65 protein-coding genes and 2 tRNA genes (2 of these 67 running past the window's edge) are annotated in these 54,393 nt (G+C 62.1%); 26 read left to right on the top strand and 41 right to left on the bottom strand.

Annotation, left to right across the window (positions count from 1 at the left end; genetic code table 11):
- The 17 genes from B2246_RS08175 to B2246_RS08095 all read right to left on the bottom strand — a co-directional run.
- A protein-coding gene (locus B2246_RS08175) for a hypothetical protein (RefSeq protein WP_286882103.1) crosses the window boundary here: on the bottom strand, positions 1-11 show its 5' portion. The gene continues 223 nt to the left of window position 1, outside the view; only the first 11 of its 234 coding nucleotides appear in the window; the start codon lies at positions 9-11; its stop codon lies off the left edge, out of view.
- A 2-nt stretch (positions 12-13) separates the two neighbouring features.
- The gene (locus B2246_RS08170) at positions 14-181 is read right to left on the bottom strand and encodes a hypothetical protein (protein ID WP_286882104.1); all 168 of its coding nucleotides are present in this window, start codon (positions 179-181) and stop codon (positions 14-16) included.
- A 2-nt stretch (positions 182-183) separates the two neighbouring features.
- Positions 184-525: a hypothetical protein gene (locus B2246_RS08165; RefSeq protein WP_286882105.1), complete on the bottom strand. Its 342-nt coding sequence runs from the start codon at positions 523-525 to the stop codon at positions 184-186.
- Positions 525-887, bottom strand: coding sequence for a hypothetical protein (locus B2246_RS08160; RefSeq protein WP_286882106.1), 363 nt, complete (start codon positions 885-887; stop codon positions 525-527). Before B2246_RS08160 ends, B2246_RS08165 begins: the two co-directional genes overlap by 1 nt.
- Positions 884-2,551 carry a portal protein gene (locus B2246_RS08155; protein ID WP_286882107.1) on the bottom strand — a complete coding sequence of 556 codons (1,668 nt, stop codon included), beginning with the start codon at positions 2,549-2,551 and terminating at the stop codon, positions 884-886. Before B2246_RS08155 ends, B2246_RS08160 begins: the two co-directional genes overlap by 4 nt.
- A gap of 13 nt (positions 2,552-2,564) precedes the next feature.
- Positions 2,565-2,867 (bottom strand): hypothetical protein, encoded by a 303-nt coding sequence (locus B2246_RS08150; RefSeq protein WP_286882108.1) that lies wholly within the window; start codon positions 2,865-2,867, stop codon positions 2,565-2,567.
- A 216-nt stretch (positions 2,868-3,083) separates the two neighbouring features.
- Positions 3,084-4,595, bottom strand: a complete 1,512-nt coding sequence (locus B2246_RS08145) for a terminase (RefSeq protein WP_286882109.1) — start codon at positions 4,593-4,595, stop codon at positions 3,084-3,086.
- Positions 4,588-5,058, bottom strand: a complete 471-nt coding sequence (locus B2246_RS08140; RefSeq protein ID WP_286882110.1) for a hypothetical protein — start codon at positions 5,056-5,058, stop codon at positions 4,588-4,590. Before B2246_RS08140 ends, B2246_RS08145 begins: the two co-directional genes overlap by 8 nt.
- A 256-nt stretch (positions 5,059-5,314) precedes the next feature.
- On the bottom strand, positions 5,315-5,563 hold the full coding sequence (locus B2246_RS08135; protein ID WP_286882111.1) for a hypothetical protein: 249 nt from the start codon (positions 5,561-5,563) through the stop codon (positions 5,315-5,317).
- Positions 5,560-5,763, bottom strand: coding sequence for a hypothetical protein (locus tag B2246_RS08130; RefSeq protein WP_286882112.1), 204 nt, complete (start codon positions 5,761-5,763; stop codon positions 5,560-5,562). Before B2246_RS08130 ends, B2246_RS08135 begins: the two co-directional genes overlap by 4 nt.
- Positions 5,764-5,817: 54 nt before the next feature.
- Entirely contained in the window at positions 5,818-6,021 is a 204-nt protein-coding gene (locus B2246_RS08125; protein WP_286882113.1) for a hypothetical protein, read from the bottom strand.
- 2 nt (positions 6,022-6,023) lie between these two features.
- On the bottom strand, positions 6,024-6,296 hold the full coding sequence (locus tag B2246_RS08120) for an HNH endonuclease signature motif containing protein (RefSeq protein WP_286882114.1): 273 nt from the start codon (positions 6,294-6,296) through the stop codon (positions 6,024-6,026).
- Entirely contained in the window at positions 6,293-6,973 is a 681-nt protein-coding gene (locus B2246_RS08115; RefSeq protein WP_286882115.1) for a hypothetical protein, read from the bottom strand. The genes B2246_RS08120 and B2246_RS08115 overlap by 4 nt, the downstream gene beginning before the upstream one ends.
- Positions 6,973-7,491 carry a hypothetical protein gene (locus B2246_RS08110; RefSeq protein WP_286882116.1) on the bottom strand — a complete coding sequence of 173 codons (519 nt, stop codon included), beginning with the start codon at positions 7,489-7,491 and terminating at the stop codon, positions 6,973-6,975. Before B2246_RS08110 ends, B2246_RS08115 begins: the two co-directional genes overlap by 1 nt.
- Complete coding sequence (locus tag B2246_RS08105; RefSeq protein WP_286882117.1) at positions 7,488-8,441, bottom strand: hypothetical protein; 954 nt, start codon at positions 8,439-8,441, stop codon at positions 7,488-7,490. The genes B2246_RS08110 and B2246_RS08105 overlap by 4 nt, the downstream gene beginning before the upstream one ends.
- A 13-nt stretch (positions 8,442-8,454) precedes the next feature.
- Positions 8,455-8,775, bottom strand: coding sequence for a hypothetical protein (locus B2246_RS08100; protein ID WP_286882118.1), 321 nt, complete (start codon positions 8,773-8,775; stop codon positions 8,455-8,457).
- A gap of 154 nt (positions 8,776-8,929) precedes the next feature.
- The gene (locus B2246_RS08095; RefSeq protein ID WP_286882119.1) at positions 8,930-9,127 is read right to left on the bottom strand and encodes a hypothetical protein; all 198 of its coding nucleotides are present in this window, start codon (positions 9,125-9,127) and stop codon (positions 8,930-8,932) included.
- A gap of 91 nt (positions 9,128-9,218) precedes the next feature.
- Between B2246_RS08095 and B2246_RS08090 the strand changes: the two genes are divergently transcribed.
- The 18 genes from B2246_RS08090 (at position 9,219) to B2246_RS08005 (ending at position 19,426) form a co-directional block, all read left to right on the top strand.
- Positions 9,219-9,782 carry a helix-turn-helix domain-containing protein gene (locus tag B2246_RS08090; protein WP_286882122.1) on the top strand — a complete coding sequence of 188 codons (564 nt, stop codon included), beginning with the start codon at positions 9,219-9,221 and terminating at the stop codon, positions 9,780-9,782.
- A 212-nt stretch (positions 9,783-9,994) separates the two neighbouring features.
- A complete protein-coding gene (locus B2246_RS08085; protein ID WP_286882123.1) occupies positions 9,995-10,177 on the top strand; it encodes a hypothetical protein in 183 nt (60 codons plus the stop codon).
- Positions 10,178-10,320: 143 nt separating this feature from the next.
- Positions 10,321-10,662, top strand: coding sequence for a hypothetical protein (locus B2246_RS08080; RefSeq protein ID WP_286882124.1), 342 nt, complete (start codon positions 10,321-10,323; stop codon positions 10,660-10,662).
- 1 nt (position 10,663) lies between these two features.
- Positions 10,664-10,891 carry a hypothetical protein gene (locus B2246_RS08075; protein WP_286882125.1) on the top strand — a complete coding sequence of 76 codons (228 nt, stop codon included), beginning with the start codon at positions 10,664-10,666 and terminating at the stop codon, positions 10,889-10,891.
- Positions 10,888-11,013, top strand: a complete 126-nt coding sequence (locus tag B2246_RS08070; protein WP_286882126.1) for a hypothetical protein — start codon at positions 10,888-10,890, stop codon at positions 11,011-11,013. The genes B2246_RS08075 and B2246_RS08070 overlap by 4 nt, the downstream gene beginning before the upstream one ends.
- Positions 11,010-11,144, top strand: coding sequence for a hypothetical protein (locus B2246_RS08065; RefSeq protein ID WP_286882127.1), 135 nt, complete (start codon positions 11,010-11,012; stop codon positions 11,142-11,144). The genes B2246_RS08070 and B2246_RS08065 overlap by 4 nt, the downstream gene beginning before the upstream one ends.
- Positions 11,141-11,398 carry a hypothetical protein gene (locus tag B2246_RS08060; protein WP_286882128.1) on the top strand — a complete coding sequence of 86 codons (258 nt, stop codon included), beginning with the start codon at positions 11,141-11,143 and terminating at the stop codon, positions 11,396-11,398. The genes B2246_RS08065 and B2246_RS08060 overlap by 4 nt, the downstream gene beginning before the upstream one ends.
- Positions 11,395-12,627, top strand: a complete 1,233-nt coding sequence (locus B2246_RS08055) for a hypothetical protein (RefSeq protein ID WP_286882129.1) — start codon at positions 11,395-11,397, stop codon at positions 12,625-12,627. The genes B2246_RS08060 and B2246_RS08055 overlap by 4 nt, the downstream gene beginning before the upstream one ends.
- A gap of 45 nt (positions 12,628-12,672) precedes the next feature.
- Complete coding sequence (locus B2246_RS08050; RefSeq protein ID WP_286882131.1) at positions 12,673-13,464, top strand: recombinase RecT; 792 nt, start codon at positions 12,673-12,675, stop codon at positions 13,462-13,464.
- A complete protein-coding gene (locus tag B2246_RS08045; protein WP_286882132.1) occupies positions 13,457-14,074 on the top strand; it encodes a lambda exonuclease family protein in 618 nt (205 codons plus the stop codon). Before B2246_RS08050 ends, B2246_RS08045 begins: the two co-directional genes overlap by 8 nt.
- Before the next feature lie 18 nt (positions 14,075-14,092).
- Positions 14,093-14,647: a hypothetical protein gene (locus B2246_RS08040; protein ID WP_286882133.1), complete on the top strand. Its 555-nt coding sequence runs from the start codon at positions 14,093-14,095 to the stop codon at positions 14,645-14,647.
- A gap of 108 nt (positions 14,648-14,755) precedes the next feature.
- Positions 14,756-14,929 (top strand): hypothetical protein, encoded by a 174-nt coding sequence (locus B2246_RS08035; protein WP_286882134.1) that lies wholly within the window; start codon positions 14,756-14,758, stop codon positions 14,927-14,929.
- Positions 14,929-15,330, top strand: coding sequence for a hypothetical protein (locus B2246_RS08030; protein ID WP_286882135.1), 402 nt, complete (start codon positions 14,929-14,931; stop codon positions 15,328-15,330). Before B2246_RS08035 ends, B2246_RS08030 begins: the two co-directional genes overlap by 1 nt.
- Positions 15,327-16,700: a hypothetical protein gene (locus B2246_RS08025; protein ID WP_286882136.1), complete on the top strand. Its 1,374-nt coding sequence runs from the start codon at positions 15,327-15,329 to the stop codon at positions 16,698-16,700. Before B2246_RS08030 ends, B2246_RS08025 begins: the two co-directional genes overlap by 4 nt.
- A 311-nt stretch (positions 16,701-17,011) precedes the next feature.
- A complete protein-coding gene (locus B2246_RS08020; RefSeq protein ID WP_286882138.1) occupies positions 17,012-17,485 on the top strand; it encodes a hypothetical protein in 474 nt (157 codons plus the stop codon).
- A complete protein-coding gene (locus tag B2246_RS08015) occupies positions 17,472-17,768 on the top strand; it encodes a hypothetical protein (RefSeq protein WP_286882139.1) in 297 nt (98 codons plus the stop codon). Before B2246_RS08020 ends, B2246_RS08015 begins: the two co-directional genes overlap by 14 nt.
- Before the next feature lie 264 nt (positions 17,769-18,032).
- On the top strand, positions 18,033-18,326 hold the full coding sequence (locus tag B2246_RS08010) for a DUF4224 domain-containing protein (RefSeq protein WP_286882140.1): 294 nt from the start codon (positions 18,033-18,035) through the stop codon (positions 18,324-18,326).
- 2 nt (positions 18,327-18,328) lie between these two features.
- Positions 18,329-19,426 (top strand): tyrosine-type recombinase/integrase, encoded by a 1,098-nt coding sequence (locus B2246_RS08005; protein ID WP_286882141.1) that lies wholly within the window; start codon positions 18,329-18,331, stop codon positions 19,424-19,426.
- 108 nt (positions 19,427-19,534) lie between these two features.
- Here B2246_RS08005 and B2246_RS08000 read toward each other — a convergent pair.
- The 3 genes from B2246_RS08000 to dusA form a co-directional block, all read right to left on the bottom strand.
- Positions 19,535-19,610 (bottom strand) — tRNA-His (locus tag B2246_RS08000).
- A gap of 114 nt (positions 19,611-19,724) precedes the next feature.
- Positions 19,725-19,985 (bottom strand): hypothetical protein, encoded by a 261-nt coding sequence (locus tag B2246_RS07995; RefSeq protein ID WP_008650643.1) that lies wholly within the window; start codon positions 19,983-19,985, stop codon positions 19,725-19,727.
- Between the two features lie 924 nt (positions 19,986-20,909).
- The gene (gene dusA, locus B2246_RS07990) at positions 20,910-21,965 is read right to left on the bottom strand and encodes a tRNA dihydrouridine(20/20a) synthase DusA (RefSeq protein WP_080709711.1); all 1,056 of its coding nucleotides are present in this window, start codon (positions 21,963-21,965) and stop codon (positions 20,910-20,912) included.
- Between the two features lie 948 nt (positions 21,966-22,913).
- Between dusA and B2246_RS07985 the strand changes: the two genes are divergently transcribed.
- Both B2246_RS07985 and B2246_RS07980 read left to right on the top strand, forming a co-directional pair.
- A complete protein-coding gene (locus B2246_RS07985; protein ID WP_286882142.1) occupies positions 22,914-23,423 on the top strand; it encodes a hypothetical protein in 510 nt (169 codons plus the stop codon).
- Positions 23,424-23,939: 516 nt separating this feature from the next.
- Entirely contained in the window at positions 23,940-24,386 is a 447-nt protein-coding gene (locus B2246_RS07980) for a phosphate-starvation-inducible PsiE family protein (RefSeq protein ID WP_008650638.1), read from the top strand.
- A gap of 396 nt (positions 24,387-24,782) precedes the next feature.
- Here B2246_RS07980 and B2246_RS07975 read toward each other — a convergent pair.
- The 3 genes from B2246_RS07975 to B2246_RS07965 all read right to left on the bottom strand — a co-directional run bounded on the left by B2246_RS07975 (position 24,783) and on the right by B2246_RS07965 (position 26,936).
- Positions 24,783-24,858: transfer RNA gene (locus tag B2246_RS07975), tRNA-Met, on the bottom strand.
- Between the two features lie 341 nt (positions 24,859-25,199).
- Positions 25,200-25,760 carry an NADPH-dependent FMN reductase gene (locus tag B2246_RS07970; RefSeq protein WP_286882145.1) on the bottom strand — a complete coding sequence of 187 codons (561 nt, stop codon included), beginning with the start codon at positions 25,758-25,760 and terminating at the stop codon, positions 25,200-25,202.
- Between the two features lie 93 nt (positions 25,761-25,853).
- A complete protein-coding gene (locus tag B2246_RS07965; protein ID WP_008650635.1) occupies positions 25,854-26,936 on the bottom strand; it encodes an enoyl-CoA hydratase/isomerase family protein in 1,083 nt (360 codons plus the stop codon).
- Between the two features lie 146 nt (positions 26,937-27,082).
- Between B2246_RS07965 and B2246_RS07960 the strand changes: the two genes are divergently transcribed.
- On the top strand, positions 27,083-27,994 hold the full coding sequence (locus B2246_RS07960) for a sterol desaturase family protein (protein WP_035882552.1): 912 nt from the start codon (positions 27,083-27,085) through the stop codon (positions 27,992-27,994).
- An 85-nt stretch (positions 27,995-28,079) separates the two neighbouring features.
- Here the strand turns inward: B2246_RS07960 and typA are convergent, their stop codons facing one another.
- A complete protein-coding gene (gene typA, locus B2246_RS07955; protein ID WP_008650631.1) occupies positions 28,080-29,903 on the bottom strand; it encodes a translational GTPase TypA in 1,824 nt (607 codons plus the stop codon).
- A gap of 195 nt (positions 29,904-30,098) precedes the next feature.
- On the opposite strand from typA, the gene B2246_RS07950 reads away from it, so the two are divergent.
- The 4 genes from B2246_RS07950 to B2246_RS07935 all read left to right on the top strand — a co-directional run bounded on the left by B2246_RS07950 (position 30,099) and on the right by B2246_RS07935 (position 35,111).
- Entirely contained in the window at positions 30,099-30,605 is a 507-nt protein-coding gene (locus B2246_RS07950; RefSeq protein WP_286882147.1) for a MarR family winged helix-turn-helix transcriptional regulator, read from the top strand.
- A 70-nt stretch (positions 30,606-30,675) separates the two neighbouring features.
- Positions 30,676-32,190 carry an AdeC/AdeK/OprM family multidrug efflux complex outer membrane factor gene (locus B2246_RS07945; RefSeq protein WP_008650624.1) on the top strand — a complete coding sequence of 505 codons (1,515 nt, stop codon included), beginning with the start codon at positions 30,676-30,678 and terminating at the stop codon, positions 32,188-32,190.
- A 46-nt stretch (positions 32,191-32,236) separates the two neighbouring features.
- Positions 32,237-33,478: an HlyD family efflux transporter periplasmic adaptor subunit gene (locus tag B2246_RS07940; RefSeq protein WP_008650621.1), complete on the top strand. Its 1,242-nt coding sequence runs from the start codon at positions 32,237-32,239 to the stop codon at positions 33,476-33,478.
- A 19-nt stretch (positions 33,479-33,497) separates the two neighbouring features.
- A complete protein-coding gene (locus tag B2246_RS07935; protein ID WP_035882353.1) occupies positions 33,498-35,111 on the top strand; it encodes a DHA2 family efflux MFS transporter permease subunit in 1,614 nt (537 codons plus the stop codon).
- Between the two features lie 74 nt (positions 35,112-35,185).
- On the opposite strand, the gene truB is transcribed toward B2246_RS07935, so the two are convergent.
- The 8 genes from truB to B2246_RS07895 all read right to left on the bottom strand — a co-directional run bounded on the left by truB (position 35,186) and on the right by B2246_RS07895 (position 46,074).
- Positions 35,186-36,127, bottom strand: coding sequence for a tRNA pseudouridine(55) synthase TruB (truB, locus tag B2246_RS07930; RefSeq protein WP_008650619.1), 942 nt, complete (start codon positions 36,125-36,127; stop codon positions 35,186-35,188).
- 59 nt (positions 36,128-36,186) lie between these two features.
- A complete protein-coding gene (gene rbfA, locus B2246_RS07925; RefSeq protein WP_008650618.1) occupies positions 36,187-36,558 on the bottom strand; it encodes a 30S ribosome-binding factor RbfA in 372 nt (123 codons plus the stop codon).
- Positions 36,559-36,622: 64 nt separating this feature from the next.
- Positions 36,623-39,562, bottom strand: coding sequence for a translation initiation factor IF-2 (gene infB / locus B2246_RS07920; RefSeq protein WP_286882149.1), 2,940 nt, complete (start codon positions 39,560-39,562; stop codon positions 36,623-36,625).
- Positions 39,563-39,645: 83 nt separating this feature from the next.
- Entirely contained in the window at positions 39,646-41,121 is a 1,476-nt protein-coding gene (nusA, locus tag B2246_RS07915) for a transcription termination factor NusA (protein WP_008650614.1), read from the bottom strand.
- Complete coding sequence (rimP, locus tag B2246_RS07910) at positions 41,118-41,606, bottom strand: ribosome maturation factor RimP (protein ID WP_008650612.1); 489 nt, start codon at positions 41,604-41,606, stop codon at positions 41,118-41,120. Before rimP ends, nusA begins: the two co-directional genes overlap by 4 nt.
- Before the next feature lie 328 nt (positions 41,607-41,934).
- Positions 41,935-43,818, bottom strand: coding sequence for a 23S rRNA pseudouridine(2605) synthase RluB (rluB, locus tag B2246_RS07905; RefSeq protein WP_286882151.1), 1,884 nt, complete (start codon positions 43,816-43,818; stop codon positions 41,935-41,937).
- 28 nt (positions 43,819-43,846) lie between these two features.
- Entirely contained in the window at positions 43,847-44,755 is a 909-nt protein-coding gene (gene scpB, locus B2246_RS07900) for an SMC-Scp complex subunit ScpB (protein WP_008647445.1), read from the bottom strand.
- Positions 44,756-45,306: 551 nt separating this feature from the next.
- Entirely contained in the window at positions 45,307-46,074 is a 768-nt protein-coding gene (locus B2246_RS07895) for a sulfite exporter TauE/SafE family protein (protein WP_035882352.1), read from the bottom strand.
- An 85-nt stretch (positions 46,075-46,159) separates the two neighbouring features.
- Between B2246_RS07895 and fnr the strand changes: the two genes are divergently transcribed.
- Positions 46,160-46,885 (top strand): fumarate/nitrate reduction transcriptional regulator Fnr, encoded by a 726-nt coding sequence (gene fnr / locus B2246_RS07890; protein ID WP_008647449.1) that lies wholly within the window; start codon positions 46,160-46,162, stop codon positions 46,883-46,885.
- Between the two features lie 83 nt (positions 46,886-46,968).
- On the opposite strand, the gene B2246_RS07885 is transcribed toward fnr, so the two are convergent.
- The 9 genes from B2246_RS07885 to B2246_RS07845 all read right to left on the bottom strand — a co-directional run.
- Positions 46,969-47,214 (bottom strand): hypothetical protein, encoded by a 246-nt coding sequence (locus B2246_RS07885; protein ID WP_008647451.1) that lies wholly within the window; start codon positions 47,212-47,214, stop codon positions 46,969-46,971.
- A complete protein-coding gene (locus B2246_RS07880) occupies positions 47,211-47,447 on the bottom strand; it encodes a membrane protein (RefSeq protein ID WP_024570148.1) in 237 nt (78 codons plus the stop codon). Before B2246_RS07880 ends, B2246_RS07885 begins: the two co-directional genes overlap by 4 nt.
- A gap of 13 nt (positions 47,448-47,460) precedes the next feature.
- The gene (ccoG, locus tag B2246_RS07875) at positions 47,461-48,990 is read right to left on the bottom strand and encodes a cytochrome c oxidase accessory protein CcoG (protein WP_008647456.1); all 1,530 of its coding nucleotides are present in this window, start codon (positions 48,988-48,990) and stop codon (positions 47,461-47,463) included.
- Between the two features lie 55 nt (positions 48,991-49,045).
- The gene (ccoP, locus tag B2246_RS07870; RefSeq protein ID WP_008647458.1) at positions 49,046-49,960 is read right to left on the bottom strand and encodes a cytochrome-c oxidase, cbb3-type subunit III; all 915 of its coding nucleotides are present in this window, start codon (positions 49,958-49,960) and stop codon (positions 49,046-49,048) included.
- Positions 49,957-50,124, bottom strand: a complete 168-nt coding sequence (locus tag B2246_RS07865; protein WP_008647460.1) for a cbb3-type cytochrome oxidase subunit 3 — start codon at positions 50,122-50,124, stop codon at positions 49,957-49,959. The genes ccoP and B2246_RS07865 overlap by 4 nt, the downstream gene beginning before the upstream one ends.
- Before the next feature lie 4 nt (positions 50,125-50,128).
- The gene (ccoO, locus tag B2246_RS07860; protein WP_008647462.1) at positions 50,129-50,794 is read right to left on the bottom strand and encodes a cytochrome-c oxidase, cbb3-type subunit II; all 666 of its coding nucleotides are present in this window, start codon (positions 50,792-50,794) and stop codon (positions 50,129-50,131) included.
- Between the two features lie 17 nt (positions 50,795-50,811).
- Positions 50,812-52,260, bottom strand: coding sequence for a cytochrome-c oxidase, cbb3-type subunit I (ccoN, locus tag B2246_RS07855; RefSeq protein WP_008647464.1), 1,449 nt, complete (start codon positions 52,258-52,260; stop codon positions 50,812-50,814).
- Positions 52,261-52,431: 171 nt separating this feature from the next.
- Positions 52,432-52,578 (bottom strand): cbb3-type cytochrome oxidase assembly protein CcoS, encoded by a 147-nt coding sequence (gene ccoS, locus B2246_RS07850; protein ID WP_008647465.1) that lies wholly within the window; start codon positions 52,576-52,578, stop codon positions 52,432-52,434.
- A 2-nt stretch (positions 52,579-52,580) separates the two neighbouring features.
- On the bottom strand, positions 52,581-54,393 hold the 3' portion of the coding sequence (locus B2246_RS07845; protein ID WP_035882351.1) for a heavy metal translocating P-type ATPase. The gene runs 773 nt beyond the window's last position; the window shows 1,813 of its 2,586 coding nt (coding positions 774-2,586); its start codon lies beyond the right edge, outside the window; its stop codon occupies positions 52,581-52,583.

Genomic DNA, 54,393 nt, shown 5'->3' with positions numbered 1-54,393 from the left:
AATTGATCCACGGTCAATCTCCTTTGTGGTTGGGATACAGCGTCTTAGCGGGCGACTTCTTCGCCTCCCGCTGGGTATTCAGTGCGATGGCGATGGCCTGCTTACGCGGCTTGCCAGCGGCCTCCTCGGTCTTGATGTTCTTGCCAACACTCGCCTTGGAGCCGGATTTGTCGAGCGGCATGGTCAGTCGTCCCGCGACTTCAGCTTCGGATACATCGTCTGCGCCGGCGTCTTGTGCTTCAGGGCCGTGCGCGAGATCACCGATTCCTTGCCCTCGCCCGGGTTGTCCTTGATGCCGGCCGTCTTCTTCGAGCCCTTGGCATCCTCGCGCGCGGTCTTGCCCATGCTGCCCTTGCTGACGTCCTTGTCGGTCGGGCCGCCACCCTTGGTGCCGAGCCACGGATCGGACGTGTCGCGCGTCTGCGCGGGCTCGCCGTTCTTGCCGGACAGCGGCGCCGTGACCTTGGCGCTCGGCATGGCTGGTCCCTTCGGGCCTGCGGGTTTCGGGTTCGGTAGCGTTGCCATCACAGCCTCCGGGTCGTGCCCAGTTGTGGATCGATTTCGAGCGGCGACTTGTCCGGGCTGATGACGATCAGCCGGTTGCCGGGGAGCATGGCGAGTTCAGTGCCTGGGCCGCCATATCCCTTGGGCAGCGGGCAGACACGGCGCGCGCCACGAATGGCCACGCCCATGGTCTGGGTCGGGTGGTTGTAGACGAGCTGCGCATCAGGCGGCGGCCCCATCTTCACGTCCTTGGCGCGATCCTCGGCAAGCTGCTCGGCGGCCTCCTGCTCCTGGCGCATCTCGAACAGGCGCCGGTCGCGCGCATCGGCATCGGGACGGATCAGCTTGCGCAGGTCCTTCAGGTCGAAAATCTTCTCGCTCATGCTGCCACCATGCGTTGCAGGGCGTTCTGGCCACCGCCCACGTCGGTCTTGGAAAGCGTCTCGGCACCCTGCGCAGCGGCCATGCTGTTCTGCAGCGCCAGTTGCTGCTGCTCTTGCGCGTTGCGCTGGGCGCGGATCTGTCGCACCTTCTCGATCGACACCACGGACTTGGGCGAGACGCCCAGCAGGTCAGCGTAGTCGTCGATGATCTGGTCGAAGTCGAGGTTGTCGAGCACTTCCGGCTTGGCTGCGGCCATGTTGCCGGCCACCGCGATCAGGCGTTCAATGCCAGCCGTGCTGGCTGCCTTCTGCGCCTGGGCGAGCATCGAGATGTACTCGACCTTGATGTTCTGGCCGGCCAGTTCCTGCGGCACAGGGGGAAACAACCCGCCATGCAGCATCACGTCGAAAGCCGTATTGATGGCTGGGTCCAGCGCCTCGTTTTCGAAGCGCTCCAGCACGGGCCCGAGCTGGATCAGCTTTTCCTCGCGGCGGGCATCCACTTCCGTGGCCGTGCGCACCGTGTCGAGCTGACTGATCATCATGAAGAGATCGTTGAAGAACGTCGCCTTGATCCGCGCCTGAACTTCCTTGATGTCCTCGACCAGCCCGGAAAAGTCCGGCGCCACGGTGTAGGCCGGCTTGAAGCCGATGCCACCATTGCCAGCCACGTAGGTCACACCACCAGGCAGCATCGAGGCCGGCTCGTTCTTGAGCGACACATCGGCCAGCATCGGGGGATTCACGTGCTTGTCGATGGCTTGCGCCTTGCGCTTCTGCTCGACCTGTAGGGACTTGATATCGCCCAGCGCATCCATGCCCGGCGAGCGGCCGTAGGCGTCGTTGCCGACGATGTCCCAGCGCGGCGCGATGAAGGGCTTGGTGCGGAATCCCCGGGTACGCAGCACCAGATTCTGGCCGGTGCCCATCTCCCAGTACACCTCGCGCCACGGCATGCCGTCGGCACCCGGCGCGCCCGGCACCATGTCGTTGTTCTTCTCGATCAGGTGGCCGACGCGGATCTCGCGGGTCAGCGCGGCGCCGCCCGTCCTGATGCCAGCCTTGACCGTCTCGCTGCAATTCTCTAGGCCGAACTGCTCAGCCACTTGCTTGACCGTCAGCACGAACTCGCGGCCCATCGTGCTCACGTCCTGGCGATCATCGTTCTGCAGGAAGTACTCGCCGGCGCAGGTGTTGAAGCACCGGATCACGTCGTCGTAGTCCTGGTACATGATCATGACGCCCGTACCGAAGGCGCCCAGATCGCCGTACAGCGTGGCCAGCGACGTGTAGAAATTGGACTCAGCGAACACCGTGGCCAGCCGCTTCTGGCACTCGCCCAGCCACAGCTTCACGGCCGGCATCTCGTTCAGGTCGCTGTTGTCCGTGGCGAGCTTGAACCACGGGCGGCCGGGCGAGGTGATGCCGGACATCATGCCGGCAGCCAGCACGCGCAGCGCGATGGTGCCGGTGTTGTCGATGATGCGCTGGTTGATCGGCGAGCCGCGGTTGCCTTGGTTCGGCGTGATCAGCCACTTGTAGCGGCGCGGGATGACGTAGTCCGCGATCTCGCGCCAGTGCGTCCACCACGACATGCGGTCGTTACGCATGCCCAGCAGTAGCTGGTCGCAGTGTTCGCGGAGCTTGAAGAGATCGCGGGCCATGGATCAGTCCCTGTCAGGCGGCCGGTGCAGCGGGCTCGGTCGACGAAGGCGCGGCATCGGCTACCGGTGCAGCGGGCGCAACCACAGGGGTAGGCGCGGCCACTGGCTCAACAGCTGCCGCTGGGGCTACAACAGCAGCCGGCTCAAGCTTGGCTGTCAGCGCATCAAGGCGCTCATGCAGGGCAGCTACCTCGGCCACGATGGATGCCTTGAAGGCTTCTTCTGCCTCGCGGACAGCAGCCTCCGGATCGGCCAAGTTGATGGCGTTGTGCAGGGCATCCTTGATGGCCTGGAATCGTTCGTGCAGCGTCGTCATGCGTTAGCTCCCAAGTAGGGTTTTGGTGCCGGTGCTAGCCGGCGTGGAAAGACCGGTTGGGCTGGTCCCGATGGTTGCGGACGGCCCGACAGCGGACTGCGCGCGTGTGGTTGCCGTGTCAGCCGCCTTGATTCCAGCAGGAGACTGCACCTGCGGGATCGGTGGCGGCACGCTGACGGCCGGCACGGATGGTGCGGAACCTCCCATTTCGTTCTCCTAGGCGTTCTCGAAGGGGTTGTATTCGTGCTCTACCTGGGGCCTCGTGAAGGCTGCAGCGCGGCCCGCATTGGCGTTCGGTTGCACGGGGTAGGCGAAGGTCAGAGCCAGCGCGTCGGCGATGTCAGGCGACGACAGCCCGCGCTTCTTCATGTCCTTCTTGCTCTCAAGCTGGATGGCATCGCGCCCATCGCGCAGCACGTAGCCGTACTCGCGGTCCTGAAGCTGGGAATGCAGGTCGACATCGCCGTCGGGGATCGCTCCACCGGTCTTGAGCCAGTCGCGCATCACGCCCCACATCTCCGCGCCCTTGTTGGCGTACACCGTGGCTTCCTGGCCTGGGTTCGCGCGGTCAGGGCTGGAACCGTTGTCGACGCCGGTCACCGGCACACGCAACTGGCGCAGCCGATCCACCACACCACTGCCCACGCCCGTCTGGTCGACGAAGATGGCATCGGCGCGGTAGAACTCGTACTGCTCGGCTACGCGCGCCGCCACCTGCATCGTGTCGAGACCGCGCAGCTTGATCGGCTCATGAGTGCGCCCGTCCCTGCCCTTGCGGATGTAGATCACGGTCTCGTCGTCACCGAAGCGGGCAACGTCGACACCGATCACCAGCGCGTCGTAGACACCAGCGTGAGCTTCGCGCGCCTTCGCCGCCTCGACGAGGTCGGAGCCGATGAACTGCGTAGAGCCAGCGCGAGGGAATACGCCACGAACGCGCACACGCACAAAGTCAGAGTCTTCGCCATAGTCAGCCACCCACTGTGCAAGCTGCTCCTTGTTGGTCATCCGCGCGGTGCGGCTATCGATCTGGCGGGTGATCCAGCGATGCTTGAAGCGGCCGAAGCATTCACGGAAGCGGCCAGAGTTCCGCGTCGGGTTGCCGAACACGGCCCAGATGATCTGCGTGTCCTTGTCGGTCAGCGCACCCTCTGCCACTTCCCAGATGATGTTCGGAATGGCTGAGCCCTCATCGAACACCAGTAGCACGCGCTTGCCCTGGTTATGCAGACCGGCGAACGCCTCGGTATTGCGCTCGGACCAGGGCACCATGTCGATGCGCCACGTCTTCTCGTGCTTCGCATCGCGGGCATACAGCGCCGTGGCCGTGAACTCGAACCAGTGCGAGCAGATGCAGCGGCGGTACCACTTGGCGAGTTCCGCCCACGTCTTGGTGCGTAGCTGAGCATCGGTGTTGGCAGTCACCACGCCGCGGGTGTCTTCGAAGGTGGCAATCGCCCACAAGATCAGCCACGACACCAGCGCGGACTTGCCGATACCGTGGCCTGATGCCACAGCGATCTGAATGGCCTGGCTTACGTCGATCTCGCCAGCGCGAAGCCGGTTGCCGATCTCGGTGAGGGTGTCCACTTGCCAGGTGTCCGGGCCTTCGTGGTCGGCGAGTTCGCCCGAGCCCCACGGGAAGGCGAACATTACGAAGCGCAGCGGATCATTGCTGCAACGGGCGATTTCCTCGACGAGCTGCTCTTCGGTGCTCAGCTCAGCCATTGCCATTCACACGCTTGCGCGCGGCCTCGAGGGCGCTGGCCAGTTCGATGGTGCCGCTATGCTCGATTCCGACCTTCTCGCCGAAGTCGACGCGGTTCATGCGAGCCATCACCCACTTGCGGTCATCGGACTGCAGCTTCGAGCGCCCCACGTTGTCGGTCTCGATGACCGAGACAGAGCCATCCTCGTGCCTGATCTCGCGTCTTAGGATGTGAGGCGTGTCGGCAATCTCGATGATCTCTTCCATGTAGAAGTAGGTCCGTGCCTTGCACGCATCGAGGTACAGCTTGCGCAGGTTATCGTCGGCCGCAATCCAGCGGTTGACCTGGCGGCGGTCTGGCATGTCATCGCCCTGGCAGATCTCGCGCAGGCTCTCGCCACCGGCGATGCGCTCACAGATGAGAGCCATGGTCGCAGCACGATCCCACTCGCGCGGTGCTTGTGCGGCTGGCTTGCGACCCATGACGATCTCCAAAGTTAGGTTGCCGGTCTTTCCCGGCCGTCACATCCCGCTCGTTCGCGCCACGGCGCATGGGGCCAATCCGATCCAAGCCTGTTACAGCCAGCTACCGAACCCCCTGCCTTCTCCACGGAATGGGTGGCTTCCGCTCTGTCGCTGTGTGCCAAAGAAAAAGGCCCACCGAAGTGGACCTGTCCAAATGCCTTTCCCGAGGCACACTCGTTTCCCACGCGAATCCTATGAGGGTGCAACTTTTGGTTCAAGAAGGTGATGTAACGCGCCAGCGATAGCGGAAATGGTCACCCACGTCCTGAACCTCTACGGACTTGCTCTCGACAAGCTGAACGAGCAGTCTGTGCAACGCGATGCGCACGGTCTTGTACAACGCGCTCTTGCGGGAGACCTCTGCCAAAGCGTTCGGGCACACTTCATGAACCAGGTCGCGCATCTGGAACTGCCGCTCAGGCTGCGCACTCATGAGGTCAATGATCTCGGCGGCGTATTTCATGCTCCCCTCCACGACTGCTGCTGTCGGCGGAGCATCTGCATGTGCCGTGGCGAGAGGCACACATACTCCGTCCCGTTGATGATCGTCAGAGCCTCATCCGATTCGCACGTCGCCTGAATGCGATGCGAGTCGTACTGCACGCCCGCGCCGAATGCGGCAAGGACGAACGCGAGGACCAGGATTGTGTCGATGGTTTTCATAATCCCCTCAACCAGAAGTGCCAGGCCAGCAGCGGCCAGAAGAATAGAGGCATGTCAGTTCTCCGCGTGATGCGCCTTAGCGCCTGCGTTCTTCCACTGGTGCTGCGCCGGCGTGCTCTCGCCATCCTGGTCGACGTAGCCCACAGGCTCAGCAGGATCGTCCTCGCCTAGCGTTCCACCGCGCGCGATTGCCCATCCAGCGATGCTCAAGAACAAGGCGCCGAGCAATACGCACAGAATGATCAGACCATGGTTCATGACTACCTCCCACATTCCTTGAGTTCCCACTTGTCTTTCGCCTTGCCATCGGCGACGGTCTGCCACTGCATATTGCTGGGCACATCAGCGCCACCGCAGGCCAGCGCCTTGACGTGGTCGATCACGTAGCCTGGGCAGTGCGGCACAGGCTGGCCAGTACTGGGGCACGGATGCTCGCGCGCGAACTCGCGCTTGGCGGATTGGGAGCGCTGGAGGCGGGCGTCGGCGGTGCCAACGCACAGCAGCGCGGCGAGGATCAGGATTAGTGGCTTCATGCTTCCTCCTTCACCGCGTAGCTCAGGATCGCCAGCGCGTCCGCATGGTTGTCGTCGACGACCCTCATGCCACGGCGCTCGGCCTCGGCCATCATGTCTTCCTTGGTGGCGTTGCCGAAGCCAGTCCAGTGCTTCTTGATCGTGCCCACCCCTACCCCGACCAGCCGCACGTTGTTCGTCGCGCACCAGGCTTCGAGGATGGCGAGATAGCCGAAATACACGCGCGCCGACAGTTTGCTGACGTGGCGCTTCACGTCCTCGTAGTACACAACCTGGATGCCGCCCATCTCGCGGGCGACTTCGCTGAGCCACTGGCGCATGAGTTGCCAGCGCAGCCCGTTATGGTCAAGCCGACCAGGGCGAAAGCTGTCCATGCCGCTACGCTGCTTGCCGTTGCGAGTGGCATAGGCCCAGCCGCATTTCGTGGCGAGGTCCAGCGCGAGCACGTTCAAGTTCAACGCGCGCGCGGGCGCAGGCGTAGTTGCGGCAGGCTCATCGGGCACGACACACGGATTCGCGCAGTTTGCGTAATCGTGGCAACACTGGTTCTCGGGCTTGTCCTGACCAAGGATTGACGCAATCAGCTTCTGCTCTTCGCGCTTGCGCTGGCTTGGGAATGGCCACGCAACTTGCGCGCGTTCCTTGGCTTCGATCTCGGCGAACAAATCGGCGCTCATCACGCAAACTCCGGCAGCAGCGACGCGGCGGTCTGGGGCCCGGTGGCCTGCGCGCGCGTCTCGGGTTGTTGGGCCTGCGGAATTCCGTTCACGCACTCGCGGAAGATCGCGGAGCGCAGGCGGTTCGCCCACAGTGGGAGGTGTTCGGACTCGTTGACGATGGTGTTGCGCTCGACCATTTCGCCGGTATGGCGGTCCTTGTACGGGTGCGCCAGCGTGACCTTCATCGGTGCCAAATCTGGCCTGCCGATCTTGGCCATGTAGACCGTCGCGGCATGCGCCCAACCCTTGAACGGGTCAGCGTGCATCGCCCGGTGCGCGGTTTTCACGAGCTGCAGTCGGAGGTTCAGGCGTGCCGTGACCTCCTGCCACTGCGTGACATCGGCGAAGGCGTGGCAGTCGCACACCCAGTCGTTGCCGAGCTTGATGCCGGCCCACATCGGGCAGCCCCAGGCCGAGCACCGGCCGGGCTTGTGTTCACGGTCGGGGGCGTTCGGTGGCGTGCGGTCGAGCGTCATGCGGCGACTCCGTCGAGTTGCTTGCGTTTGGCCTGGATGCGTTCGATGAGCGCTTCGCGGCTACAGCCGTGGCTGCTGGCGTTGACGCGTTGCGCCTCGGCCATCAGCTCGTCGTTCGTCATCGAGGTGAGCGACTTCGGGCGCTGCTTGGGCGGGTTGCGGACCTTGGCCAGCAGCGAGAGCACGAACCCGGCGTTGATCGGCCCGGCGTCTCCGGTGGCGTCACGGTCAGCCACGGCGAGGTCGTAGGCCTGGCGCAGCTCTGCATCGGTCGGGTTCATGGCCGCGAGTTCCTGCACCTTGGCGTCGTTGCCGAGGATGCCCCGCGGAACCTTGCCCCGGGCTCGCTCCCAGGCGATCAGCTTCGATGAGACGGCGGCGCCCGGCGAAGGCGTGATGCGCTCGCCATCACCGTCTGAAGCACCACTGCCGCCGATGGGGGAATCAGAGAATCCGGAATCAGGAATCCGGAATCCGGAATCAGCACGGCTAGCCCCCCCTTCCACAGGGGGTGAGCCTTGGGATTGCCCGGGGCTTTCCTCAGGCTTGTCTGGGGCTTCACAAGCTTCCAATGAATTCAAAGCCCCAGGCTTATCCGAGTTGGTAACCGGGTCGAGCCCTAGGCTTTGTGGAGATGGAATGACGCTCTCCGCTTCCCGATGGTGTGGATTCTGGTGCTTGGAGAACTGAAGGATCTGGATGTACTTCTTCCCTGAGGCCTCATAGACGAGGATGAAGCCTCGGGCTTCGAGCTCTTGAAGAAGAGGCTCGGCATCCTGGCTGTCGAAACGCAGAAGTTCGCCCTTGATCTTCTTGGGGCGGTATTCGAGCCGGCCCTCACGGTCGGCCATCATCCACAGCCCAGGGAAAATGAAGCGCGCCCAGATCGAGCACTCGGCCAGATCCTCGTTCGCGTAGAAGCCCGGTTTAATGTTGCGTGCGCGTGCCATTACTACCTGTCCCCTATGCTGCGGATTTCAGCGCCCTCAACTGTTCCTCAAGCTCCCGGATCTTGGCGTCCTTCGAGAGCTCGACCAGTTCGCAGCCAGTCATGAGCGCGTCGAATTGCGCCGGGGCCCGGTTGCCGCAGATGTTCATCAGCTCGATCCGCTTCGTGTCGGGGAACCATGCCTTGCCCTGCATGATTCGGCTGAAGTGGCCCTTGTCGATGTTCAGTTGCTCGCGGATGAAGTCGTGTGTGTGGCCGGAAAGCTGGATGCAGAGACGAATGGCATCCAGACCGTGGCGACACCGCTTTACCAGGTCGTCAGGCGCGTTTTGCATCTGTCGTACCTCCCCAAAGAAAGGCATTTCTCGCTGCATAAGACCCTCGGCTTGCGAATGGTTGCCAGTGGTTGCCGTTGGTTGACTATCCCTACTGGCCACAAAAAAACGATGCTTCAGGCATCGCGTTAGGCCACCCGAAGGTGGCGGCGTATCAGGCAGCAGGCGCAGCGGATGGCTCTTCCAGGCCCTTGAAGGCGTCCGGATAGGCAAGCCTCAGGAACTGCAGTCGAGCTTTGGGGATGCCGTTCTCGCGCCATTCATGCACGGAGGGAGGCTTGATCTCGCAGATCTTCGCGACGGCGGAAGTGCCGCCGAGTCGGTCGATCACGATGTTTGCAAGTTGGTCCATGGCGTACCTCTGTCTGTGTCGCCTCTATTTTAGGTCGGCCTAAGCAGAAATTGCAAGGTACGGCTAAAACGAACTGCGTTAGCCTCGCCTAATGGAAACCTGGAACAACCGCCTCCTGAAGGCGCTCGAGGAAAGCACCTTCAACAAGAACAGCCTGGCCGAGCGGGTCGGGGTGTCTGCGCCCACTGTTTCGGCATGGGTAGGCGCTGCTGGCATCAATCCGGCCAAGACAATCGCCGGCGACAACCTCCTGAAGGTCTGCAGGGCACTGAATATCCGGCCGGAATGGCTGATGTTCAGGGAGGGCCCGATGCGCGCAAGCAGCGTTGACCCTGAACTTGCCGCGGCGATCGACCTCATCGCGACACTTCCCGGAAAAGCCAGGGAACTGATCCTGGTGCAAATTAAGGGATATGCAGATCTGACTTCACAAAAAGTAAACGAAGAGGCTGCTGAAAAAGGTGGCACCATAGGTCACCCCCAACAGAGGGGCGACACGCGGCAGTCGACCGCGGACCAAACGGGGGTCATCAAGACTGGCGAGAAGCTGCTCGACTTTGACGAAGCAGCCGCTACCGTCAGGCGTTTAGCGGGGGTCGAAGGTGCCGCAGAAAGCCCAGGCAAAAGACAAAAGAAAGGTAGTAAGTCTGGATGACTACCGGAAGGAAAAGCAGGTGGTGATCCCGACCATCGAGATCCGACTGCTTCCGAGTGGCGGAATTGGATACAGCGCCTCAGGCCTGCAACAAGGCGACACATTCCGTGCGTTGCTGGGTTGCTACGCCCTGACTGGGGAATTGTTACAAAAGCTCAGAGACGATCTGAAATGCGGTACGAACGATCGCAGTACAGAGTAGGAGGTTGAGCGTGGAATTCGCTTTCGCAGCAGCCTGGATACTGATCGGCGCCGCCCTCGCCGCGGTCTATCAACTCGGGTTCAGGGATGGCCAAGGCGCTCACCCGCAGCCAGCCGGCAGCGCCCTTGCAACCGTCTTGATCTGGCCGGTCGTCGTTGCCGGCGCCATCTGGCACTTGATCAAGAAGCGCTAGACCCTCCACCGATCTACGTAGAGCCCGCCACCGCGCGGGCTTTTTTACGCCCTTATACTTAGCTGCGCCTAAAATAATTCTTGACCGTTGGTTTAGGGCGTCCTAAGATAACTCCATCAGCAGCACACACGATGGAGCCCGAAATGCAAGCCACTCCCTGCGCCAACAGCCAGTACCTCGACGCCTACATGCGCGATCTCGACCGCGCCGAGCAGCGCGCCAACTGGGTCGATCTCGAGGCCGCGGTCAAGTACGCGGAGATGCAGCCGCTGCCCTACCGCGACCTGGACGAAGCCGTGTCCGAGGTGATGGCCGACAAGGCCAAGTGCGGCGAGATCCTGAAGGCGTTCGCTGGCACCGATGACGCTGCCCTGGGCGCCGCGATGCGCGCTGCGGTCAAAGCGTACTGGCTCGACTACTGCACGCAGCGGGCCGAGGAAGACTACGACGACGGCGCGGCCGAACCCGACTACGGGAGGTATTGAGATGACGACCGATCAAGCCGTGGCGCGTCAGGCCACTCATGAAAACCTGTTCAGTTGCTGCGTGCGCCCGGAGACGGCCCAGAAGCTCGAGGACGTTCTCTCGCGCATCGATCGGATCTTCGAGCTTTCGGAGTTCGAGCGCGGCGCTCTGAAGTGGGATGCGTTCGCCGCACTGTGCCAACTGCAGGCCGATCAGAAGGTATTCAAGGAATTCGGGAGGGTGCTGTGATCGACCTCGACGACCCCCTCATCCGCAAGGCGCGCAATAACCGCCGCCTGTTCCTCGCCACCGTCGCCGGCATCCTGTTCGTGGGCGTGGTGGTGCTGGCCGACATCGTGAGGAAGCTATGAACCGCGAAGCATTCGAGCAGTGGATCGAAGACAACCCGCGACTGGCCGAAGCCGCATTCACCCTGTTTTTTCTGTTCGCCATGGGCCTCGCCGGCTGGGTGGATGCACCGCTGATTGGAGTCACGCAATGACCAGCTTCACAGACAAGCCGCTAGACCGCCATTTCACGGTCGAAGTTCGCGGCACATCCTTCGACGTGGTTCTGCCGGACGGGCGCCGCTGTGATGGCCTGTGCTGGGACGAAATGCTTGGCCAGGTCGCGCGACTGACGCATCCGAAGCTGGTATCGGAAACCGGCTATGCGATGCGGACGCCGGAGCAATGGGACACCCACTGGGAAAACATGTGTAACAAAGCAAATCAATTTCTGGAGATCAAGGAATGAGCAAGTCCACCGAACTGACCCTACCGCAACGCGCTGCCGTGGCACTGGGCTCCGCCGAGCACGAAGCCAACCTGAAGGCCCTGGCGGAGAAGCACGCCGACATCGTGGAGATTAAGAACACCGCTGGCCGCGAGCAGGCGCACGGCGCCATGATGACCCTGGCCAATGCGCGTGTTTCGATCACCAAGGCCGGCAAGGCGGCGCGTGACGATGCGAACGCATTTTCCAAGGCGGTGATCGCCGAAGAGAAGCGGCTGATCGAGATCATCGAGCCAGAGGAAACCCGCCTGCGCACGATGCGTGACGAGTGGGATGCCGAGCGCGAGCGGGAGAAGGAAGCCAAGGCTGCTGCAGAGCGCCAGCGCATTACTGTGCAGCAGGCGCGCATTGCACGCATCCGTGACGCCGTCACCTTCGCTGCAGGCCGTTCGCCGGCTCAGGTTCAGGAGGTGATCGCAGACATCGACGGTACCGCTGTCGACGCCACCTTCGAAGAGTTCCAAGGGCAGGCCCAACTCGCCAAGGACGAAACGCTCGACAAGCTGCGCGAGATTCACGCTGCTGCCATAGAACGCGAAGTAGAAGCCGCGCGCCTGAAGGCAGAACAGGAGGCCGAGGCCGCCCGCCTGGCAGCCGAACGCGAAGAGCTGGAACGGCTGCGGAAGGAAGCTGCCGAGCGGGAAGCCGCTGCCGCTGCAGCCCGTGCCGAGGAAGAACGCAAGGCCCGCGAAGAACGTGAGGCCGAAGAGTGCCGCCTTGCCACCGAGCGTGCCGCCCAGGAAGCCACCCTGCGCGCCGAGCGCGAGGCCCACGAACGCCAGATGGCAGCGGAGCGCGCCGAAGCCGACCGCATTGCCCGCGAGCGTCTGGCCGCCGAAGAAGCCCAGATGCGCGCCGAGCGTGCAGAGCAGGAACGACTGCTGGCCGCCGAGCGGGAACGCCAAGCTGCCGAAGCCAAGCGCATCGCCGACGAGCGCGCCGAACTCGAGCGCCAGCAGCGCGAAGCGGAAGAGCAGCGCCGCCGCGACGAAGCGGCACGCCAAGCCCAAGCCGATGCTGCCGACAAGCAGATCCGCGACGCCGCGTATCAGATGCTCGATGCCCTGCGCCAGTGGCGCTACGCCGAGCAGACCGGCGATGCCGAGGAACTGGAGAACGCTCGCCAGTCCCGCGATGAAGCTATCGACGCGGCCACCGTCGTCGATGCCGAATTCCAAGAAGCAGCCTGACCAACCCCATAACGCCCGGCCAAGTCTCGGGCATTGGAGATCACCGTGAACGAAATCACCACCACCTCCCACTTTGACCTGTCGCCCCGTTCCTTGGACGAGGCGATGAAGTTCGCCGAGGTCCTGTCGGATTCCTCGATTGTGCCCAAGGACTTCATGGGCAAGCCGGGCAACGTGCTGGTCGCTATCCAGTGGGGTATGGAACTCGGACTCAAGCCGATGCAGGCCATGCAAAACATCGCCGTGATCAATGGCCGCCCTGCTCTTTGGGGTGATGCTGTGATCGCCCTGGTGCGCGCATCTGCCCTGTGCGAGTACGTGCACGAGACGCTCTCGGAAGACGGCAAGACGGCCATCTGCCAGGTGAAGCGCCGCGGCGAAGCCGAGCAGGTGCGCACGTTCTCGATGGACGATGCCAAACAGGCCGGCTTGTCTGGCAAGCAAGGCCCGTGGTCGCAATATCCGAAGCGCATGTTGCAGATGCGTGCTCGCGCCTTCGCACTGCGTGACGTATTCCCGGACGTTCTGAAGGGCGTGCCTATCGCTGAAGAGATTGGCGACTACCCGGAAGAGAAGGACATCACCCCGCGCAATGCCACGCCGGCGCAGATCGCCCAGGCGGCGCTGCCCAAGCCGGCAGAGCGCGACGGCCGGCTGCTGAACATCATCGCGGACCTTGAGCTCGTGGCACAGGAAGGCGGCGCCGAATCGCTGGCTGAAGCCTGGGGCCGCATGACGAAGGAAGATCGCAAAGCCATCGGCCCGGACGAACTGGCGCGCCTGAAGTCGCTGACTGGTGAAGTCGAAACCGAAGCTCAGGAGCAACAAAATGGCTGAGCAACGTACTGAAGAATGGCGCGAGGCGCGCGCCGGCCGCATCACTGGTTCTCGCTTTGTCGACGTGATCGCTTTGACCAAAGCTGGAAAGCCCACATCCGAGCGCTCGAAACTGATGCGTCAACTCGCATTCGAGCGTATGGCGCAGATCCCTGTGCACGAGATCGGCGGCAAAGCGCTGAACTGGGGCACCGAGGTCGAGGGTCCGTGCGTGATGCTCTACGAACTGGTGACCGGCAACATCGTCAAGGAAAGCCCGTTCGTCGTGCACCCGCGCTACGACTTCATCGGCTCATCGCCTGATGGCCTGGTGGCCAGCGACGGCGGCATCGAAATCAAGTCTCCACACGACGAGGCCGTGCACATCAATACCTGGCTGACCGGTATGCCGGAAGAGCACATGCCGCAGGTACAGGGAAACATGCTCGTGACTGGCCGCGCCTGGTGGGACTTCATCAGCTACGACCCGCGCCAGTGCGAGCGCCTGCGCCTGTACGTGCAGCGCATTCCGCGCGATGACGAGTACATCTCCAAGCTCGCCGCTGCTCTGCTCCAGTTCGAAGCCGAGCTGCAGCAGATGATCGCCGAGTTGGAACGCAAGTCCGCATAACCTCCGGAGCCACCGACCATGTTCGAAATCCTCACCGCTCAACCCGTCAAGCTGACGAACTACAACCCGCGCGCCGAGAAGCACGGCAAGCAGGCCATGCCGGCCGCCGATCTGATGCTTGAGGCTGCAATGCCTGCCACCGCTCTCGACTCGCTGCAGCATGGCCTGCGCGAGGCGCTGTACAAGGAGGCCGAAGACCAGGCGGATCTGGTCGAGCCCGATCGCAATGCACTGACCGCGCGCCGCTTCCAGAAGATGCAGCCGTTCGCCTGGGGCTGGGAGGGCAAGGGGTACACGCTCGAGATCGATTACGGGCTAGGTGGCGACAGCAATATCCAACTCGACGACTGCACCGTGAAGGACGTGCGTATCTCCCCGCAGGAAGGCGGCACGGTGCTGTTCAAGTTCCGCGTCGTGGCACATCCGGATGAGCACGACGGCGGCATTCTGACCCACCGCATTCAGCAAGACATCACGATCACGCTGAAGGCACCGCCGCCGCAGACGGTCGGCGAGCTGTTTGGTGACGATCCGGAGCCGCAGCAAGAGCCGGTGACGGCTGAGGAAGACTAAGTTTCAACGGGGGAAATGCGGGGGCTGACCCGCTAAGACGAACTGTGGGCTAAGACGCCACGGATACCGAGATCAGCGCGGCTCCCCCTCCCGACATCGAGAACTGCCATGCGTGACATCGTCGAACGGCTCGAAGCGCACAACGAATACTGCGAGAGCGCGGAAGCCAAGCAACTCCACAAAGATGCGGCCGAAGAAATTCGCGCTCAGCGCCGCCAGATCGCTGAACTCGAGAACCTGGTGCGCCGTGCTCGCTCCGACAAGATGAGCCGGAGATCGTGATGAAGCATAAGACCTCGACGCGCATCAAGGTTATCGACGCTCTGCTGTCTGGCCGTGAGATCTGCGCCGGCCCGTTCTCCTGTGAGATCCGCTGCGCCGACACGACGGTCACGAAGATCCTGAAGGACCTCGGCAATGCACTGACCACGCGCGTATGCAAGACAGAGCCTGGAAAGCGCCGGCTGTACTACAGCATCACCGAGCATAACGCAGTGCTCCAGATGCGCAATCGCATCCGTCGCGGATCGTTGAGCCAGAACCTGCGCCCTGTTCCGCCGAAGGCTGCCTTCGATGCGCTGTTGCGCACCTGGGGCATCCGTCACCCGATGAATCACGATCTGCCCGGGCGCGTGCACCGGATCGAAATCGCAGAAGACCAACTATTCGAGGAAGCAGCATGACCACCACCAATGCGGCGAATAGCTCGCCAATCACCGCAGAATGTGCGGCGAATACGCCTAACGAATGGGCACCGAAACGAATCTGGCTGCAACGCGGCGTTGGCGAAGGCGGCTCGCATACATGGTGCGAAGACAGCCAAGAGCCTGAGCATGAGGAAGCCTCATACATCCGTGAGGACTTCGCCGGCACGCTGAGCGCCGACTACCTATCCGGCCATCAAGACGGCTTGGATTGGGCCGCGCTGGTGGTGGAATACACCGATCCGCGCACTGGCGATTGGATGTACGACGATCCCCACGATCTTGCGAAGGCGATCCGCAAGGGCCCGGACATGTCTGCCTACCAATCCGCCCCGAGCGCCCCGCAACAGGCGGGGGGTGGGCTGACGGTAGCGCTGCGCAATGAGCTTATTACGCAAATATGCGAGCACACAGATTCGTCGCGGACATGGGCCGAAAGTATCGTGAACAACGCGGTGCGCAAGACGCGTCTACTCGCCGCCCCTCGCCAGCCTGGGGAAATGGGCGCGGGGGTGAATGCCCGCAACGCAGGGCTGGAAGAAGCCGCGCGACTGATCGAGACGACGCGCGAAACCACGACTATCGAAGGCGGCGGCGAAACCAAGCGGCATTTGACGCTGCGTAAAAGCAGCGGCGATCTGACCGGCATGACATGGGTTGCCGGCATCCGAGCGCTGATGACCGCCCCGGCCGCATCGGCGCAGCAGGATGAGCGCGAGGCGGAATGGCTTACGTCGAAATGGTGCACGGTCTGCAAAGGTGCAACCTGCCTACCCGGAATGCACGGCCTGAGTGAAGCTGTAAAGCAGCATGTGATTGCCGAATTCTTGCAGTGCACCGGGCAATACGTCACGAACAATGCAAGCCGCGAAGCAGCCATCGCTGATGCGATTTCCAAACTGCCCGCGCGAACATTTGAACAAGCCTGGGCAGAGAAAGAGCGGCAGGGCTATAAGTACGGAAATGATGCGCTTGAATGTGTCCGCATGGGCTGGGATATGGCGTGCGCATCGAAACCACATGCCGCCCAGCAGGTGCAGGCCGATGCGGGGGCGGTGGCGATGCCGGTGGCGTTCTGGAATCCAGCGGTCGATCACGACAGTGCCGCATTCAGTTACGGCCAAGGTGGCGGCTATGACGTTCCGCTCTATGCCCAACCTGCGGGAGAGAGCGACAAGAGGGAGCGTTTCGAACGGTTCGAGCGCATCAAACGGTTGGCGCTGGACGCTGGCGGACAAGGCGCATTACCTGTGCCGGCGTCACTCTCCAAGATCGTGCGTGAATGTCTGGATGGTATCGCCGCCATGTCCCGCGAGCAGTCGGGAGAGAAGGGAGGCGAGCGTGGTTGACATTCCCGACCAAGAGCAGGAGCTAGCCGACCGCTTCTATGCGAAGCATGGGCCTTGCTGCGCCGGTTGTGATTGGTGGCATCGGGTCAATACGCTGGTTGGCCAATGCCACAAGAGCGCGCCAGTGTCAGGCGCAGAGAGGTACGCCATGCTCGGTATGCGAGTGAATCGCCCACTCGAAGCCGGGCATGTGCTGACGACACGAGAGCACCACTGCGGCGACTTCAAAGACGAATTCGATTGGGCCAGTCTGTCGCCCTGGTATCTGCGGAAGATCGGAATGGAGCGCGCCGCCGCCACAGGAGAGAGCAATGGCTGAGAAGCTGGATTTGGATGCGCTGGAACGTATCGCCGACGAAGAACGGTGGCGCGGGAATCGTACGGATGGAAATCATTTCAACGTGCGCGTGGACTATCACAACGCCACCCGACCGTCGACTATCTATGCCCTGATCGCTCGCATCCGCGCCCTCGAAAGCGCCAGCCAGCCTGGCAGCGGGGAGGCTTGGCAGCCGATCGAGACGGCGCCGAAAGATGGCACGGAGATTCTGCTATGCCGCGATGAACGAGTTACGTCCGGCGCATGGGGCGAGTGGGAAGAGACTACCAGCGAGTATCACTCGACAACGGGTGAATACCTCGGCAAAAGCGTCCAAGACTGCGGCGCAAGTTGGTGGAGTTGGGATGGTGGATTTACGCAAGAAGCACCGCCCACGCACTGGATGCCTATGCCTGCCGCCCCGTCTGCGGGGAATGGCGAGGCGAAGGGGGATGGCAATGTTTGAGAAGCTGAAAGCGCTGACGAATGTCGGCCTGACCATCCAGCACAACGACCACGCGCTGATCTATCAGCCCATTGTGGATTGGCTGATCGACCACTGCGGCCCGGATGGCTGCTATGACGTGACGCCCGATGATCGGGACGAAATCCTACGCACGGGCGAATGCTGGACGCTCCAGTGGTATCCAAACACGCCTGTCGGCTTCAACGCCGTGGCCGCCGCGACGCTGGAACGTTGCGTCGAGCTTGCCACGGAGGGCGAGGCGAAGGGCGGGAGGGAATCGTGATCGATCCCGAGAACCGCTATTGCTGCCATCAATGTTGGAAGCAATACGTCAACGAGAACAGAAGTGCGTGGCCATTTCTTGATCGGATGATTCTGTGTCCGACCTGCGGCAACAAGCGATGCCCGAAGGCAGGCGATCACAACCTGGCTTGCACCGGCAGCAACGAGCCCGGCCAGCCTGGATCGGCTTATCCGACCGCCTAACTTTACAGCCGCTTATGCGGCGCGAGTATTTCGACCGAATTATTCAAAACCAATAATTGCAGTGGAACAAGCAGCAGAACGAATCATCGCCGTGATAACGGCACTATGGGAAATGGAGAGCGAGATGGGAGTGTTCCTGACCGCAGATGAACTGGCAGATGTGATCGGATGCGCCAGCAATAGCTATGCCTGTATGCGCCGGCACTTGGCACGCAATGGTGTACCGTTCATTCCCAACCTGCGCGGATTCCCCCAGGTTGACCGATCCTACTTCGAGGCGCGTATGCGCGGCATGGCGCAGGCTGTTGCCTCCGATACCGCCGCCGAGGTCGAACCCGACTTCTCTGCAATCTGATCATGATCGGACGACGCAAGCGGCCCGATGGCCTGCCCTTCCGCCTTTACGCGCGCTACGGCGATCGCACCACCAGCTTCGGCTACAAGCTCGCCGACGGGAAGTGGGCATTCCGGCTGTCGGCGCCAACGCGCGATGCCGAAGCCGTGGCGGCTATCAAGGACGATGCGATCCGGCGCGCCAACGAACTGAATGGGAACGTGGTCCGATCCGGTACCACTGAGGCACTGTTCGAAAGCTACTTCGACTGGCAGGAATCGCTGCCTAAGGATAGCGAGTTGCGAAAGGCACAAGGCACTTTGGATGAGAACAGGAACGAGGCGAAGCGACTCGTCGGCGTGTTCGGCAAGGTGCGACCTGCTGCCATCAAGCCGGTGCACATCTATCGGTACCTGGCTGATCGGGCCAAGAAGGGTGCGCCGGCCAAGGCCAACAAAGAAATCGCCCTGCTCTCCGCGGTGCTCGAGTACGGGCGGCGCCAGGGTGATCTGGAAGAGAACCCGTGCCGCGGCATCAAGTACAACCCGACGAAGCCAAAGGACCGAGTCGTGACGGATGCCGAGATTGCGCTGATGCGTGACGTGGCGCGCCAGCGTGGCGGGAGCTACCAGATCATGGCGCTGTGTGCCTATACCGCCTTCCTGACAGTCAGCCGCCCAGACGAGATGCGAGGACTGCTGCGTCAGCGGATCCTGCCTGAAGGGTTGCAGGTGCCGATCGGAAAGCGGAAGGCAGGCCAGGCGCAGCGCTGGAAGCTGGTGCACTGGTCGCCCGAGCTGCGCGCGGTGATTGACGAGGCTATGGCCTTGCAGCGCACCGCCGGCATGTATGTCTTCGGGAACACTTCCGGGCAGCAGTACAGTCGCAGCGGGTGGACAACGATCTGGACACGCCTCATGACCTACTGCGAGGCAGAGGCTGCGAAGAAGGAAGTCGCATTCCGCCGCTTCGCCCTGGCAGATATGCGACCCAGCGCGGTCACTGATCGAATGGCTGGTGGAGATACCAAGATCATCGACGCCACGGGTCACACTGATGGCAAGATGGTCGCCAAGGTGTACGACCGTCGCCGCGAGCGCAAAGTGAAAGCGACGCGCTGAAATGCAAAATGCCCGCTCAGTCTGGCGGGCATCTTCCAATTTTGGAAACTCATCTTCCAAAAATCATCGCAAGTCAGTAACTGCAAACCTGCGAAGCATTGATTCTATTGGGGTGGCTGATGGGACTCGAACCCACGACGACAGGAATCACAATCCTGGACTCTACCAACTGAGCTACAGCCACCGTAGAGATTCTTCGCTGCCGGCACTGCCGTTCAACGAAGAACAAGACTATACATGGCTTTTGATTCTGTGGCTAGTATCACGCACAAAAAATTCGACAAGGCTTCCAGATGCTTTATCGACTTCCCTGCCACTTTGCCTCCAGCAGCACAGCTTCCTTGATGGCGGCGATCGTCTCTGCCTCGGTCGGATACAAGGCCAGCAGTCGCTTCGACTTGCCGTTAAGTACATCACTCTGTAGCGCCCTGCCTGATTCGGCCGAAATCCCCGCGTGCCAGCAGTAACGCGCCGTCCATTTCCCGTCCTGTAGTTGCTCAACTACCCATATCACCCGGCAGCCCTCGAAAACTTCGCCGAACGGCTCTTCTGATCCCATTCTGAACCTCCAGGATTCGCTTCCGGGCGCACTCACGGCACTTGCATGCGCAAATGCTTTGGGAGCGACCGGCCAACCCCTACTCTTCTATTCCTCCACTGAGACCACGCCAGACATCGTCGTGGTTCAGCCCGAGCGTCACTCTCATGACACCGGTCGGCATCCTAGCATGGTGGCAGCGCCTGCTCTTCAGTTCTATTACCCGAGAATCACCCCAACAACCGACAAGCACGCGCGTTGAATTTCTTGAGTTTGGATTGATTGCAATCCGCGCTGGCAATGTGAACTGCCTGCCCCACCAATGCAGGGTACAACCTGAAGGCGGTGCTGATAGATACTCTTTCGCGAGGGAAATTGACCCCCCTCGACATTCCCGTCAGGCGACTCTCGAACAAGCGTCGCCTGTTTTTTTGTCAGGCCAGGATAATTGGAATAATTCGTTGCCGGCCAATTATATTATTTCCACCCGACAGGCACGGAACTCTTTCACCACATGTGCGTCGAAGCGCTGTGTCCGAAAAGCATCCTCACAGGTATGGAGACAAAAAAAGAGCCCGCAGCGCGGACTCTCAATTTGCGATCTCAATGCCCTGAAGGCGCTTTCAATGTAGTCGCTGCATGTAGCACACACTATCCGGGCAAACCCAAGGGTCGAGATGTGACGAAACAGGCCCAACAAGAAAAAACAGCCCGCACAAGGCGGGCTGCAAAATCAGTTGAAGAAAGCCCTGTATTCGAGGGCAGGCACAGTTTAAGAACATGAGGCGCCACTGGCGAATTAGGGGAATCCCTTTGCCGGCGCGGGTTTCGGACGGTCCGACGGGCGCAAACGCCTCAGCAGCATACATTTGCGCCCGATCGCATGGCACGAGCGTTCGTTTTTAGAACCTTTCCTCGACATGCAGAAATCTGACTGACATCAAATTACGCCGCTTCCTGGAGGCCTGGACGAAGGTGTGAGCGCGCCTCCTCGAACAGGGCATCAACATCTGCACGGGAGCGCGCTGCGTTCATTCGACGGGCATCGGAAAGCACACGGCGCCAACCACGGCCACCATAGATTCCGCGATGGAGGCCAAGCATATGGCGCGTTGCAGCCCCCATATACCCGCCCTTCTCCACGAGATCGCCGATATATGCCTGCATCGCCAGTTCGGCCATTTCGCGCGTCACGTTAGGCTCAGTCCCGCCATAGAAACGCGCATCCATTTCCGACAGGAAATAGGGATCGTGATAAGCCTGACGCCCGATCATTACGCCGTCGACGTGCCTCAGGTGCTCGTCTATTTCACCGTACGAAACAACGCCACCATTAATCAGGATCTCCAGATGTGGAAATTCCCGCTTTAGCTCATAGGCAACTTCATATCGCAGCGGTGGAATTTCGCGATTCTCCTTTGGGCTCAGCCCCTTCAGAATCGCATTGCGCGCGTGGACGATAAATATGTCACAGCCGGCCTCCGCAATGGTGCCGACAAAATCACGCACAAATCCGTAGTGTTCGATCGTATCAATGCCGATGCGGTGCTTGACCGTCACCGGCACCGACACGACATCGCGCATTGCCTTCACACAGTCGGCCACAAGCTGCGGTTCGGCCATCAGGCACGCACCAAACGCACCGCGTTGCACGCGCTCGGACGGACAACCGCAGTTCAGATTGATTTCCTTGTAGCCCCATTGCTCGCCCAGTTTTGCCGCCTGGGCAAGGTCCGCCGGCTCGCTACCGCCAAGCTGCAGCGCCACGGGTTGCTCCGCCGCACTGAAATCGAGATGCCGCGCGACATCGCCGTGCAGCAGCGCACCAGTCGTCACCATCTCCGTATAGAGCCAGGTGTATTGACTCAGGGCGCGGTGAAACGTCCGACAATGGCGATCAGTCCAGTCCATCATGGGCGCCACAGAAATTCTACGGGGCCTGATATTTCCTTGGATTCCGCCTCTGGAATCGGTTTGCGGGGTGCTGCTGGTCTGTTCCATTGCCTACTGATTCTGCCTGTTTCGTCCCATTTTCCGGGTAAAGCGCCACGATATAGCACCACTATTACTCGTGTAGCACCGGGGCCATGGGGACGATCATGCAACGCGTGCGAAAGGACGGAAGTATAGGGTACACCGCGCAGATTCGCCTGAAGCAAGGCGGCGGCGTGATGTTCACCGAGGCCAAGACGTTTGACCGGAAACAGGCGACCCCATGAGCACCGCCTTTACCCGCGCCTGCAAAATGCTCGAAATCGGCAACCTGCACTTCCATGACATGCGGAACGAGGCAGCATGTGCTCCCAGCACTTTCAGCCCAGGCCTATGGACCACCTGGCGCGACGTAAGCAGAATCAAAACGCCACTAGCGCGCTCAACCCCCGCTATCTGCATAGCGCCCCTCGTCGGGCGCTTTTTTCTGCGACATCGACGCGGCCCGGACTATGGCGTTTCGAGAAGTGCATACACCACGACACGTACGCACCGGAGAATCTGGGGCGCTCGATTGCATAGATGGACAGCAGGATAAGAACGACAGAATCCCTGGAACCTGCCGCGGACGAACAAACTCTGATTGAGCTCGCTCGCATATTTGCCGAAAAGAGCTCGCAAATTCCCGACATCATCCCGCCTTACATTGCATCGTCTCTTGTAGCGAACGAACGACGTTACTACTACGTAGCTGGCAAAGACCGCCAAGGCAGGCCACGCCTTTTCGAGGTGTTTCTGGTGAAGCCGACGGGTGAGTTGGATGCGGTTCCAGCATGTCTTTACCCTGGAGCCGTCCTCGAGCTATTTCCCACAGACCTCCAGATATTGGCCGCACCAGACCCCTGGGGAGGCAAAGTCCCGGACCTGACGACCACGCAGATCGCGGACGGACTACAGTCGATTTATCTCGACGAGCAACGGAACGACTAGCTCTAGTGCGAGCGATAGGACTCACCGATGAAATCCCCTACCCCAGCGCTGCTCCTGCTCGTCTTGGCCGTCTCAGTATTCAACGGCGCCGTCTTCGCAGCACAGCCCATCAACGGGTTCCGCGGTTTGCGCTGGGGTGATCCTGTCTCGTCAATCCCGAATGCCCGGAAAACTCAGAGTCTTGCAATAGGGGAGCACTGTTATGAGCGACCAGACGACACGCTCACAATGGGCAAGGCAACCTTGAGCGACATCCGATATTGCTTCTACAAGGACCGGTTCTCTTCTTTGGTCATTACGTTCGCGAGCGAACGCGACGGCGACGCGATAAAGCTGGCGCTAACCGAAGCATACGGTGTACCAAGCCAGCCCCATCCCGATCTGAAACACCATTACCGATGGCGCACATCCAAGGCCGAAGCGATCCTGGAGTATCGTCCTGAAGGTGGCGCGTTCATCGCCAACTCGGAGGCCCTCCGCCGCGAACGCAAGAACGAAATCAGGTCTAGCACCAAGAACCGCAGCGCCGACCGCTAGGGCGGCCTCGAAGTGGACGTCCGGCCTTTTACTCGTCGCGACGCTCATGGAAATGTGCGCTTCCTCAGCGTTGACCACCTTCGGCTTGCGGCCCGCCCCCAAACGAGCCCCTCCGTTGCGCCCTTTGACTCCAGCCATTTGAGTTCCCATTTGAAAAAGGGGAATTTTTTGCGCGTGAGAGGGCGCGCAATTGAGGTCTCGTGAGTCACTCAGGGTTTTGAGCCACCTCCCTGCCATCGGCGCGTGTGCCTGCCTCGGTCTGATATTTAGCGCCAACCTCTTTGCAGTCGGCGCCAAACCGGCTCTTTACGGGCACCTCAGGGACGACCAGACGGTCGAATTTTTCCTGAAGCGGGACAGACCCATCAGCGGGGAAGGTATGAAGGTGAAACCGACAATCTATGCCGTCTACGCAGTCATCCTAGCCACCGTGATCTGACGAGAAACTCTCGGTCAGGACGCCTTGGCGGCACCAACTATTTGCGGACAAGTTCTTAACGAGGAGTCTCGCCGGTTATGCAAGTGGAAAAGAAGATCACTGCCAAAATCACATTCTGGTTCGAACAATCCATCCTTGTGGCTGCTCAGATCCTGCTGATGGCGGTAATCTTGGCGATGGTCATTCAGCTTTGGATCATGTTTTCATCCGATATTCTCGAGCGCGTTAGCAGCATCGATACCGTCCCGGAGTTGATGAAGTCGGTGCAGACAGCCTTTTCCGGCGTACTGCTCATCATTCTCGGGCTCGAACTTATGGAAACACTGCGCGTCTATTTCAGATCGCACCGCGTTCGGCTGGAAACCATCTTGGCCGTGGCCATCATTGCCGTCGGCCGCCACGTGATTAATTTAGATGTGGAACACATGTCGGGCAGTGCCCTGATGGGCGTGGCCGCGGTGGTGCTCTCGCTAACGGGTGGTTACTTTCTGGTTCGATTCAAGTCGGCACCATCCGCAGATTGAGAACATCAAACCCGTCCGCAGGTCTACCTGGCGTGCCCTCAGCGCCAACGCCGACGGCCTCCGACAAAGCAACGTCGCTCGCGCCGCTCCGGAGCCGACGAACTACACCGGCAACATCGCTCAGCTCGCGACGACGCGCCAACACGCCTTCGCCCAGGGAGTCGCTCCGAATGGAGTCCACAAGTTTGTGCATGTCATGCCGGCTTTTTTTGGCGGCCGCGCCCACTCTAGCGAACCACACGAAAGACAACCACGCCATGCACCGATCTTCATTCGTGTGAACGCTGACGCCGATGCCATCATGCTGCGTCGAAATAATTCTGGACTTTTGACAATCATGCCAAAAACACAAAAACATAAAGCCCGCGCGGCATGAACCGAGCGGGCTTTCGAATCTGGTTGCGGGGGCAGGACTTGAACCTGCGACCTTCGGGTTATGAGCCCGACGAGCTGCCAACTGCTCCACCCCGCGGGGCGAACTATACGCGGATCTGCAGCGCATTGATACAAGAAAATGCAAAAAAGCCCGCGCGGCGTGAACCGTACGGGCTTTGGGCGTAACTCAGCAATTTGCGAAGAAAATTCTGGCCGCTGTCACACCCCGATCAGGCTCTGCGCTCCAACCATGGAGAAGCGGCACGAAAGACGCGGGCATTTGCAGCCACGAATCGGGCCTCAAGAAGGAAGATGCGAAAGCACACGCGACTTGCCGATTTGGGACAGGCCGAGGCATCGCCCGCACATCAACGCAGCTGCCAACAAAAACGGCGCCCAAAGGCGCCGTCACGATACTCGGACTGCTATCCGCTGCAATCAGCGCGGTGCGTTCGTTTCCACCCAGGCCGCGAAAGTCGTCAGGTACTTGTTCAGGAAGCCACGCGTGGATTCATTGGCGATATTGCCATGATCGTCGAAGAGCTTGTCCACACCGCTGATATAGGCCTCGGGCTGCTGCAGCACCGGGACATTCAGGAAAACCAGCGACTGGCGCAGATGGTGGTTGGCGCCGAAACCGCCGATATTGCCCGGCGATGCGCTGATCACACCGCCCGGCTTGCCATCCCAGGCGCTCTGGCCATAGGGGCGCGAGCCAACGTCGATCGCGTTCTTAAGTGCGGCTGGCACCGAGCGGTTGTACTCGGGCGTCACAAACAACACGGCGTCAGCACGACGAACACGGTCGCGGAATGCCACCCATTCCGCCGGCGGATTGGCATCGTCGTCCTGGTTGTACAGCGACAGCTGCCGGATCTCGACAATCTCGAGCTTCAGCTGCGGCGGCGCGAGCGCCGCGAGGGCCTTGGCCAGTTTCAGGTTGAAGGAGTCCTTGCGCAGGCTTCCCACCAATACGGCAACATCGCGAGGATTGCTCATAACGGTTCCTTTCACGGCTTGAACGAGTTCGAACGAAGTGAAGCCTGACCCGCGACAACGCTGCGGGCCAGTCCAGCCGACACTCTACTCGACTTACGCGCCCAGCGTGGCCAAGGGATGGTCATCCTTGCGCCACGGACTATCGAAGAACGCACGCACGCGCGCCGCACTTACCTCGTCCAGGCGTGGCGGATTCCACTTCGGCTGGTGGTCCTTGTCGATCACCAGCGCGCGGATTCCCTCGATGCCGTCGCCGTGACGGAACACGTCATGCATCATGTCGAGTTCCATCCGCAGTTCATCCTCGAGCGACATCGTGCGAGCGCGGCGGATCTGTTCGAGCGTGACGCAGAGCATCAGCGGTGAGCGGCTGCGCAGCGTGGCGGCGGTTTGCGCGGCCCAATCGCCATCGGCGTCGCTGACGGCTGCCAGAATCGCCTGTGCGGAGGCGCCGGCGAACAAGCTATCGATCAGGGCAGCATTCGAAGCCAGCTGGCTGGTGGATGGCACGCAGGCGTCGGCGTGCTGGCGCGTGAACGACGCAATCTGCTCGAGCACCGCTTCGCCACTGGTGAACTGCCGCGCCTGCAGCGATGCAACCATCTCGGCGATCGCGTTCGTTGGCAGATAGGCATCGGCCAGCTTCGCGTAAATGGCATCGGCCGCGCCGATCACCGCGCCAGTAAGGCCCAGGTACTCGCCGATATGGCCTTGCGTGCGCGCCAGGAACCATCCACCGCCAACATCGGGGAACAGACCGATATTGGTCTCCGGCATCGCCATCTTCGTCCGCTCGGTGACGATGCGCAGCCGCGCACCTTGCGAGATCCCCATGCCACCGCCCATGACCACGCCGTCCATCAGCGCGATGTAAGGCTTGGCATAGCGATGGATCAGATGGTTGAGCGCATATTCCTCGACGAAGAACTGGTCCAGCAGCGGATCGTTCGCCTGGTGCGCCTGGTAGAACCAGCGGATATCGCCGCCGGCGCAGAATGCCTTGCCGCCCGCGCCAGCCACTACCACGGCGTGGACTGCGGGATCGTTCTCCCAGTTTTGCAGTGCGCCGGTGATCGCGCGAATCATCTCGAGCGACAGCGCGTTGAGGGCCTGCGGCCGGGTCAGTGTCAGATACGCCACGCCGCCCTGCACCTGGGTCGATACAAACTCCGTCATTTCTGCCTCCATTATTGCAGGCAGCGATTCTACGACAGACCCGCCTAAGCGCCTGCCAGGGCACACCGCGGGAAACCCCCAATGCGCGTATGCGTATGGAGGAATCCCTCCATGCGAAACTGCGAAAAATATGCACACTGTCGGCCATGACACCCCAAACCCCTGCCCCCGAGGCGTTCGATCCCGGCCTGATTCTCCTGGCCTTTGCGCCGGTCTTCGTGCTGACGATAGGCTGGGAAGCCTGGTACTGGTGGAAGCGCGATCGCTCGGTTTATAGCTGGCGCGACACGCTCTCGAATGCCACGCTTGCGCTGATGCATCAGGCATCTGATGCGCTGTTTCTCTGGCTGATGGTTCGCACGATCTACACGTGGTGCTACGCGCACGGGCTTCGCGCGGTGCCGGAAACCTGGTGGTCGTTCGCGCTGCTGTTGATCCTGCAGGACTTCCTCTACTACTGGTTCCATCGTGCCAGCCACCGGGTCCGCTGGATGTGGGCGTCGCACGTGGCGCACCACTCGTCGGAGGGCATGAACTTCTCGACGGCCTTCCGGCAGAGCCTGACCTACCCGATCTCCGGCATGTGGATATTCTGGATCCCTCTGGCCCTCATCGGCTTCACGCCTGACTGGGTGATCCTTGCGGTGGGACTGAACCTGGCATTCCAGTTCTTCGTGCACACGCGACTGGGGCGACGCTGGCCGCTGGTTGAGAGGCTCGTCAACACACCATCGGTCCATCGCGTCCACCACGCGAAGAATCCTCAGTACATCGACCGCAACTACGCCGGAGTGCTGACGATCTGGGACCGGATCTTCGGTACCTTCGTGCCCGAAGAGGAAGCGCCGCAGTACGGCATTACGCGGCAGGTCCGCACCTACAACCCGCTGACGCTGACATTCCACGAATGGCGCGACATGTTCGCGGATGCCTGGCGCGAGCGTGACCCACGATATCTGTGGAAGCCGCCCGAGTGGCGCAGCCCTCGATCCGCATTGATGCCCGGTGCGGGCCAAACGCCCGCTGCCGGGCACGGACAGCGCTCCGACGCGATCTGATACGAACCTGCGCACTTGGGGCGGCAAGCGCCCATAAAAAAACCGCGCCACACCGGGCGCGGTTTCTTCTTCGAGCGGATGCCTGTCAGGCCACCGATTCGCGCGAGGCGCGCTTGCGCTCGTGCTCCTTCAGGTGGCGCTTGCGCAGACGGATGCTCTTCGGCGTGATCTCCACCAGTTCGTCGTCGGCGATGAATTCCACCGCGTACTCGAGCGACATCTGGATCGGCGGAACCAGTCGTACCGCTTCGTCGGTACCCGAGGCACGGACGTTGGTCAGCTGCTTGCCCTTGATCGGGTTCACGACGAGGTCGTTGTCACGGCTGTGGATGCCGATGATCATGCCTTCGTACAGGGCATCGCCCGGCTTCACGAACATGCGGCCGCGATCCTGCAGCTTCCACAGTGCGTAGGCCACGGCGTCGCCATCGTCCTGCGAGATCAGCACGCCGTTGTGGCGTTCGCCCAGGCCGCCTTCGCGCACCGGCGCGTAGTCGTCGAAGATGTGGCTGATCAGGCCGGTACCACGCGTCAGCGTCAGGAATTCACCCTGGAAGCCGATCAGGCCACGCGCCGGAATACGGTATTCCAGGCGGGTGCGGCCCTTGCCGTCCGATGCCATGTCGAGCAGTTCACCCTTGCGGCGGCCCAGCTCTTCCATTACCGAACCCTGGTGGCCGTCTTCCACGTCCACGGTCAGCAGTTCGTACGGCTCGTTCTTGACGCCGTCGATTTCCTTGAACACCACGCGCGGGCGCGACACGGCCAGCTCGTAGCCTTCACGACGCATGTTTTCCAGCAGGATGGTCAGGTGCAGTTCGCCACGACCCGAGACTTCGAAGATCGTATCGTCGCCGGTCTCAGCCACACGCAGCGCGACGTTCGACTTCAGCTCGCGGTCCAGACGCTCGCGCAGCTGGCGGCTGGTCACGAACTTGCCTTCGCGGCCGGCCAGCGGCGACGTGTTGACGCAGAAGTTCATCGTCAGCGTCGGCTCGTCCACCTTCAGCATCGGCAGCGCATCCTGGGCCTCGGGGGCGCACACGGTGCAGCCAATGCCCAGTTCCTCGATACCGTTGATCAGCACGATGTCGCCGGCTTCCGCCTCGTCCACGATCTCGCGCTCCAGGCCGCTGAACTTCAGCACCTGGTTGATACGGCCCTTGATCGGGTTGCCTTCCGGACCGAACTTGACCACCACGTCCTGCAGCGGCTTGGCGCGGCCACGCGAGATACGGCCGACGCCGATCTTGCCGACGTAGCTCGAGTAGTCCAGCGAGATGATTTGCATCTGCAGCGGACCGTTCGGGTCATCGTTACGCACTGGCACCTTGTCCAGCACGGTTTCGAACAGCGGCTTCATGTCGCCGTCGCGCACGTCTTCGGTCAGGCCGGCATAGCCATTCAGGCCCGAGGCGTACACCACGGTGAAGTCCAGCTGCTCGTCGTTGGCGCCGAGCTTGTCGAACAGGTCGAAGGTCTGGTTGATCACCCAGTCCGGACGAGCGCCCGGGCGGTCAACCTTGTTGATCACGACGATCGGCTTCAAGCCCAGTGCCAATGCCTTGCGCGTCACGAAACGCGTCTGCGGCATCGGGCCTTCCACGGCATCCACCAGCAGCAGCACGCCGTCGACCATCGACAGCACGCGCTCCACTTCACCGCCGAAGTCGGCGTGTCCCGGGGTGTCGACGATATTAATGTGCGTGCCGTTGTACTCAACGGCACAGTTCTTCGCGAGGATGGTAATCCCGCGTTCCTTTTCCAGGTCGTTCGAGTCCATCACCCGTTCGGCGATTTGCTGGTTCTCGCGGAAGGTGCCTGCCTGGCGCAGGAGTTGGTCGACCAGGGTGGTCTTGCCATGATCAACGTGAGCGATGATGGCGATATTACGGATGGCGCGGGTCATTGCGGCGTCCCCTGAAGGCGGAGCGATCGAAAAAATTAACCCAACATTCTAGCATGTTGCAGCGCGGAACGATGTGCTTTTGCTCAGAATAGATCAAGGGACACCATTGCGTTTCCTGCAATGGCAAATTTCTATTGTTGCCATATCATTAGCACATGCTTATATTTGCCCAGGCAAAGATTGCAGCGACAAGAGATGACGTCAAACACACCCGGCGACCTGTTCGATCCGGATCACTATGAAATCGGCAAAAGTGTCGGCTATCTGCTCGCCCGCGCCAAGAGCGCGCTCTCCCAGGGCGTTGAGCAGGAGGTCAGCAGCCTGGACATGACGCACGCCCAGGCCAGTTGCCTGATGATGCTGGCCAAGGGCGAGGCCACAACGGTGACCGACCTGGCCCGCAATCTCAATACAGATGCCGGCTCGGTAACCCGGCTCCTGAGCCGCATGGAAAAGCGCGGCCTGATCGAACGCACGCGGCGCGACGATGATCGCCGCGTGGTGGATCTGTCGCTGACCGCCGAAGGTGAAGCCATGGTCGAAAAACTGCCCGTGGTGTTTTGCAACGTGATGCGCCGACACTTCGTGGGATTCAGCCAGGAAGAAATAGAGAGCCTGCGCGACATGTTGCTAAGGCTGATCGCCAACAACGGTGGCGTTGCGTCGGCGGCCAGTTGTCCGCTCGAAAGGAACACGGGATAGCGCTGAACAAATATTCGAATCGAGGATAAGCGCCCTTCCCGTTGAAGCAAGATCTGGTCACAGTCACACAATGAATCTCTCCCCTTCCTCCACCCTCGGCCGCAATGGCGTTGCGGCCCGCACCGGCAGCCTGGCCTTGACGGTCCTGGCTGCCGCTGTCATTTCCGGCTGTGCCGCGCTGGGTAATTCGCACAGCACGCAGACGATGGCCGAACCCGGCACGATGGCCTCGCCGCAGACGTTCACCGCCGATCACGGCCAATGGCCGTCACAGGACTGGGTCGACCAGTTCCATGATCCGCAACTGCGCGCACTGGCCGACGAAGCCGTCAAGGACAACCCGAACCTGCAGGTCGCGCTGGCACGCCTGGAGGCGTCGCGCGCAATGGCCGATGCCACGCGCGCGGCGCTGTACCCGAGCGTCGATTTCGAAGGCAGCATCATTCGCCAGCGCTTCTCGGCCACCGACCTCTTCACTGGCACGCCGTTAGCGGGCTCCTGGCAGAACCAGTCCCGCCTGCAGTTCGGACTGTCGTGGGATCTCGACTTCTGGGGCAAGAATCGCGACGCGCTCGAAGCTGCCCTGTCGGATGACCGCTCAATGGAGGCCGAGAGCCAGGCCGCACGCCTGATGCTCACCACGTCGATCGCACGCAGCTACAACCGGCTGGCCGCGCTCTTCGCGCAGCGGGACGTGGCCGAACGTGCCATCGCCCAGCGCCGGGACCTGACCGATCTGTCCCGTCAGCGGCTGGCCGCTGGCCTCGACACCCAGGTGGAAACCACGCAGGCCCGTGCCACGGTTGCATCGGCGCAAACGGAACTGCAGGCCATCGACGAGGAAATCGCCCTGGCGCGCAACCAGATCGCCGCGCTGCTCGGCAAGGGTCCGGACCGCGGCCTGCAGATCACGCGCCCGACGCTGCTGGCTAACCCGACGCCACAATTGCCGGACGACCTGACGATCGGCCTGATCGGCCGCCGCCCCGACCTCGTTGCCGCCCGCTGGCGCGTGGAGGCCACGTCCAAGGACATCAGCGTCGCCAAGAAGGAATTCCTGCCCGACGTGACACTGACCGCGTTCGCCGGCCTGGCGTCGCTGGACCCCGCCAACCTGTTGATGAGTGTCAGCCGCACGTTCGGCTTCGGCCCGACGCTGCGCCTGCCGATCTTCGAAGGTGGCCGCCTGCGCGCCAACCTCAAGGGCAAGTACGCGCAGTACGACATCGCCGTGGCCAGCTATAACCAGACGCTGGTCGACGCGCTGCGCGAGGCCGCCGATACGGTGATCAGCATCCGCAGCGTTGATCAGCAGATCAAGACGCAGCGCGAAGCACTCGAACTGGCCGAGCACGCGTACTCGCTGGCCACCACGCGCTACAAGGCCGGCCTCGGCACGCAGTTGACCGTGTTGAACGCGGAGAGCACCGTGCTGCAGCAACGCCGTCAGGCGACAGATCTGCAGGCGCGCCGCCTGGATCTGCAGATGGGCCTGATCAAGGCTCTCGGCGGCGGCTATCACGAGGAAGCCGACGAAAAAGCCGGGGCCGTAGAACAGAACACGGAAAAGGGCACCCGGGGCTGATACGCCGGGCAATGCAAGACACGACGAAAATACGTACGAGATCGATATGAGCAACAACCAGCAATCGGCCAGCCAGAAACCCGCTCCAACCGGTGACAGCAAGCGCAAGCGCCTGCTCACGACGCTCACTGCCGCGATCGTGGTGGCCGGCATCGGCTATGGCCTGTACTGGGGCCTCTACGCCCGGCACTTCGAAAGCACCGATGATGCCTATGTGGCCGGCAACGTGGTCCAGGTGACCCCGCTGGTGGGCGGCACGGTGGTGTCAATCGCCGCCGACGACACGCAACTCGTCACCGCTGGCCAGCCGCTGATCCAGCTTGACCGCGCCGACACGCAGGTGGCCATGGAACAGGCCGAAGCCCAACTCGCGCAAGCCGTGCGTGAAGTGCGCACGCTCTACGTGAACAACGCCTCACTGGCTGCGAACGTGGCATTGCGCGATGCCGATGTGGCCAAGGCACGCGATGACCTGCGCCGCCGCCAGGCGATTGCCGGCTCGGGCGCAGTCTCGAGCGAGGAAATATCGCACGCCCAGACCGCGCTGAAAGCGGCCGAGTCGGCGCTGCTTGCCTCGAAGGAGCAGCTCGCGTCGAATCAGGTATTGACCGACCAGACCACCGTGGAAAAGCACCCGAACGTGCAGCGCGCTGCCGCCAATCTGCGTTCGGCCTACCTGTCGTTCGCCCGCTCCACGCTGCCGGCGCCGGTCACCGGCTACGTGGCCAAGCGCTCGGTGCAGGTTGGCCAGCGCGTGGCCGCCGGCACACCGCTGATGGCCGTGGTGCCACTCGATCAGGTCTGGGTCGATGCCAACTTCAAGGAAGTGCAGATCACCCATATGCGCATCGGCCAGCCGGTGGAACTGGAAGCTGACGTCTATGGCTCGAAGGTGAAGTACCAGGGCCATGTCGAGGGCTTCTCGGCCGGTACCGGGGCGGCGTTCTCGCTCCTGCCCGCGCAGAACGCCACCGGCAACTGGATCAAGGTGGTGCAGCGTCTGCCGGTGCGTATCGCGCTGGACGCCCAACAACTCAAGGAGCATCCGCTGCGTGTCGGCCTGTCGATGAACGTCACCGTTGACGTGCGCAAGGAAGAAGGCGCAGCGATGGTCACCGCAGCCAACGCCCGGCCGCTGCAGACGGACGTCTATGACAAGGTGGCGCAAGATGCCGACGAACTGATCGCCCGCATCATCTCCGTCAACAACGGCGGCCGCACGCCGGCACCGGCGGCGCCGGGCGGCGCCAGCGCGGCACGCGCAGCGGCCAAGCCTGCCAACACCTGATTCGCGGCCTGAGAAGTCCATGGCAGATTCCATTACCGCAGTGCCGGATTCCGGCGCGACGCCGGCCCCAAAGCCGAAGCCAGCGCCAGCCCGACATGCCGCGCCCCCTCCGCTAACGGGCGGCAAGCTCGTCATTGGCACCATCGCCCTGTCGCTGGCCACGTTCATGAACGTGCTCGACTCGTCGATCGCCAACGTGTCGATCCCGGCCATCTCGGGCGACCTCGGCGTGTCGCCGAACCAGGGCACCTGGGTCATCACGTCGTTCGCCGTCGCCAACGCCATTTCGGTGCCGCTGACGGGCTGGCTGACCACGCGTTTCGGCGCCGTGCGATTGTTCGTGCTGTCGATCTTGCTGTTTGTGCTCTCGTCCTGGCTGTGCGGCGTGGCACCGAACCTGGAGACGCTGCTGGCCGCGCGCGTGCTGCAAGGCGCCGTTGCCGGGCCGATGATCCCGCTGTCGCAGTCGCTGCTGCTGGCTAGCTATCCGGTTGCCAAGAGTTCGATGGCGCTGGCGCTATGGGGCATGACTACACTCGTAGCGCCGATCATGGGCCCCCTGCTTGGCGGCTGGATCTCCGACAACATGACATGGCCGTGGATTTTCTATATCAACGTGCCGATCGGCATCATGACCGCGTATGCCACATGGGCCATCTATCGTGATCGCGAAACACCGACGAAGATCCTGCCAATCGACCGCATCGGCCTGGCTCTCCTCGTGATCTGGGTGGGGTCGATGCAGCTCATGCTCGACAAGGGCAAGGAACTTGACTGGTTCCATTCCTCGATCATCGTGACGCTGACGGTGGTGGCGGTAGTCGGATTCCTGTTCTTCCTGATCTGGGAGAACTATGAGAAGCACCCGATCGTCGACATTCACCTGTTCAAGGGACGCAACTTCGCCGCGGGCGTGGTGGCAATCTCCGTGGCGTACGGGCTGTTCTTCGGCAACCTGGTGATTCTGCCACTGTGGCTGCAGACCATCATCGGCTACACCGCGACGGACGCCGGTCTGGTGATGGCGCCAGTGGGGATCTTCGCGATCATCCTGTCGCCAATCATCGGCCGCATCCTGCCGAAGGTCGACTCTCGCTGGGTGGCAACCGCTGCGTTCATTACGTTTGGCGTGGTCAGTTTCATGCGTGCTGGCTTTACCACAACCGTTGATACGCGCGCGCTGATCATCCCGACGCTGATACAAGGCGCCGCAATGGCGATGTTCTTCATCCCGCTGACGTCGATCATCCTGTCTGGCCAGCCGGCCGAGAAGATCCCGGCGGCTTCCGGTTTGTCGAACTTCGTGCGGATCACATTCGGCGCGATCGGCGCTTCGATCTCGACGACGATCTGGGAGAACCGCTCGGCGCTGCACCACGCCCAGTTGGTCGAACAGATCAATCCGTATAACCCGACGTACCAGGCACAGCTCGACCACCTGATGTCGATGGGGATGAGCCGGATGCAGGCGATCGGCCTGATGGAGCGGAATATCTCGCAGCAGGCATCGATGCTCGGCGCCAACGACATCTTCTGGATTTCCGGCGTGCTGTTCTTCGTGCTGATCGGCTTTGTCTGGCTGACCAAGCGCGCCAAGGGCGGCGGCGGCGCGGAAGCGGCCGGGGCGCACTGACGTCGAACATCGAATAAAAAAGGCATCGGGTTCATCCGATGCCTTTTTTACGTGGGCGTGACTTGTGCCGCGTCCTAGAGTTTGACTAGCCGCTCGGGGCGCAAGGCCCCTTCCTTCATCCGCGCCACGCCAAGCAGACGCCCTTCGTCGCCATAGACACGTGCCAGCGTGCCCTCATCCGGCACCTGCCCTTCCGGCAGATCGCGGCGTGCGATGCGCTGGCCTTGCAGAAAGCGCCCCGTCGCGGCGGCATCGAGATGCACCGGCGGGCACCGTTGCAGCAAGGCGTCGACAGGCGCGAGCATTCCCGGCCGTGCCTCGTCAGCCTGTGCATCAATCTGCTCGAGCGTGACCGCGCCTTCCAGCGTCAGATCTCCGACAGCGGTTCGGCGCAGCCCGGTCAGGTGCGCGCCGCAACCCAGCGCCTCACCGATGTCTTCGGCCAGCGTGCGGATGTAGGTGCCCTTGCTGCACGTGACACGCATCGTGAACGTCGCCGCAGGCAAATCAACGTCCAGCAGCGTGATGGCGTGAATCGTCACTTGCCGCGCGGCGCGCTCGACGGTCTGTCCGGCCCGCGCATACTCGTACAGCGGCTTGCCGTCCTTCTTGAGTGCCGAGTACATCGGCGGCACCTGTTCGATCTCGCCGGTAAAGCGCGCAATCGCCGCATCAAGTGCGGCGCGATCGCATGTCACCGACCGCTCGACGACGATCTCGCCCTCGGCATCGCCTGTGGTCGTCGTCGCGCCGAGCCGGACTTTCGCCTCGTAGGTCTTGTCCGCGTCGAGCAGATCCTGGGAGAACTTGGTGGCCTCGCCAAAACACAGCGGCAGCAGCCCAGTCGCCAGCGGATCCAGCGTGCCCGTGTGGCCAGCCTTGTTCGCGCGCAGCAGTCGCTTGGCGCGTACCAGCGCATCGTTGGACGACAGCCCCAGAGGCTTGTCGAGCAGCAGCACACCGTGCACGTCGCGGCGTGGCAGCCGGGGCGGTCGGGTCGCGGAGGAATCGGTCATTGCAGGGGAGGAAAAACGTGGTGCCGGCATCCACCGGCACCACTTGGGCAACCGTGGACTTACTCGTCGTCCTTGGCGCGCGTGGCGTTCGCTTCGTTGATCAGCTTCGACATCTCGATCGCGTGCTCCACCGACGTATCGTGATGGAAATGCAGCGTCGGCACGGTATGGATATGCAGCCGCTTGAACAGCAACGAATGGAGGTAGCCGGCCTTTTCCTTGAGGATGGCGGCAGCCGTCTCGGGTTCGGCGCCGAGCACCGTGAAGTAGACCTTGGCATGCGCGTAGTCGGGCGTCAGCGCCACCGACTGCAGCGTTACCAGGCCCAGGCGCGGATCGCGAATCTCGCGCTGGATCATCTCCGCCAGTTCCTTCTGGATCTGATCGGAGAGGCGCAGGTTACGGGAGGTGATATTGCCTTTCTTGGCCATTCAAAACTGAGCGTGAGCAGAAGTGAAAACGGCAGGCCGGAGCCTGCCGTCTTTACGTATCGCCTTACAGCGTACGCGCCACCTCTGTGATTTCGTACACCTCGAGCTGGTCGCCTTCCTGAACGTCGTTGAAGTTCTTGATCGACAGACCGCACTCGAAGCCTTGCTTGACTTCCTTGACGTCGTCCTTGAAACGCTTGAGCGAGTCGAGTTCGCCGTCGTGGATAACCACGTTGTTGCGCAGCACGCGCACCATCGAGTTCCGCTTGATGAGACCGTCGGTGACCATACAGCCAGCCACCGCACCCACCTTCGGCACACGGAAGACCTGACGGACTTCCACCTGACCGATCGTGGTCTCGCGCTTCTCCGGTGCCAACATGCCCGACATGGCCGCCTTGATCTCGTCTACCGCATCGTAAATGATGTTGTAGTAGCGGATGTCGATGCCGTTGTGCTCGGCCAGCTTGCGCGCGCCTGCGTCGGCACGCACGTTGAAGCCGATGATGACCGCCTTCGATGCCGTCGCCAGGTTGACGTCCGACTCCGAGATGCCACCCACGCCACCGTGCACGATCTGCACGCGCACTTCGCCCGTCGACAGCTTCTGCAGCGACTGCACCAGCGCTTCCTGCGAACCCTGCACGTCGGCCTTCACGATCAACGGCAGCGTCTGCACTTCGCCTTCGGCCATCTGCTCGAGCATCGTTTCCAGCTTGGCGGCCTGCTGCTTCGCAAGCTTCACGTCGCGGAACTTGCCCTGACGGAACAGCGCGATTTCGCGCGCCTTGCGTTCGTCCGGCAGCACCAGCACTTCCTCACCGGCGGCAGGCACTTCCGACAGACCCTGGATTTCCACCGGGATCGACGGGCCAGCTTCCTTGGAGGGCTTGCCGTTTTCGTCCAGCATCGCACGCACACGGCCATAGGCGCTACCAGCCAGCACCACATCGCCACGCTTGAGCGTGCCGCTGCTGACCAGGATCGTCGCGATCGGGCCCTTGCCCTTGTCGAGCTGGGCTTCCACCACCAGGCCTTTGGCCGGGGCGTCCACCGGTGCACGCAGTTCCAGCACTTCGGCCTGCAGCAGCACGTTTTCGAGCAGATCGTCGATGCCCTGGCCGGTCTTGGCCGAAACAGGCACGAACGGCGACTCGCCACCGTACTCTTCGGGCACGACCTGCTCTGCCACCAGTTCCTGCTTGACGCGGTCCGGGTTGGCTTCGGGCTTGTCGACCTTGGTGATCGCCACCACGATCGGCACACCGGCAGCCTTGGCGTGCGCAATCGCTTCCTTGGTCTGCGGCATCACGCCGTCATCGGCGGCCACTACCAGAATCACAATGTCGGTTGCCTTGGCGCCGCGGGCACGCATGGCCGTGAAGGCCTCGTGACCCGGGGTATCCAGGAACGTGATCACGCCGCGATCGGTTTCCACATGGTAGGCACCGATGTGCTGCGTAATGCCGCCCGCTTCGCCCGCTGCAACCTTCGTGCGGCGGATGTAGTCGAGCAGCGAAGTCTTGCCGTGGTCGACGTGACCCATCACCGTCACCACCGGCGGACGCGGCAGCATCTCGGCATCGGCGTGATCCTCGCCATCCACCACCAGCAGCGCTTCAGGATCGTCCAGCTTCGCGGCGAACGCCTTGTGGCCCATTTCTTCCACCACGATCATGGCGGTTTCCTGGTCCAGCACCTGGTTGATCGTCACCATCTGGCCGAGCTTCATCATCTGCTTGATGACCTCGGATGCCTTCACGGCCATCTTGTGCGCCAGATCGGCCACCGAGACGGTTTCCGGCACGTGCACTTCACGTACCACCGGTTCGGTTGGCGCCTGGAAGTTGCTGCGTGCGTCATCGGCATTGTGCTTGCCGCCACGGCCACGCGGGCCGCTGCGCCAGCCACCGACACCGCCGGACGAATCGCCGCGCGTCTTCAGGCCACCGCCCTTCTTGCCGCGGCTGCTTTCATCCTGCCAGGTACCGGTCTTGCCACCCTTGGCGCCCTTCTTGTCGCCAGCGGCAGCCGTGGTCGTCGTGGCCGCCGGTGCGGGCTTCTTGTCGTCCTTCTTCGCTTCGGTCGTGGCGCCAGCCGGCTTCACCGGCTTGTGCAGCGTGCCGGTCTGCTCGGCCTTCTTTTCCTCGGCCTTGCGCTCCGACGGCGCCTTCAGCACACGTGCCGGCGCATTCAGCATCTGCTGAATCGCGCGGGCTTCCGCTTCGGCGGCTTCGCGGCGGCGACGGGCGGCAGCATCCTGCTCGGCACGCGCCTTGTCGGCTGCAGCCTTCGCGCTGTCCTGCTCGGCGCGCGCCTTGTCGACAGCAGCCTTGGCGTCGTCGGCGTTCTTCTGCGCTTGCGCGCGTTCCGTGGCCAGACGTGCCTTGTCGTCTTCTGCCTTCTTGCGCGCGGTTTCCTCGGCGGCGTCGGCTGCGGCCTGTGCGGCGGCAGCTTCTTCAGCAGCCTTCTGGGCCAGCAGCTCGGCCTGGCGGCGCTGTTCGGCCTCCAGGGCTTCCTGCTTGGCGCGGCGTTCGGCTTCCTCGCGCTCGGCGGCCTCGCGGGCTGCCTGAGCCTCGGCTTCCTGACGTGCCAGGGCCTCGGCCTGCTCGCGGCGCTGTTCCTCATCGCGACGCACTTCCTCGGCAACGGCCTCGGCCGATTCCTGGGCGTCGGCGCCGTCGCCGTGAGATTCCACGTCGTCACGCTTGATCAGGACGCGCTTCTTGCGCACCTCCACCTGCACCGTGCGTGTCTTGCCGGTGGAGTCGGATTGGCGGATCTCGGAAGTCTCACGCTTGGTCAGCGTGATCTTCTTGCGCGCGCTGTCGTCGGACTGACCATGCGACCGCTTCAGGTAATCCAGCAGCCTGGTCTTGTCCGATTCGGTGATGACGTCGTCTGGCGTTGCTTTGCCCACCCCAGCTGCCTGCAATTGTTCCAGCAGTGCAGCAGGGCTGCGGCTCAGTTCTGCGGCCAGTTGGGCAACTGTTGTGCTTGCCATTCAAACCCTTTCAATGCTCGGTTTCTACGTCGGGACAATTCGTGTGCGGAAAGCGCGTCCAGGCTTCACCCCGGACGTGTCCCTCAGTTAAACCAATGTTCCCGTGCTTTCATGATCAGCGCCTTGGCTTCTTCCTCGCCCACGCCGGCCAGTTCGACCAGTTCGTCCACGGCCAGCTCGGCCAGGTCGTCGCGTGTGTGGATGTTGCCTTCGGCCAGTTTGCCGATCAGCTCGGGCGTCAGGCCGTCGAGCGAGCGCAGATCCTGCGACACCTCTTCCACCTTTTCTTCCCGGGCCAGTTCCATCGTCAGCAGCGCATCGCGGGCGCGATTGCGCAGCTCGTTGACGGTGTCCTCGTCGAATGCCTCGATTTCCATCATTTCACTGATGGGCACGTAGGCCACTTCTTCCAGCGAGGAGAATCCTTCCTCGATCAGAATGTCCGCCACTTCCTCGTCCACGTCCAGCTTGGCCATGAACAGCTTGCGCACCACTTCGCTTTCCTCGGCCTGCTTCTGCGCCGATTCTTCCTGCGTCATGATGTTGATCTGCCAGCCGGTCAGCTCCGACGCCAGGCGTACGTTCTGACCACTGCGGCCGATGGAGACGGCGAGGTTTTCCTCGTCGACCACCACGTCCATGCTGTGCTTCTCTTCGTCGACCACGATCGACTGCACCTGTGCCGGTGCCAGCGCGCCGATGACGAACTGCGCCGGATCTTCCGACCACAGCACGATGTCCACGGCCTCGCCGCCGATCTCGTTACGCACGGCCGTCACGCGCGTGCCACGCACGCCCACGCAGGTACCGATCGGATCGATTCGCTTGTCATGCGCCACCACGGCGATCTTCGCGCGCACGCCCGGATCGCGTGCGGCAGCCTTGATCTCCAGCAAGCCCTGTTCCATTTCAGGCACTTCGTTCTCGAAGAGCTTGATCAGGAACTCAGGCGCGGTACGCGACAGCTCGATCTGCGGGCCACGCGCGGCGCGGTCCACATTGAGGATATACGCGCGCACACGGTCGCCGGTGCGCAGGTTTTCCTTCGGAATGATCTGGTCACGTGCCAGCAGCGCTTCCACGCGGCCCGACTCGACGATCAGGCCCTTCTTGTCGGCGCGTTTGACCGTGCCGGTCATGATCTTTTCGCCACGATCCAGATAATCATTCAGGATCTGCTCGCGCTCGGCGTCACGAATACGCTGCAGGATGACCTGCTTGGCCGCCTGCGCGCCGATACGGCCGAACTCGACCGACTCGATCTGCTCTTCGATGTAGTCGTCGAGCTGGATATCGGCATTCTGCTCACGTGCCTCGAACAGCAGGATCTGCTTGTCCGGCTCCTGCAGACCTTGTTCATCAGGAACGACGAGCCAGCGGCGGAACGTCTCGTGCTCACCGGATTCGCGGTCGATATGGACGCGAATATCCACGTCCTCCTCGAAACGTTTCTTGGTGGCAGAGGCGAGAGCCGCCTCCAGTGCACCGAAAACCACATCCTTGTCGACGTTCTTTTCGCGAGCTAGCGCATCGACGAGCAACAGAACTTCGCGGCTCATTGCTTGTTCCCTTTTCTTTGATTTCCCTTGAAGTCGATCACCGGCACCAAACGTGCGCGATCGACATCGGATATGGCGAATTCCAGCAGTGCCGGACCGTCCTTGCCTTCGAACTCCAGGCCGATCTTCTCGGCCCCAGCGTCTCCTGCGGGTTCACACAGGATGCCCACGAAATTCTTCTGGCCATTGACCGGCAGGCGCAGCGTAACCCTGACCTCAGCACCGGCAAAGCGAACGTAATCGGCCAACTTCTTCAGCGGCCGGTCCAGGCCTGGCGACGACACTTCGAGGCGCTCGTAATCAACGTTCTCCACAGTGAGCACGTGAGTGAGCTGGCGACTGACTTTCTCGCAATCCTCAATGACGATGCCAGTTTCAGGCTGATCGATGTAGACACGCAGAAGTCCGGCCGGGGCACGCTCAAGCTCAACCAACTCGTAGCCCATGCCGATAAGGGTGGTTTCGATCAAATCTGCCAGATGCACTGTAATCCCGAGTAGTGGCCTTCAATACTGTGGCAGACACCGGACAACGCAATACGCTCGGAATTGATGCTCGACGCGACCTGCAAACCGTCCTGCCTGCCCAATCATCCTGCCGGCCCGCCATGTGACGAAAACCAGCCGCAAGTACAAACGGGCGAACCAAAAAAAAATGGGCGCAATGCCCATCATTCGCCCATCCTCGCCGAGGATGATACTTTTGAATAGACTTTGATTATACGCGGATTATGTCCAAAAGGCAAAAGCCTCCGAGGTTCCGCTCCGGATCAGGGCGATTGCCGACCATTGCCGGCACCGCCCGATCCGTCAATCAACGCTGACCTCGGCCGCGCGGACGGCGACTACCGCCTCCCGCACCCTTGGCGGCCTTTGGCATCACATTTCCATTGACCTCGCCGCCGCCGCGACGCTGGCGATTGCCACCTGCGTTGCCCGCATTGCCAGCGTTTCCGGCCTTGCCACCCCGCCCGCCGCGACCACCACCGGCGCCGGGGCCTCGCAGGCCACCGCCCATCCCGCCGCCAAACTTGGTCGTGTGCGATGTCAGCGGCGCAGGGCCGGACGGAATGTATCCCATCGAGGTCTGCATCGGGTCAGGCTGCCCACGGCCCGCACCCCCGGCATTACCACCCCGGCCACCGCTCTTCTCGTAGCGCGGCAGACCATCCATGCCGGTGTGCATCGGCATGCCCGCCAGCGCTGCTTCTTCGCGCTGCTTGCGGCCGCCAACCTTCGTCACACCCTTGCCGCCGCTCTGGGCTTCCTTGGACGGCGCCTTCAGTCCAATGTTGGCCATCAGGCCGCGCACATCCGTCGGATCCAACTCTTGCCAGCGACCGCGCTTCAAGCCGCGCGGCAGCAGGAACTGACCATAACGCGTGCGGATCAGGCGCGACACGGTCAGACCAACGGCCTCGAACATGCGACGCACTTCGCGGTTACGGCCTTCGGTCAGCGCCACGTGATACCACTGGTTCACACCCTCGCCACCGCCATCGGCGATCCGCAGGAAGTTTGCCTCGCCATCATCGAGCTGAATGCCATGCAGCAGTCGCTGACGATCGGCTTCGGCCAGTTCGCCCAGCGTGCGCACTGCGTATTCGCGCTCCACGCCATAGCGCGGGTGCATGAAACGGTTCGCGATATCGCCCGACGTGGTGAAAATCAACAGCCCTTCGGTATTGAAGTCGAGGCGGCCGACCGCGACCCACTTGCCGTTCTTGATGCGCGGCAGGCTATCGAAAACGGTCGGACGGCCTTCCGGATCCGACTGGCTGACGATCTCGCCGGAAGGCTTGTGATAGAGCAGCACGCGTGGAGGCTTGGTCGTCACCTTGCGGTGAATCAGCTTGCCGTTCACGCGGACCTGGTCGGTCGGCAGAATACGCTGGCCGATGTGGGCAGGCAGACCATTGACCGACACACGCCCCTGCAGGATCAGCTCTTCCATCTCGCGGCGCGAGCCAAGTCCACCCTCCGCCAGGACTTTGTGCAGCTTGGGCGCGTCGTCGTCAGCGGACAGTTCGCGCACCGGCTTGGCCTTGGTGCGCGGCACGATCGTGTCTTCCTGATCGAACTGCTCGGAAATCACGAAGCGGAACAGATCCTCGCCACCGGCAGCAGGCTTCGCGCCGCCCTTGCCGGCTTGCCGACCGGGCTTGTCGCCCTGGCGCTGCTCGACACGCTGGTCGCCCCTGTCAGCACCCGGCTTGCCACCAGGCTGTTGACCCTTGCGCTGACCGCCCTTGTTACGGCGACCCGGCTGTTGCGAGGCTGGCTTGTTGTCGCCATCTACCAGCGCAGCCTTGCGTTGCGGCTGCTGACGGCGCTTGCGAGCCCCTTGCGCGGACTGATCCGATCGCGGCTGCGCGTCGCCACCTGCCTCCTCGGCACCGGCAACTGCTTGCGTATCGGCGGCCGGCGCCGGCTTGCGACGCCCGCGGCCACGCGCGGGGGCAGCGGCCGGCGAAGCATCGCCGCCTTCGCCAGACGACGAGGGCTCGGCATCGTCGCGCCCCGTTTCCCGGCCATCGCGGTCCTGCGCCGACTGGCGACGGGAAGCCACTAGATTGCGCAGGCCGCGGCGCAGCCCCTTGCGGCGGGGCGCGCCTTCGGCGCCGTTACCCTCGGGGGCAGCGCCGGTGTCGCCCGGCACGTCCGGCTGGCGGACGTCTTGCTCAGCGGAATCAGACAAAGTATTCACTATCGATGTTGCATGTTGTTCAGTTGGACACGCGCTCGTCGTCGTCCTCGGTCGCCAGCGGCATATCACCGTCGGGGGCCGGAACTGCGGCGTCTTCCTGCGAGGAAGACTCTGTGTCCACATGGAATCCGTTGGCCAGAGCCACCGGCGCGTCATCGTCTTGCCCATCACCCTCGGGCAACTGCGCGACGCTGTCGTTCTGTTCGTTTTCATTGCCGGCGGCATCGCTCGCGCCACCGGACAGATCTTCGGATTGCGGCTCGACCGACAACTGCTCAACTGCCGGCTCACCCGTCTCAGCCACTTCTACGGTGGCCTCCGAAAAGGCCTCCTCGTCACCAGCAGGCGGATTCGCCGTCGCGACCGCTTCGAAATCGATGGCCTGCTGATCCAGCAGAGCCGCCTGAGCCTGGGCCTGGGCATCCTCGAGCGGCGGCAACTCATCCAGCGAGCGCAGACCAAGATCATCCAGGAATGCCTTGGTCGTTGCATACAACGCGGGGCGACCAGGCACGTCCCGGTGACCGATGACTTCGATCCAGTCCCGGTCCTCAAGCTTCTTGACCACCTCCGTGCTGACCGTTACGCCCCGGATCTCTTCGATGTCACCGCGCGTCACCGGCTGGCGATACGCGATGATCGCTAGCGTTTCCATCACGGCACGCGAGTACTTCGGCGGCTTCTCCGGGTTGAGCCGATCAAGAAACTCGCGCATCTCGGGGCGGCTCTGGAACCGCCAGCCGCTGGCCAGGGCCACGAGCTCCACCCCGCGCTGCTGCCAGTCGTTGCGCAGCTCTTCGAGCAGAACCCGGATGGTGTCGGCACCGACGTCGTCGGCGAACAACCGTCGCAGATCACCAACGCGCAATGGCTCCTGCGCACAGATCAGCGCGGTCTCGAGGACGATCTTCGCCTCTTGGGTATTCATGTGATTGTGTGCAGCCTGTCTTTGCACCTGCTTCTGGACGAATCCTGAAGCACTGGAGATTGCAGATACAGCGAGGCCTGAGCCACCGCCATCTCATCGCGCAGCCAACTCGCAGCTTTTCGCAGCGGAGCCGTGCACCTCATTTTCTTTGCATCGAATTGCCGGGTCGTTCCGGCAGGAGATCGTCCGGGGCTGACAGACTACGCCAGTCAACGGACCTCTTGCGTCGCACCCTCTCCCTTTTGGGGTGGACATTCACCTGGACAATCAGATCGCCAAGGCGGCAAGAAACAATCGATATCGGCCCAGGCAACTTCGCCTGGCACCAGCGCCACCTCTCCACACAGCCCCATCGGACTTTGGAACCAGATCTTGTGAACCGGATGAACTGTGGGGACGATCCCGGCAAGCCAGACCTGCCCAGACCCCCTGGGCACACATCCCAGATCGGGAATGCAGCCCCGGCGACGCCACGAGCGCATCGGAGCGCGATACCGTGGTTTTCGCGATTGTATGGCATTCCAGCCCCGCCCTGCAACCAGCAAAAAAGTCTAGAACACGACGCAGAAGCCGTGATTGGCCAGCGTATCGGGCAGCCAGACGGCGCGTGCGACACCCAGCGCCCCAAAACCGATCACAACAAGCGCGGCGCCCACTCGAACGCCGGGGCGGCGCGACAGTTGCCGCAGGTAGCCCGACAAACCCGAGATCACCAGCAGGTTGGGCAGCGTCCCAATGCCAAAGGCCGCCATGACAAGTGCCCCAGATGGCGCATTTCCAGCCAACAAGGCCAGCGCAAGTGCGCCATACACCATACCACAGGGCACCAGCCCCCAGGCCAACCCCATCCCATAGCGCCGCATGATGGGCGCGTGCCGACGCAAGCGAAGCGGCATCTGCATGCCCAGCGACGCGACGCCCCGGACGACATACGAGGCAGCCCGCGCCGCCAGCCGTTCGAGCCATGCTGCACGCATGACGCGGCCCCGCAACAACCACACCCCGGTCAGAACCAGTAACAGGCTGCCCGCGCCATAGAGCCAGCGCTGCACTGGAAGGTAGTCCTGCTTCCAGACTGTCGCACCCACCGCTCCCATCAGCGCCCCAAGCAGCACATAGGTCGTGAGACGCCCGGCGTGCATGACCAGCAGTTCCAGCCACCAGTGAAATCGCGAGCGATGCACGAGGCTAACGACCGCAACAGCCCCCCCGGATTGCCGTTGCTCGACGGCAATGGCAATTCCTCCGCACATGGCGGCGCAATGCACGCCACCAAGCAACGCAAGTGTAAAGACACTGAAAAGCACACCAAATGGCAACTGTTCCTCGCTTCTGCGTCACATCACGCTGTAAAATGCCTGCATCGCGCCTCCATCGCAAGCGCATTCATGCGAGCACCATCAATTGCTTACCTCCATTCCCGTCACCGAGATGTCTCCGCGTTGCTCCACTTGCGCCATGGGCCAGCTTTGCCTTCCCGTGGGCATGTCGCAACAGGACCTCGCAAAGATGGACACGCTCGTACAGGAACGCGTTCGTGTTCACAAGGGCGAAACGCTCTATCGCATGGGCGAACCACTTACCGCAGTCTATGCGATCCGCTTTGGCACATTGAAGACCCACGTGACCATGGAGGACGGACGCACGCAAATCACCGGCTTCCATTTGCCCGGTGAGGTCGTCGGGCTCGACGGCCTCAGCGAGATGCAGCATGCGTCCGACGCCACCGCGCTCGAGGACACAGAGGTCTGCGTCGTGCGATTCGATGACCTGCAATCGCTGTCCGGCACGTTGCCTTCTCTCCAGCAGCAGTTCCTGAGGCTGATGAGCAAGGAAATCTCGCAAGACCAGATCATGCTGATCACTCTTGGCTCGATGCGTGCCGAAGAGCGCCTGGCAGCATTTCTCGTCAACATGTCGGAGCGCCTGTCGATGCGCGGCTACTCGTCGAGCGAGTTCGTGCTGCGGATGAGCCGCGAAGAAATCGGCAGCTACCTTGGCCTCAAGCTCGAAACCGTGAGTCGGCTCTTCTCGCGATTCGCCGAAGCCGGCCTGATCCAGATTCGCCAACGACACGTGAAACTCGTGGACATGGAAGGCATCAGGCAGGTCTATAGCCGAAACTGCTAACGGGCATCGTGGCCAGGAAAACGGCCGCATCGGGAGCTGATCTCCCGGTGCGGCCGTTTTGCTTTCTGCCAGCACTCGAGCCATTACTCGAGTTCGTCGGTCTCCTCGAGCTTGGTTGGCATGGTGTATAGCGTCAGTCCGCTGGACAACGCGCAAAACAACCACGCCACCAGGAAGCCAATCGTGTAGACCGCCTCACGAGACGCTTCCACCTGGTGCCCGAAGAACGTGAGATCGCCCGGATCAACGACCGAAAACACGGTGGCGGTGGCCGCTCCGCCCATCAGAAACGCCGGCCAAAGTACCCACATCAGCCAGCGGAGTCTCATGGGCGCCTCGCAGCCGGCGACGCTACATGCTCCGCCCCCGTTTTCTCCACGACCAGGCCATGACGCTCCACGCCGGAAACCGGCAAATCCGGATGCGTGTTGGCAAGCCAGATGGTCACGCCGCAGCCAATAATTGCGAGCAACGGACCGCTCATCAAAAGCCACGGCCACGGTTCCCTGTACCAGGGCTTGGACTGTTGGGATGTCATTGCGCTCTCCTTGTTTGCTGCCATTTCACCCTCAGCATCACAGATTGCGGGGAACAATGAAACTCGTGGATTGCCTGATATGCGCGTCTCGGCCGTCCTCGCCCTCCGCCGTCACGGTTACGTTGATCTTGTGCGTGCCTTCCTTGGCATCGTCGATCGGCACGCGAATGCGAATCGGCAACAACCGGTTGGACGTTGGCTGCATGGCCTCGGCGGACTTGTCATACTCGACCGTCAGTCCAGTCAGATCGTCGCCCTCAGCCTGCACGCGAATCCGCATCGGCGCTTCCGTGGTGTTGATCACCTGGAGCCGATAGACGTTCTCGATCCAGCGGCCCTCCACTTCCCGGCCCAGCGCGCCGCGATCCCGAATGATGTCGACCTTGATCGGCGACCGCATTGCCAGCGATGCGACGAAGCCCGCCGCCAGAACCAGCCAGATCAGCGTATAGATGATCGTGCGTGGTCGCAGCAGCCGTTTGCGCGCGTCGGATGTCGTCAGGGACTTGCGCATGGCGTTTTCCGACGTGTATCGGATCAGGCCGCGCGGGTACTCCATCTTGTCCATGACGAGATTGCACGCGTCGATACAGGCGCCACAACCGATGCACTCGTACTGGAGGCCATCACGAATATCGATACCGGTCGGACACACCTGCACGCAGATACTGCAATTCACGCAATCGCCAATACCAGCCGCATGGCGATCGGTCTTGCGGGAACGGCTACCACGCGGCTCCCCACGACCCACGTCATAGGTCACGACATAGGTATCGCGGTCGACCATCACGCTCTGGAAACGCGCATAGGGGCACATGTACTTGCACACCTGCTCGCGCATGAATCCGGCGTTGCCCCAGGTCGCAAATGCGTAGAACAGCATCCAGAAGCTCTGCCAGGGTCCTAGCGTGAAATGCAGGACCTCGCTACCAAGTTCCCGAATCGGTGCGAAATACCCGATAAACGTGAAGCCCGTCCACAGTGCGATCAGCACCCAGAGCACATGCTTGGTCGCCTTGATTCGCAGCTTGCGCAGGCTCCAGGGATCGCCGTCGAGTCGGATCCGCGCGATGCGATCCCCTTCGACATGTCGCTCGATCCACATGAATATCTCTGTGTAGACCGTCTGAGGACAGGCATAGCCGCAGAACAGGCGTCCCGCGATGGCGGTGAACAGAAATAGCGATAGCGCAGAAATGACCAGCAGCACAGCGAGATAGATCACATCCTGCGGCCACAGCACGAGACCGAAGATGTAGAACTTGCGCGCGCCGAGATCGAACAGCACGGCCTGGCGATCATTCCACTGCAGCCAGGGCGTTCCGTAGTAAATCAACTGCGTCAGGATGACCAGCCACACGCGCCAGCTCGAAAACGCGCCAGAAGTCGAGCGCGGATAGATCTTGCGGCGGACCTCGTACAGCGCTTCCTCGGTGGTCTCGGCCCCCTTGGGGGGCGGCGCGGGACGCCAAGTGTTGCCGTTACGATCGCTCGCCGACTGGCTTGCAGACGGATCGTTCGAGGCGTGATCGTCCGAGTGATCGGGGGCGTTAAGGGGCGCGCTCATCGTGTTGCCCTCACGCCCCGGTGGGCGGCACGCCGCCCGGCCCCGGGGCAGTTAGTCATTTTGCAGCGCCTCCCGTATTTGAGAGACCCCACACATATGCGGTCAGCATGCGGATGCGCTCAGGCGTCAGAATCTCCTCGTGCGCCGGCATATGACCGTTGTGTCCCTTCAGGATCGCGTCGACGATCGTCGCTTCCGAGCTGCCGTACAACCACGTGTTGTCGGTCAGGTTCGGCGCGCCGAGTGCCTGGTTGCCCTTGCCGTTGGCGCCATGGCAGGCCGCGCAGGTCGACTTGAACGTGCTTTCGCCACGCGATGCGCGAATCGGATCTGACGACAGACCAGACAGCGAACGCACGTACTGGGCAGTATCGCCGGCCTGCTTCGCATCGATCGTGCTGGCAAACGATGGCATCACGCCATTGCGGCCCTTGGTGATCGTCTGCTGGATCGTCTCCGGCTCGCCACCGTAGAGCCAATCGTTGTCGGTCAGGTTGGGGAAGCCTCGGCTGCCACGCGCATCCGAACCGTGGCACTGCGCGCAGTAGTTCAGGAACAACCGCTGGCCGATCTCGCGTGCGTCAGGATCCGCCGCCACCTGCTTGATATCCATGCTCAGATACTTGGCGTAGATCTGGTGCTGCGTTTTCTCGGCGGCCTCGCGGTGAGCGGCAAGCTCGCCCTGCGTCGAGAACTTGAGCATACCGGCGTACGATCCCAGGCCCGGATACAGCGCCAGGTAACCAAGACCGAAGATGCAGGCCAGCAGGAACATCCACATCCACCAACGTGGCAGCGGGTTGTTCAGTTCGCGCAGGTCACCATCCCAGACATGACCGGTGTCATCAGTGGTGCTGACACCTTTCGGCATCTTGCGTTGGGAAAACAGCAGCCAGACACACCAGACGATCCCGATGAGCGCGATGGCCGCGATGTAATAACTCCAGAAATCGGAAATGAAATCGCTCATGGCTGTGGGTTCCGGCTTGTAGTTGTGGTTTCGTCAGGCAGGGCAAACGGCAACATCGCCGATTCCTGATTGGCGGCCTGGCGGCCGCCCGACCATGCCCACCAGCAGATGCCAATGAACGTCAGCATCGACACGACGGTTGCAATTGCGGTCACGATCGCCATGGCATCACTCCTTCGCCGGCGCCGGAGCCGCCGCCGAGTCAACGCGCACGTTGCGGCGATTCAGGCCCAGCCCCTGCAGATACGCCACCAGCGCATCTTCTTCCGTCTTGCCTGCCAGCTCTTCAGGCGCACGAGCAATCTCTTCGTCCTTGTACGGCACACCCAGACGCTTCAGCGCGTGCATGCGTGCCTGGATGTCGTTGGTGGGCAACTGCGTCTTTTCCAGCCACGGGTACGAAGGCATCACCGACTCGGGAACCACATCACGCGGATTGCGCAGGTGGATCCGCTGCCAGTCGTCCGAGTAACGGCCGCCAACACGCGCGAGATCTGGACCGGTACGCTTCGAGCCCCACAGGAACGGGTGGTCATACACCGACTCGCCCGCCGTGGAGAAATGGCCATAACGCTCAGTCTCCGCCTGCAGGGTACGCACCTGCTGCGAGTGGCAACCAACGCAACCCTCGCGGATGTAGATGTCGCGCCCCATCAGGCGCAGCGGCGAGTACGGTGTGATGCCCGGATCGGGCTCGGTCGTCGAGTGCTGGAAGAACAGCGGCACGATCTGCACCAGGCCAGCGATGCTGACCACGATGATGGTTGCAATGATCAGCCAGCCGACGTTCTTCTCCAGCGTTTCGTGGGAAAAGAATCCTTGTTTTTGAGACATCGTTCGGTCCTCGGCGATCAGTGGGCGGAAGCCGGCAGGTTGGCCGGAATCGGAGCGTCAACCGCAGGCTTGCCAATGATGGTACGTGCCACGTTGTAAGCCATGAGGATCATGCCGCTCAGGAAGCACAGGCCACCCAGCAGACGGATCAGATAGAACGGATACTTTGCCTTGACCGCTTCGACGAACGCATAGGTCAGCGTGCCATCAGGCTGCGTGGCGCGCCACATCAGGCCTTCCATCACACCGGCGATCCACATCGAGGCGATATAGAGCACGACGCCGATCGTCGCAATCCAGAAGTGCCACTCGATCAGGCGCGTGCTGTACATCTCCTTCTCTCCGAACAGGCGCGGAATCAGGTAGTAAAGCGAGCCGATCGAGATCATCGCGACCCAGCCCAGGGCACCCGAGTGCACGTGGCCGATCGTCCAGTCCGTGTAGTGCGACAGCGCGTTCACGGTCTTGATCGACATCATCGAGCCCTCGAACGTGGCCATGCCGTAGAACGACAGCGCCACCACCAGGAACTTGAGAATCGGATCGGTACGCAGCTTGTGCCAGGCACCGGACAGCGTCATGATCCCGTTGATCATGCCGCCCCACGACGGAGCCAGCAGGATCAGCGAGAACACCATGCCCAGCGACTGCGCCCAGTCAGGCAGCGAGGTGTATTGCAGGTGATGCGGACCCGCCCACATATACGTGAAGTTGAGCGCCCAGAAGTGGACGATCGACAGGCGATACGAGTAGATCGGACGCTCCGCCTGCTTCGGGATGAAGTAGTACATCATCCCCAGGAAGCTGGTGGTCAGGAAGAAGCCCACCGCGTTGTGGCCGTACCACCACTGGATCATCGCGTCCTGCACGCCTGCATAGGCGGAGTACGACTTCCACATCGACACCGGCATTTCAATGTTGTTGACGATATGGAGGATGGCGATCGTCAGAATGTAAGCGCCGAAGAACCAGTTCGCCACGTAGATGTGACGGGTCTTGCGCTTGATGATCGTGCCGAAGAACACCACCGCGTAGGCAACCCAGACCAGCGTGATCAGGATATCGATCGGCCATTCGAGCTCGGCATACTCCTTGGAAGAAGTAATGCCCATCGGCAGCGTGATCACCGCCGCGATGATGATGGCTTGCCAGCCCCAGAACGTGAACGACGCCAGCGGGCCGCAGAACAGCCGGGCCTGGCAGGTGCGTTGCACGACGTAGTACGACGTGGCGAACAGCGCGCTACCGCCAAATGCAAAGATCACCGCATTGGTGTGAAGCGGTCGCAAGCGACCGAACGATAACCACGGTGTATTGAAATTCAGATCCGGCCAGATCAATTGCGCCGCAAGCAGAACGCCTACGGCCATGCCAACGATCCCCCAAACCACGGTCATGACGGCAAACTGCCGCACGACTCCATAGTTGAAGGTGTCGGCGCGTGAGGACGCGGTGGTGACAGCCATTCAGACCCCCAATGCAAAAAGTAAAAATAAACCTACTGACGGTGTGACTTTAGAAAATCGGCTTACAAGTCGCGTTGACTTTCATCAAGCCACCAGCATCCCTTGCGAACTGCTTGCATTAATTCCGGTCAATGCGCGTTCGCCGCAACGGTCACCTATATGCCTTGACATTCAAGGCTTGTCGTTGTCGAGCAGAATTGCTTCCGCCGGGCGATCGAGGTCGTCGTACTGCCCTGCGTGCAATGCCCACCACAGCGCCCCGGCGATCACAGCCACCAGCACCAGGCTCATCGGCACCAATAGATAGAGTGTTTCCATATTCAGGACTCCCTGGCCGGCGCCGCCGCGGCGCGCAACAGGCGCCATGCATTGCCGACAACCAGTAACGACGACACGGACATTCCAATGCCTGCCATCCATGCCGTAACGAGTCCGGTAGCTGCCAGGGGGATCGCCACGACGTTGTAGAAAAAGGCCCAACCCAGGTTCTGGCGCACCACGCGGCGCGTCTTGCGGGCCACGGCGATGGCATTGGCGATCTCGCCCACGCCGCCGTGTGTCAGCACGGCATCGGCACCGGCCTGCGCCAATGGCGCGCCGCTGCCAATCGCTATCGAAACCTGCGCCTGGGCCAGCACCGGCGCATCGTTGATGCCGTCGCCCACCGCCAGAACGACGGCGCCCTGCTGTTGAAGGTTGGCTACATAGTCGCGTTTGCCTTCAGGCGTGACCGCGCCAACGGCGGTCTCGATGCCAAAGCGGTCCGCCCACCAGCGCACCGCTGCCGGCTGATCGCCCGAAACCAGATGACAGCGCACACCGAGTCGGGTCAGCGAAGCCAGAAGCTCGGCAGTCTGGGGCCGTTCGACATCGGCCAACTGGAAACACGCCAGCGGTCCGCTTGTGTCACCAAGCCAGACCTCGGTGGCGCCAGGATAACGGTCGCCACTGCGGCGGATATCGGCCGCTGCCGGTGCCAGTTCCGCGACGAACTCTCTACGCCCCAGCCGCATCGACCGGCCGTCGACAATTGCCTGCAACCCTTGCCCGGGAACGTTGTGCAGGTCAGCCACCAGCCGTTCGGCATGGTCCGTCGCGGCGTCAACCAGGGCCCTGGCAATTGGATGCTCCCCACCACGCTCCATGGCGGCGGCAAGACTCTGGCAAGTTGACGCATCCAGATTGCCCGCGATCTCCGTCGACACGAGCGCAAAGCGCCCCTCGGTCAACGTGCCCGTCTTGTCGAGCATGACGTCCGTGACCCCCGAAAGCGCTTCGAGCGTATGCGCGCGGGTCACCAGCACGCCGCGCCGCGACAACGCCGCGCCAGCAGCGGCCAGCGCCGCCGGAGTAGCCAGCGACAACGCGCAAGGACAGCTCACTACGAGCACGGCGACGGTAACCAGCAGTGCGCGTGATGGATCGATCCAGATCGCCCAGACCAGCCCGGTGATTGCGGCCAGAATCAAGAGGGTGGCGACAAACCAGCCGGCCACGCGATCCGCCAACTGGGCCAGGCGGGGCTTGTCCGCCAGCGCGCGATCCAGCACGGCGACGATCTCGGCGAGACGGGTCTGCGCGCCGATCCGGCGCACGCTCACCTCGAGCGGACTGGCGGCATTGAAGCAACCCGCCAGCACCGTGTCACCAATGGCGCGCTTCACCGGCCGCGCCTCCCCTGTCAGCATCGACTCGTCGATCTCGCTGACACCGGCCACCACGACACCGTCGGCCGGCATGATCTCGCCCGCCTTCACGCGAATCCGGTCGCCGGCATTCAGTCGCGCAACCGGAATCCGCTCGCCGACGCCGCTCGCCTCCACCAGCCGCTCGCAGGTCGCGGGCAGCTGGCGCGCCAGCATCTCGGCGCCACTGCGCGAGGCCTGCCGGACACGCAACTCCAGATAGCGGGCCAACAGAAGGAACGCGACGAACATCGTCACGGAATCGAAGTAGACCTCCCCCACGCCCCGCACGGTTGCCACAGCGCTCGCGAAGAAGCCAGCCAGCACACCGATCGCGACAGGCACGTCCATGCCCATATGCCGTTGCCGCAATGAACGCCATGCGCCAGCGAAAATCGGTGAGGCAGAGTAAAGAACCACCGGGATCGTCAGCGCAAAGCTCGCCCAG

It is taken from the genome of Cupriavidus sp. UBA2010, assembly GCF_002335265.1.
Taxonomy (GTDB): domain Bacteria; phylum Pseudomonadota; class Gammaproteobacteria; order Burkholderiales; family Burkholderiaceae; genus Cupriavidus; species Cupriavidus metallidurans.
This window is presented reverse-complemented; position numbering and strand designations above follow the sequence as displayed.

Bases quoted from the DNA above. Each gene is read 5' to 3' on its own strand.
- B2246_RS08170 (WP_286882104.1), bottom strand. From the start codon at position 181: ATGCCGCTCGACAAATCCGGCTCCAAGGCGAGTGTTGGCAAGAACATC.
- B2246_RS08165 (WP_286882105.1), bottom strand. From the start codon at position 525: ATGGCAACGCTACCGAACCCGAAACCCGCAGGCCCGAAGGGACCAGCC.
- B2246_RS08160 (WP_286882106.1), bottom strand. From the start codon at position 887: ATGAGCGAGAAGATTTTCGACCTGAAGGACCTGCGCAAGCTGATCCGT.
- B2246_RS08155 (WP_286882107.1), bottom strand. From the start codon at position 2,551: ATGGCCCGCGATCTCTTCAAGCTCCGCGAACACTGCGACCAGCTACTG.
- B2246_RS08150 (WP_286882108.1), bottom strand. From the start codon at position 2,867: ATGACGACGCTGCACGAACGATTCCAGGCCATCAAGGATGCCCTGCAC.
- B2246_RS08145 (WP_286882109.1), bottom strand. From the start codon at position 4,595: ATGGCTGAGCTGAGCACCGAAGAGCAGCTCGTCGAGGAAATCGCCCGT.
- B2246_RS08140 (WP_286882110.1), bottom strand. From the start codon at position 5,058: ATGGGTCGCAAGCCAGCCGCACAAGCACCGCGCGAGTGGGATCGTGCT.
- B2246_RS08135 (WP_286882111.1), bottom strand. From the start codon at position 5,563: ATGAAATACGCCGCCGAGATCATTGACCTCATGAGTGCGCAGCCTGAG.
- B2246_RS08130 (WP_286882112.1), bottom strand. From the start codon at position 5,763: ATGAAAACCATCGACACAATCCTGGTCCTCGCGTTCGTCCTTGCCGCA.
- B2246_RS08125 (WP_286882113.1), bottom strand. From the start codon at position 6,021: ATGAACCATGGTCTGATCATTCTGTGCGTATTGCTCGGCGCCTTGTTC.
- B2246_RS08120 (WP_286882114.1), bottom strand. From the start codon at position 6,296: ATGAAGCCACTAATCCTGATCCTCGCCGCGCTGCTGTGCGTTGGCACC.
- B2246_RS08115 (WP_286882115.1), bottom strand. From the start codon at position 6,973: ATGAGCGCCGATTTGTTCGCCGAGATCGAAGCCAAGGAACGCGCGCAA.
- B2246_RS08110 (WP_286882116.1), bottom strand. From the start codon at position 7,491: ATGACGCTCGACCGCACGCCACCGAACGCCCCCGACCGTGAACACAAG.
- B2246_RS08105 (WP_286882117.1), bottom strand. From the start codon at position 8,441: ATGGCACGCGCACGCAACATTAAACCGGGCTTCTACGCGAACGAGGAT.
- B2246_RS08100 (WP_286882118.1), bottom strand. From the start codon at position 8,775: ATGCAAAACGCGCCTGACGACCTGGTAAAGCGGTGTCGCCACGGTCTG.
- B2246_RS08095 (WP_286882119.1), bottom strand. From the start codon at position 9,127: ATGGACCAACTTGCAAACATCGTGATCGACCGACTCGGCGGCACTTCC.
- B2246_RS08090 (WP_286882122.1), top strand. From the start codon at position 9,219: ATGGAAACCTGGAACAACCGCCTCCTGAAGGCGCTCGAGGAAAGCACC.
- B2246_RS08080 (WP_286882124.1), top strand. From the start codon at position 10,321: ATGCAAGCCACTCCCTGCGCCAACAGCCAGTACCTCGACGCCTACATG.
- B2246_RS08075 (WP_286882125.1), top strand. From the start codon at position 10,664: ATGACGACCGATCAAGCCGTGGCGCGTCAGGCCACTCATGAAAACCTG.
- B2246_RS08065 (WP_286882127.1), top strand. From the start codon at position 11,010: ATGAACCGCGAAGCATTCGAGCAGTGGATCGAAGACAACCCGCGACTG.
- B2246_RS08060 (WP_286882128.1), top strand. From the start codon at position 11,141: ATGACCAGCTTCACAGACAAGCCGCTAGACCGCCATTTCACGGTCGAA.
- B2246_RS08055 (WP_286882129.1), top strand. From the start codon at position 11,395: ATGAGCAAGTCCACCGAACTGACCCTACCGCAACGCGCTGCCGTGGCA.
- B2246_RS08045 (WP_286882132.1), top strand. From the start codon at position 13,457: ATGGCTGAGCAACGTACTGAAGAATGGCGCGAGGCGCGCGCCGGCCGC.
- B2246_RS08040 (WP_286882133.1), top strand. From the start codon at position 14,093: ATGTTCGAAATCCTCACCGCTCAACCCGTCAAGCTGACGAACTACAAC.
- B2246_RS08035 (WP_286882134.1), top strand. From the start codon at position 14,756: ATGCGTGACATCGTCGAACGGCTCGAAGCGCACAACGAATACTGCGAG.
- B2246_RS08030 (WP_286882135.1), top strand. From the start codon at position 14,929: ATGAAGCATAAGACCTCGACGCGCATCAAGGTTATCGACGCTCTGCTG.
- B2246_RS08025 (WP_286882136.1), top strand. From the start codon at position 15,327: ATGACCACCACCAATGCGGCGAATAGCTCGCCAATCACCGCAGAATGT.
- B2246_RS08020 (WP_286882138.1), top strand. From the start codon at position 17,012: ATGGCTGAGAAGCTGGATTTGGATGCGCTGGAACGTATCGCCGACGAA.
- B2246_RS08015 (WP_286882139.1), top strand. From the start codon at position 17,472: ATGGCAATGTTTGAGAAGCTGAAAGCGCTGACGAATGTCGGCCTGACC.
- B2246_RS08005 (WP_286882141.1), top strand. From the start codon at position 18,329: ATGATCGGACGACGCAAGCGGCCCGATGGCCTGCCCTTCCGCCTTTAC.
- B2246_RS07995 (WP_008650643.1), bottom strand. From the start codon at position 19,985: ATGGGATCAGAAGAGCCGTTCGGCGAAGTTTTCGAGGGCTGCCGGGTG.
- dusA (WP_080709711.1), bottom strand. From the start codon at position 21,965: ATGGAACAGACCAGCAGCACCCCGCAAACCGATTCCAGAGGCGGAATC.
- B2246_RS07985 (WP_286882142.1), top strand. From the start codon at position 22,914: ATGAAATCCCCTACCCCAGCGCTGCTCCTGCTCGTCTTGGCCGTCTCA.
- B2246_RS07980 (WP_008650638.1), top strand. From the start codon at position 23,940: ATGCAAGTGGAAAAGAAGATCACTGCCAAAATCACATTCTGGTTCGAA.
- B2246_RS07970 (WP_286882145.1), bottom strand. From the start codon at position 25,760: ATGAGCAATCCTCGCGATGTTGCCGTATTGGTGGGAAGCCTGCGCAAG.
- B2246_RS07965 (WP_008650635.1), bottom strand. From the start codon at position 26,936: ATGACGGAGTTTGTATCGACCCAGGTGCAGGGCGGCGTGGCGTATCTG.
- B2246_RS07960 (WP_035882552.1), top strand. From the start codon at position 27,083: ATGACACCCCAAACCCCTGCCCCCGAGGCGTTCGATCCCGGCCTGATT.
- typA (WP_008650631.1), bottom strand. From the start codon at position 29,903: ATGACCCGCGCCATCCGTAATATCGCCATCATCGCTCACGTTGATCAT.
- B2246_RS07950 (WP_286882147.1), top strand. From the start codon at position 30,099: ATGACGTCAAACACACCCGGCGACCTGTTCGATCCGGATCACTATGAA.
- B2246_RS07945 (WP_008650624.1), top strand. From the start codon at position 30,676: ATGAATCTCTCCCCTTCCTCCACCCTCGGCCGCAATGGCGTTGCGGCC.
- B2246_RS07940 (WP_008650621.1), top strand. From the start codon at position 32,237: ATGAGCAACAACCAGCAATCGGCCAGCCAGAAACCCGCTCCAACCGGT.
- B2246_RS07935 (WP_035882353.1), top strand. From the start codon at position 33,498: ATGGCAGATTCCATTACCGCAGTGCCGGATTCCGGCGCGACGCCGGCC.
- truB (WP_008650619.1), bottom strand. From the start codon at position 36,127: ATGACCGATTCCTCCGCGACCCGACCGCCCCGGCTGCCACGCCGCGAC.
- rbfA (WP_008650618.1), bottom strand. From the start codon at position 36,558: ATGGCCAAGAAAGGCAATATCACCTCCCGTAACCTGCGCCTCTCCGAT.
- infB (WP_286882149.1), bottom strand. From the start codon at position 39,562: ATGGCAAGCACAACAGTTGCCCAACTGGCCGCAGAACTGAGCCGCAGC.
- nusA (WP_008650614.1), bottom strand. From the start codon at position 41,121: ATGAGCCGCGAAGTTCTGTTGCTCGTCGATGCGCTAGCTCGCGAAAAG.
- scpB (WP_008647445.1), bottom strand. From the start codon at position 44,755: ATGAATACCCAAGAGGCGAAGATCGTCCTCGAGACCGCGCTGATCTGT.
- B2246_RS07885 (WP_008647451.1), bottom strand. From the start codon at position 47,214: ATGAGACTCCGCTGGCTGATGTGGGTACTTTGGCCGGCGTTTCTGATG.
- B2246_RS07880 (WP_024570148.1), bottom strand. From the start codon at position 47,447: ATGGCAGCAAACAAGGAGAGCGCAATGACATCCCAACAGTCCAAGCCC.
- ccoG (WP_008647456.1), bottom strand. From the start codon at position 48,990: ATGAGCGCGCCCCTTAACGCCCCCGATCACTCGGACGATCACGCCTCG.
- ccoP (WP_008647458.1), bottom strand. From the start codon at position 49,960: ATGAGCGATTTCATTTCCGATTTCTGGAGTTATTACATCGCGGCCATC.
- B2246_RS07865 (WP_008647460.1), bottom strand. From the start codon at position 50,124: ATGGCGATCGTGACCGCAATTGCAACCGTCGTGTCGATGCTGACGTTC.
- ccoO (WP_008647462.1), bottom strand. From the start codon at position 50,794: ATGTCTCAAAAACAAGGATTCTTTTCCCACGAAACGCTGGAGAAGAAC.
- ccoN (WP_008647464.1), bottom strand. From the start codon at position 52,260: ATGGCTGTCACCACCGCGTCCTCACGCGCCGACACCTTCAACTATGGA.
- ccoS (WP_008647465.1), bottom strand. From the start codon at position 52,578: ATGGAAACACTCTATCTATTGGTGCCGATGAGCCTGGTGCTGGTGGCT.